This is a genomic window from Dietzia sp. IN118 (genome assembly GCF_032905965.1).
GTDB lineage: Bacteria > Actinomycetota > Actinomycetes > Mycobacteriales > Mycobacteriaceae > Dietzia > Dietzia kunjamensis.
The window spans coordinates 55307-109286 of record NZ_JAUMSR010000001.1 but is presented as its reverse complement, the minus strand read 5'-3'; the positions used below and the strand labels follow the sequence as shown (position 1 = coordinate 109286).

59 protein-coding genes and 3 pseudogenes (2 of these 62 cut by a window edge) are annotated in these 53980 nt (G+C 70.7%); 33 read left to right on the top strand and 29 right to left on the bottom strand.

Going from position 1 to position 53980, the window contains the following annotated elements:
* The 4 genes and pseudogenes from Q2K20_RS00605 to Q2K20_RS00590 form a co-directional block, all read right to left on the bottom strand.
* Window positions 1–208, bottom strand: partial view of a class I SAM-dependent methyltransferase gene (locus tag Q2K20_RS00605; RefSeq protein WP_317176509.1) — the 5' end (the start) only. Its footprint begins 1109 nt before the window's first position; the window shows 208 of its 1317 coding nt (coding positions 1–208); the start codon lies at window positions 206–208; the stop codon falls past the left edge of the window.
* Window positions 205–1677 (bottom strand): FAD-binding oxidoreductase, encoded by a 1473-nt coding sequence (locus tag Q2K20_RS00600; protein ID WP_317176508.1) that lies wholly within the window; start codon window positions 1675–1677, stop codon window positions 205–207. Before Q2K20_RS00600 ends, Q2K20_RS00605 begins: the two co-directional genes overlap by 4 nt.
* Window positions 1678–1687: 10 nt before the next feature.
* Window positions 1688–2260: pseudogene (locus Q2K20_RS00595) on the bottom strand (sterol desaturase family protein); the annotation flags it as partial.
* Window positions 2211–2366 (bottom strand): hypothetical protein, encoded by a 156-nt coding sequence (locus Q2K20_RS00590; protein WP_156523633.1) that lies wholly within the window; start codon window positions 2364–2366, stop codon window positions 2211–2213. The gene Q2K20_RS00590 and the pseudogene Q2K20_RS00595, both read right to left, overlap by 50 nt.
* 142 nt (window positions 2367–2508) lie before the next feature.
* Here Q2K20_RS00590 and Q2K20_RS00585 point away from each other — a divergent pair, with 142 nt between their 5' ends.
* Window positions 2509–3099, top strand: a complete 591-nt coding sequence (locus tag Q2K20_RS00585; protein WP_069389925.1) for a DUF732 domain-containing protein — start codon at window positions 2509–2511, stop codon at window positions 3097–3099.
* An 11-nt stretch (window positions 3100–3110) separates the two neighbouring features.
* Here the strand turns inward: Q2K20_RS00585 and Q2K20_RS00580 are convergent, their stop codons facing one another.
* Window positions 3111–4247 carry a patatin-like phospholipase family protein gene (locus Q2K20_RS00580; protein WP_069389924.1) on the bottom strand — a complete coding sequence of 379 codons (1137 nt, stop codon included), beginning with the start codon at window positions 4245–4247 and terminating at the stop codon, window positions 3111–3113.
* A gap of 190 nt (window positions 4248–4437) precedes the next feature.
* On the opposite strand from Q2K20_RS00580, the gene Q2K20_RS00575 reads away from it, so the two are divergent.
* Both Q2K20_RS00575 and aroD read left to right on the top strand, forming a co-directional pair.
* Complete coding sequence (locus Q2K20_RS00575) at window positions 4438–4920, top strand: DUF4262 domain-containing protein (RefSeq protein WP_069389923.1); 483 nt, start codon at window positions 4438–4440, stop codon at window positions 4918–4920.
* 38 nt (window positions 4921–4958) lie between these two features.
* On the top strand, window positions 4959–5738 hold the full coding sequence (gene aroD / locus Q2K20_RS00570) for a type I 3-dehydroquinate dehydratase (RefSeq protein ID WP_069389922.1): 780 nt from the start codon (window positions 4959–4961) through the stop codon (window positions 5736–5738).
* Here the strand turns inward: aroD and Q2K20_RS00565 are convergent.
* Complete coding sequence (locus Q2K20_RS00565; RefSeq protein WP_069389930.1) at window positions 5735–6175, bottom strand: SRPBCC family protein; 441 nt, start codon at window positions 6173–6175, stop codon at window positions 5735–5737. The two genes, aroD and Q2K20_RS00565, sit on opposite strands and share 4 nt — an antisense overlap.
* 49 nt (window positions 6176–6224) lie before the next feature.
* Here Q2K20_RS00565 and Q2K20_RS00560 point away from each other — a divergent pair, with 49 nt between their 5' ends.
* The 3 genes from Q2K20_RS00560 (at window position 6225) to Q2K20_RS00550 (ending at window position 8114) form a co-directional block, all read left to right on the top strand.
* Complete coding sequence (locus Q2K20_RS00560) at window positions 6225–6794, top strand: DUF1697 domain-containing protein (protein ID WP_069389921.1); 570 nt, start codon at window positions 6225–6227, stop codon at window positions 6792–6794.
* Window positions 6795–7044: 250 nt separating this feature from the next.
* Window positions 7045–7602, top strand: coding sequence for a DUF2599 domain-containing protein (locus Q2K20_RS00555; RefSeq protein WP_069389920.1), 558 nt, complete (start codon window positions 7045–7047; stop codon window positions 7600–7602).
* A complete protein-coding gene (locus Q2K20_RS00550) occupies window positions 7599–8114 on the top strand; it encodes a GNAT family N-acetyltransferase (RefSeq protein ID WP_069389919.1) in 516 nt (171 codons plus the stop codon). The genes Q2K20_RS00555 and Q2K20_RS00550 overlap by 4 nt, the downstream gene beginning before the upstream one ends.
* Here the strand turns inward: Q2K20_RS00550 and Q2K20_RS00545 are convergent.
* Complete coding sequence (locus tag Q2K20_RS00545) at window positions 8038–9537, bottom strand: hypothetical protein (protein ID WP_269503470.1); 1500 nt, start codon at window positions 9535–9537, stop codon at window positions 8038–8040. The genes Q2K20_RS00550 and Q2K20_RS00545 overlap by 77 nt on opposite strands.
* Before the next feature lie 45 nt (window positions 9538–9582).
* Between Q2K20_RS00545 and Q2K20_RS00540 the strand changes: the two genes are divergently transcribed.
* From Q2K20_RS00540 to Q2K20_RS00530, 3 genes and pseudogenes are all read left to right on the top strand, one after another.
* Entirely contained in the window at window positions 9583–10386 is an 804-nt protein-coding gene (locus Q2K20_RS00540; RefSeq protein ID WP_269503472.1) for an alpha/beta fold hydrolase, read from the top strand.
* Window positions 10387–10458: 72 nt separating this feature from the next.
* Window positions 10459–11277 (top strand): annotated as a pseudogene (gene nadE, locus Q2K20_RS00535) (ammonia-dependent NAD(+) synthetase); the annotation flags it as partial.
* A gap of 21 nt (window positions 11278–11298) precedes the next feature.
* Complete coding sequence (locus Q2K20_RS00530; protein WP_256385645.1) at window positions 11299–11859, top strand: cysteine hydrolase family protein; 561 nt, start codon at window positions 11299–11301, stop codon at window positions 11857–11859.
* Between the two features lie 15 nt (window positions 11860–11874).
* Here Q2K20_RS00530 and Q2K20_RS00525 read toward each other — a convergent pair whose 3' ends face one another.
* From Q2K20_RS00525 to Q2K20_RS00515, 3 genes are all read right to left on the bottom strand, one after another.
* A complete protein-coding gene (locus Q2K20_RS00525; RefSeq protein ID WP_096906603.1) occupies window positions 11875–12882 on the bottom strand; it encodes a pirin family protein in 1008 nt (335 codons plus the stop codon).
* A 55-nt stretch (window positions 12883–12937) separates the two neighbouring features.
* The gene (locus Q2K20_RS00520; protein WP_069388635.1) at window positions 12938–13543 is read right to left on the bottom strand and encodes a DedA family protein; all 606 of its coding nucleotides are present in this window, start codon (window positions 13541–13543) and stop codon (window positions 12938–12940) included.
* A 74-nt stretch (window positions 13544–13617) separates the two neighbouring features.
* Entirely contained in the window at window positions 13618–14250 is a 633-nt protein-coding gene (locus Q2K20_RS00515) for a YdcF family protein (RefSeq protein ID WP_096906602.1), read from the bottom strand.
* A 112-nt stretch (window positions 14251–14362) separates the two neighbouring features.
* Between Q2K20_RS00515 and Q2K20_RS00510 the strand changes: the two genes are divergently transcribed.
* From Q2K20_RS00510 to tpx, 3 genes are all read left to right on the top strand, one after another.
* Complete coding sequence (locus tag Q2K20_RS00510) at window positions 14363–15031, top strand: DNA-3-methyladenine glycosylase family protein (RefSeq protein ID WP_069388632.1); 669 nt, start codon at window positions 14363–14365, stop codon at window positions 15029–15031.
* Between the two features lie 11 nt (window positions 15032–15042).
* A complete protein-coding gene (locus Q2K20_RS00505) occupies window positions 15043–15846 on the top strand; it encodes an adenylate/guanylate cyclase domain-containing protein (protein ID WP_067718962.1) in 804 nt (267 codons plus the stop codon).
* Window positions 15847–15946: 100 nt separating this feature from the next.
* Window positions 15947–16444, top strand: coding sequence for a thiol peroxidase (gene tpx, locus Q2K20_RS00500; protein WP_067718959.1), 498 nt, complete (start codon window positions 15947–15949; stop codon window positions 16442–16444).
* A 117-nt stretch (window positions 16445–16561) separates the two neighbouring features.
* On the opposite strand, the gene Q2K20_RS00495 is transcribed toward tpx, so the two are convergent.
* Entirely contained in the window at window positions 16562–17125 is a 564-nt protein-coding gene (locus tag Q2K20_RS00495) for an NADPH-dependent FMN reductase (RefSeq protein ID WP_069388633.1), read from the bottom strand.
* A 66-nt stretch (window positions 17126–17191) separates the two neighbouring features.
* A complete protein-coding gene (locus Q2K20_RS00490; RefSeq protein ID WP_069388634.1) occupies window positions 17192–18004 on the bottom strand; it encodes a PaaI family thioesterase in 813 nt (270 codons plus the stop codon).
* 74 nt (window positions 18005–18078) lie between these two features.
* On the opposite strand from Q2K20_RS00490, the gene Q2K20_RS00485 reads away from it, so the two are divergent.
* Window positions 18079–19551, top strand: a complete 1473-nt coding sequence (locus tag Q2K20_RS00485; protein WP_317176507.1) for a sensor histidine kinase — start codon at window positions 18079–18081, stop codon at window positions 19549–19551.
* Between the two features lie 219 nt (window positions 19552–19770).
* On the opposite strand, the gene Q2K20_RS00480 is transcribed toward Q2K20_RS00485, so the two are convergent.
* On the bottom strand, window positions 19771–20457 hold the full coding sequence (locus Q2K20_RS00480; RefSeq protein ID WP_069389473.1) for a response regulator transcription factor: 687 nt from the start codon (window positions 20455–20457) through the stop codon (window positions 19771–19773).
* Window positions 20458–20469: 12 nt separating this feature from the next.
* Window positions 20470–21309: a serine O-acetyltransferase gene (locus tag Q2K20_RS00475; protein ID WP_069389472.1), complete on the bottom strand. Its 840-nt coding sequence runs from the start codon at window positions 21307–21309 to the stop codon at window positions 20470–20472.
* A gap of 84 nt (window positions 21310–21393) precedes the next feature.
* On the opposite strand from Q2K20_RS00475, the gene Q2K20_RS00470 reads away from it, so the two are divergent.
* Window positions 21394–21717, top strand: coding sequence for a putative quinol monooxygenase (locus Q2K20_RS00470; RefSeq protein WP_069389471.1), 324 nt, complete (start codon window positions 21394–21396; stop codon window positions 21715–21717).
* Between the two features lie 24 nt (window positions 21718–21741).
* Here the strand turns inward: Q2K20_RS00470 and Q2K20_RS00465 are convergent, their stop codons facing one another.
* Window positions 21742–22560 carry a DUF1906 domain-containing protein gene (locus tag Q2K20_RS00465; protein WP_317176506.1) on the bottom strand — a complete coding sequence of 273 codons (819 nt, stop codon included), beginning with the start codon at window positions 22558–22560 and terminating at the stop codon, window positions 21742–21744.
* Window positions 22561–22722: 162 nt separating this feature from the next.
* Between Q2K20_RS00465 and Q2K20_RS00460 the strand changes: the two genes are divergently transcribed.
* On the top strand, window positions 22723–23637 hold the full coding sequence (locus Q2K20_RS00460; protein ID WP_182635143.1) for an SDR family NAD(P)-dependent oxidoreductase: 915 nt from the start codon (window positions 22723–22725) through the stop codon (window positions 23635–23637).
* 68 nt (window positions 23638–23705) lie between these two features.
* Here Q2K20_RS00460 and dapA read toward each other — a convergent pair whose 3' ends face one another.
* Window positions 23706–24593, bottom strand: coding sequence for a 4-hydroxy-tetrahydrodipicolinate synthase (gene dapA / locus Q2K20_RS00455; RefSeq protein WP_069389590.1), 888 nt, complete (start codon window positions 24591–24593; stop codon window positions 23706–23708).
* 126 nt (window positions 24594–24719) lie between these two features.
* On the opposite strand from dapA, the gene Q2K20_RS00450 reads away from it, so the two are divergent.
* Genes Q2K20_RS00450 through Q2K20_RS00440 form a run of 3 tightly spaced genes read left to right on the top strand, consistent with a single transcriptional unit; the run spans window position 24720 to window position 27503 of the window.
* Window positions 24720–25079, top strand: a complete 360-nt coding sequence (locus Q2K20_RS00450; RefSeq protein ID WP_159981141.1) for a hypothetical protein — start codon at window positions 24720–24722, stop codon at window positions 25077–25079.
* A gap of 11 nt (window positions 25080–25090) precedes the next feature.
* Window positions 25091–26464, top strand: a complete 1374-nt coding sequence (locus Q2K20_RS00445) for a hemolysin family protein (protein WP_256820998.1) — start codon at window positions 25091–25093, stop codon at window positions 26462–26464.
* Complete coding sequence (locus Q2K20_RS00440) at window positions 26457–27503, top strand: hemolysin family protein (RefSeq protein WP_256820999.1); 1047 nt, start codon at window positions 26457–26459, stop codon at window positions 27501–27503. Before Q2K20_RS00445 ends, Q2K20_RS00440 begins: the two co-directional genes overlap by 8 nt.
* Before the next feature lie 32 nt (window positions 27504–27535).
* Here the strand turns inward: Q2K20_RS00440 and Q2K20_RS00435 are convergent, their stop codons facing one another.
* Complete coding sequence (locus Q2K20_RS00435) at window positions 27536–27661, bottom strand: hypothetical protein (protein ID WP_256821000.1); 126 nt, start codon at window positions 27659–27661, stop codon at window positions 27536–27538.
* A 236-nt stretch (window positions 27662–27897) separates the two neighbouring features.
* Here Q2K20_RS00435 and Q2K20_RS00430 point away from each other — a divergent pair, with 236 nt between their 5' ends.
* Window positions 27898–28680, top strand: coding sequence for a pirin family protein (locus Q2K20_RS00430; RefSeq protein WP_256821001.1), 783 nt, complete (start codon window positions 27898–27900; stop codon window positions 28678–28680).
* On the opposite strand, the gene Q2K20_RS00425 is transcribed toward Q2K20_RS00430, so the two are convergent.
* The 4 genes from Q2K20_RS00425 to Q2K20_RS00410 form a co-directional block, all read right to left on the bottom strand.
* Window positions 28677–30410: a BCCT family transporter gene (locus tag Q2K20_RS00425; RefSeq protein ID WP_069388503.1), complete on the bottom strand. Its 1734-nt coding sequence runs from the start codon at window positions 30408–30410 to the stop codon at window positions 28677–28679. The genes Q2K20_RS00430 and Q2K20_RS00425 overlap by 4 nt on opposite strands.
* 128 nt (window positions 30411–30538) lie before the next feature.
* Complete coding sequence (locus Q2K20_RS00420) at window positions 30539–31159, bottom strand: CAP domain-containing protein (RefSeq protein ID WP_159148227.1); 621 nt, start codon at window positions 31157–31159, stop codon at window positions 30539–30541.
* A gap of 88 nt (window positions 31160–31247) precedes the next feature.
* A complete protein-coding gene (locus Q2K20_RS00415; RefSeq protein ID WP_317176505.1) occupies window positions 31248–32207 on the bottom strand; it encodes a diacylglycerol kinase in 960 nt (319 codons plus the stop codon).
* Complete coding sequence (locus tag Q2K20_RS00410) at window positions 32204–33805, bottom strand: FAD-binding oxidoreductase (RefSeq protein WP_269503603.1); 1602 nt, start codon at window positions 33803–33805, stop codon at window positions 32204–32206. The genes Q2K20_RS00415 and Q2K20_RS00410 overlap by 4 nt, the downstream gene beginning before the upstream one ends.
* A 155-nt stretch (window positions 33806–33960) precedes the next feature.
* Between Q2K20_RS00410 and Q2K20_RS00405 the strand changes: the two genes are divergently transcribed.
* Both Q2K20_RS00405 and Q2K20_RS00400 read left to right on the top strand, forming a co-directional pair.
* Window positions 33961–34557: a TetR/AcrR family transcriptional regulator gene (locus Q2K20_RS00405; protein WP_119192542.1), complete on the top strand. Its 597-nt coding sequence runs from the start codon at window positions 33961–33963 to the stop codon at window positions 34555–34557.
* Window positions 34554–36269 carry a glycerol-3-phosphate dehydrogenase/oxidase gene (locus Q2K20_RS00400; protein ID WP_376780911.1) on the top strand — a complete coding sequence of 572 codons (1716 nt, stop codon included), beginning with the start codon at window positions 34554–34556 and terminating at the stop codon, window positions 36267–36269. Before Q2K20_RS00405 ends, Q2K20_RS00400 begins: the two co-directional genes overlap by 4 nt.
* A 61-nt stretch (window positions 36270–36330) precedes the next feature.
* Here Q2K20_RS00400 and Q2K20_RS00395 read toward each other — a convergent pair whose 3' ends face one another.
* Window positions 36331–36729: a MerR family transcriptional regulator gene (locus Q2K20_RS00395; RefSeq protein WP_067718910.1), complete on the bottom strand. Its 399-nt coding sequence runs from the start codon at window positions 36727–36729 to the stop codon at window positions 36331–36333.
* Between the two features lie 131 nt (window positions 36730–36860).
* Here Q2K20_RS00395 and Q2K20_RS00390 point away from each other — a divergent pair, with 131 nt between their 5' ends.
* The 3 genes and pseudogenes from Q2K20_RS00390 to Q2K20_RS00380 all read left to right on the top strand — a co-directional run bounded on the left by Q2K20_RS00390 (window position 36861) and on the right by Q2K20_RS00380 (window position 39710).
* A complete protein-coding gene (locus Q2K20_RS00390) occupies window positions 36861–38426 on the top strand; it encodes a SulP family inorganic anion transporter (protein ID WP_096906588.1) in 1566 nt (521 codons plus the stop codon).
* A pseudogene (locus tag Q2K20_RS00385) lies at window positions 38311–39335 on the top strand (glycosyltransferase family 87 protein); the annotation flags it as partial. The gene Q2K20_RS00390 and the pseudogene Q2K20_RS00385, both read left to right, overlap by 116 nt.
* Window positions 39336–39395: 60 nt before the next feature.
* The gene (locus tag Q2K20_RS00380) at window positions 39396–39710 is read left to right on the top strand and encodes a hypothetical protein (protein WP_269503514.1); all 315 of its coding nucleotides are present in this window, start codon (window positions 39396–39398) and stop codon (window positions 39708–39710) included.
* Here the strand turns inward: Q2K20_RS00380 and Q2K20_RS00375 are convergent.
* A complete protein-coding gene (locus Q2K20_RS00375; RefSeq protein ID WP_259822114.1) occupies window positions 39662–40438 on the bottom strand; it encodes an acetoacetate decarboxylase family protein in 777 nt (258 codons plus the stop codon). The genes Q2K20_RS00380 and Q2K20_RS00375 overlap by 49 nt on opposite strands.
* Window positions 40439–40583: 145 nt before the next feature.
* On the opposite strand from Q2K20_RS00375, the gene Q2K20_RS00370 reads away from it, so the two are divergent.
* Window positions 40584–40763 carry a hypothetical protein gene (locus Q2K20_RS00370; RefSeq protein WP_119192540.1) on the top strand — a complete coding sequence of 60 codons (180 nt, stop codon included), beginning with the start codon at window positions 40584–40586 and terminating at the stop codon, window positions 40761–40763.
* Between the two features lie 30 nt (window positions 40764–40793).
* Here Q2K20_RS00370 and aspA read toward each other — a convergent pair whose 3' ends face one another.
* The gene (aspA, locus tag Q2K20_RS00365; protein WP_096906585.1) at window positions 40794–42257 is read right to left on the bottom strand and encodes an aspartate ammonia-lyase; all 1464 of its coding nucleotides are present in this window, start codon (window positions 42255–42257) and stop codon (window positions 40794–40796) included.
* Window positions 42258–42363: 106 nt separating this feature from the next.
* Between aspA and Q2K20_RS00360 the strand changes: the two genes are divergently transcribed.
* The 3 genes from Q2K20_RS00360 to Q2K20_RS00350 all read left to right on the top strand — a co-directional run bounded on the left by Q2K20_RS00360 (window position 42364) and on the right by Q2K20_RS00350 (window position 44587).
* Entirely contained in the window at window positions 42364–43185 is an 822-nt protein-coding gene (locus Q2K20_RS00360) for a phosphatase PAP2 family protein (protein WP_096906584.1), read from the top strand.
* Window positions 43182–43754, top strand: a complete 573-nt coding sequence (locus Q2K20_RS00355; protein ID WP_096906583.1) for an O-acetyl-ADP-ribose deacetylase — start codon at window positions 43182–43184, stop codon at window positions 43752–43754. The genes Q2K20_RS00360 and Q2K20_RS00355 overlap by 4 nt, the downstream gene beginning before the upstream one ends.
* Window positions 43755–43954: 200 nt before the next feature.
* Complete coding sequence (locus tag Q2K20_RS00350) at window positions 43955–44587, top strand: hypothetical protein (protein WP_317176504.1); 633 nt, start codon at window positions 43955–43957, stop codon at window positions 44585–44587.
* 180 nt (window positions 44588–44767) lie between these two features.
* Here Q2K20_RS00350 and htpG read toward each other — a convergent pair whose 3' ends face one another.
* Window positions 44768–46849 (bottom strand): molecular chaperone HtpG, encoded by a 2082-nt coding sequence (gene htpG, locus Q2K20_RS00345; protein ID WP_096906582.1) that lies wholly within the window; start codon window positions 46847–46849, stop codon window positions 44768–44770.
* A gap of 108 nt (window positions 46850–46957) precedes the next feature.
* On the opposite strand from htpG, the gene Q2K20_RS00340 reads away from it, so the two are divergent.
* The 3 genes from Q2K20_RS00340 to Q2K20_RS00330 all read left to right on the top strand — a co-directional run bounded on the left by Q2K20_RS00340 (window position 46958) and on the right by Q2K20_RS00330 (window position 48934).
* Entirely contained in the window at window positions 46958–47584 is a 627-nt protein-coding gene (locus Q2K20_RS00340; RefSeq protein WP_317176503.1) for a maleylpyruvate isomerase N-terminal domain-containing protein, read from the top strand.
* A gap of 84 nt (window positions 47585–47668) precedes the next feature.
* Window positions 47669–48097, top strand: a complete 429-nt coding sequence (locus tag Q2K20_RS00335) for a VOC family protein (RefSeq protein ID WP_317176502.1) — start codon at window positions 47669–47671, stop codon at window positions 48095–48097.
* Window positions 48098–48157: 60 nt separating this feature from the next.
* The gene (locus tag Q2K20_RS00330; RefSeq protein ID WP_067718885.1) at window positions 48158–48934 is read left to right on the top strand and encodes an SDR family NAD(P)-dependent oxidoreductase; all 777 of its coding nucleotides are present in this window, start codon (window positions 48158–48160) and stop codon (window positions 48932–48934) included.
* Window positions 48935–49072: 138 nt separating this feature from the next.
* On the opposite strand, the gene Q2K20_RS00325 is transcribed toward Q2K20_RS00330, so the two are convergent.
* The 4 genes from Q2K20_RS00325 to Q2K20_RS00310 all read right to left on the bottom strand — a co-directional run bounded on the left by Q2K20_RS00325 (window position 49073) and on the right by Q2K20_RS00310 (window position 52286).
* A complete protein-coding gene (locus Q2K20_RS00325) occupies window positions 49073–49903 on the bottom strand; it encodes an amino acid ABC transporter permease (protein ID WP_067718882.1) in 831 nt (276 codons plus the stop codon).
* Window positions 49900–50562, bottom strand: coding sequence for an amino acid ABC transporter permease (locus Q2K20_RS00320; RefSeq protein ID WP_067718880.1), 663 nt, complete (start codon window positions 50560–50562; stop codon window positions 49900–49902). The genes Q2K20_RS00325 and Q2K20_RS00320 overlap by 4 nt, the downstream gene beginning before the upstream one ends.
* A 113-nt stretch (window positions 50563–50675) precedes the next feature.
* A complete protein-coding gene (locus tag Q2K20_RS00315; protein ID WP_119192757.1) occupies window positions 50676–51494 on the bottom strand; it encodes a glutamate ABC transporter substrate-binding protein in 819 nt (272 codons plus the stop codon).
* A gap of 57 nt (window positions 51495–51551) precedes the next feature.
* The gene (locus tag Q2K20_RS00310) at window positions 51552–52286 is read right to left on the bottom strand and encodes an amino acid ABC transporter ATP-binding protein (RefSeq protein WP_069389523.1); all 735 of its coding nucleotides are present in this window, start codon (window positions 52284–52286) and stop codon (window positions 51552–51554) included.
* A 114-nt stretch (window positions 52287–52400) separates the two neighbouring features.
* Here Q2K20_RS00310 and Q2K20_RS00305 point away from each other — a divergent pair, with 114 nt between their 5' ends.
* Together Q2K20_RS00305 and Q2K20_RS00300 are read left to right on the top strand one after the other, a co-directional pair.
* Window positions 52401–53639: a fatty acid desaturase family protein gene (locus Q2K20_RS00305; RefSeq protein ID WP_119192775.1), complete on the top strand. Its 1239-nt coding sequence runs from the start codon at window positions 52401–52403 to the stop codon at window positions 53637–53639.
* A 2-nt stretch (window positions 53640–53641) separates the two neighbouring features.
* A protein-coding gene (locus Q2K20_RS00300; protein ID WP_200841539.1) for a hypothetical protein crosses the window boundary here: on the top strand, window positions 53642–53980 show its 5' portion. 126 nt of this gene lie beyond the right edge of the window; only the first 339 of its 465 coding nucleotides appear in the window; it begins with the start codon at window positions 53642–53644; the stop codon falls past the right edge of the window.

Below are 53980 nucleotides of genomic sequence, written 5' to 3'. Positions count from 1 at the left end.
GCCCGAGGTCACCGGGGGCGGTGACGAAGTACTGCAGCGCCTTCTCGCTCTTCAGCCGCAGCACCAGGTCACTGTTCTCGGGTCCGATCGAGGACCCGTCGTAGGCCTCGATCCGCAGGGGCGGTTCACCGGCGGCGAAGGCGCCGATGATCTCGCCGATCGTCATCTTCCCCGGGGCACCAGCGGTCCCCGCACTCGTCGTGGTCACCGTGCACCCACCGCCTTGTCGTAGAGGGTCGCGAACCGGCCCTCGGGATCGAATTCCGTCTTGAGCCTGCCAGCGTGGTCACCGCCGTAGAGCTGGGCGAACTCCTCGCGGGAGTAGAAGACCTCCGAGTACAGCGACTTGTGACCGCCGAGTGCGGAGACCTCCTCCTCGATGCGCCGGTTCCACGCCCCCTCGGCCATGCCGGGTCCGATCGGCGCGGACGACCAGAAGCCGATGTTGACGTAGGTCGTGTCCGGGGCCAGCGGGTACAGCGGCCAGGGCCGGTCGGAGCCGGGGCCGCCGCCCACGCCGGGCGAGGGGCTGGACTCGCGCAGGCGCAGCGGGCAGATCCACAGCGGCTCGATGGGCACCTCGCGCAGGAACCACCCGAGGAAGTCGGCGGTGTGGTCGATGGTGACCTCCACGTCCTGCACCACCCGCTCGCGCGGGCCCTCGCCCTTGAGCGCGCCGATCCTGTTGCCCAGGTCGTATTTGTGGTCCAACCCGATGATCTTCCAGTACGCCGCGCTCCTCAGCAGCTGTTGCGGCCAGAACCTGCGGATGCGCGGGTTCTGCACGCCGAACGCCCGCGAGCACCAGAACCAGTCCGTGTCCCAGCGCCAGAGGTAGTCGCGGATCGTCAGGCGGTCGCGCTCCACCGAGCCGGCGGGACCGCCGTGCTGGATCGAGCGGTAGAAGATCGCCTGCTTGTCGGCCACCCCGGTGTAGTCCGAGACGGGCCCCGGCTCGTCGGTCCGCCGACCCAGGCACAGGTACGACTCGTCGGCCGAGAACACGACCCCGTCGAGGAAGTCGACCTCCTCGTCGTCGTATCGCTCGTCCTCGCTGATCCGCGCCAACGCCGCCTCGAGCGCGGTGAGGGAGTCGAACCGTACGTGTCGCAGTTCCACGAAGCGTCCCACCGGCTCGAGTGCGATCCGCAGCCGCACCGCGTACCCGAGCGAGCCGTAGGAGTTGGGGAAGCCACGGAAGAGCGCGCGTTCGCGCTCGGTGCCGTCGGGGCGGGCGGTGACGATCTCGCCGGTGCCGGTGAGCACGTCCATCTCGAGCACGGACTCGTGCGGTAGGCCCAGGCGGAACGAGGAGGACTCGATGCCCAGCCCGGTGACCGCGCCACCGAGGGTGATGGTCTTGAGCTGCGGCACCACGTACGGCATCAGCCCGTGCGGCAGCGTCGCGTCGACCAGGTCCTCGTAGGTGCACATGCCCTGGACGTCGGCGGTGCGCGCCCCGGGGTCGACGGAGATGACGCGCGTGAGACCGGAGGTGTCGAGACCGGGCGACGACGACGAGGCGCGCGGCCGGAACAGGTTGGACGTCCGCTTGGCCAGCCGAACCGGTTCACCTGCGGGCACGGCCCGGAAGCTCTCGACCAGTCGCCGCACGCCTTCGTCATGTCGGGCGGTACCCACGACGAGTGGGTCGGCGAGGCTGGTGGCAGTTCCCATGCGCCCCACCCTAGTGCGGCTCGGGGACCCCGGCGCATGATCGGGGGATGGGTGCCGGCACCGGGGCGGGCCTCCACCCCGGTGGGCCGAACGCGTAGCCGAGCCGCTCGCGCCAGCTCGCGGCACCGCGGAGGTCCCGCCAGATGGCGACGTACTCGTGCGTCTGGAGCCAGAACGGGTTGTGCGAGGTCACCGGCGTCGTGAGCCCGTAGGTGGGCCGGTGGGTCTCGGGGCGGAAGGTGCCGAACAGGCGGTCCCAGATGATGAGGATCCCGCCGTAGTTGCGGTCCAGGTATTCGGCGTCGCTGCCGTGGTGCACGCGGTGGTGAGAGGGGGTGTTGAACACGAACTCGACCGGTCCGGGCAGCCAACCGATGCGCTCGGTGTGCACGAAGAACTGGTAGACGAGCGAGATCGAGAACCCGGTGAAGACCATCCACGGCGGCACCCCCAACAGAGGTAGAGGCAGCCAGGCGACGATCTCCCCGGAGTTGTTCCACTTCTGGCGCAAGACGGTCGCGAAGTTGTAGTACTCACTCGAATGGTGGGCCTGGTGGGTGGCCCAGACGAGCCGGATCCGGTGCCGAGATCCACTCGATGGCGACGAGCGCGATGAACACCGGAAGTGCCAGCAGAACCGGCTCGTGCAACGGATCCGCGAGGGCCCCCAGCGACTCGGAGTACCCCATCTCGTTCAGATCTCGATTGTGACACCACTCACAGACAATCGGGGCATCAGGCCCGGTCGGGCCGCGCAGGTGCAATACCCTCGCGACAGCACCGGCCCCGAGTGCCTGTGTCGCGCAACCGACTCGAAGAGGAGGACCCACCGTGGCCGTCACACCCCGGTCCGTACGCACCCGTTCCCGCACCCTCGCGGCCGCATCCGGCCTCGCAGCTCTGGCCCTCGTGCTGGGGGCCTGCGGCGAGGAGGGCGAGGCCGAGCAGGCCGTCGGCGAGGCCACCAGCGCGGTGGGGTCCGTCGCCGCCGAGGCCACGTCGGCGGTGGGTGACGCGATGAACGACGGCGGCGAGGGCGGCGAGGGCGGCGCCACGACCGGCAACGGCCCGCAGCCCGAAGGCTCCGAGGAAGGTGGGGGCGAGAGCCCGAACCCGGACGAGGAGTTCCTGAACGACATCCAACGCGTCGGCGTGGACACGCCGGACGAGCAGGACTACATCACCCGCGGCCGTGACGCCTGCGCGTCGTTCGACGAGGGCACCGGCTACATCGACGTGCTCCAGATGTACAACGACGCCCATCCCGATGCTCCCGTGATCGAGGCACCGGCAGTGGTGACGGCCGCGGTCAAGGCGTACTGCTCGCAGCACCTGCCGCTCGTCGGCGACGGAGGCGAGAACGGCGGTGGCGAGAACGGCGGAAGCGAAAACAGCGGAAGCGAAAACAGCGAAGGCGCCTAGGACCGACCCCGTCAGATCCCGGCGCGGTCGAGCGCCTCGGCGGTGAGGCGGCGGCCCAGCGCGATCAGCTCGTCCGCCCGGTGGAAGTCGAACGTCGAACACGCGTCCGAGGGGACCTCCACCAGCACATCGGGGCGGTTGCCGGCCATGCGGTAAGCCGTCACGATGCTCTCCATCGCCTCGATGGTGTGGGTGACCACGTCGAAGATCCGTAGGGACCCGGGAAGGGATTCCTCGGCATCGGCGGCGACCTCCTGCTCGCCCTCGTCGACCACCTCTTCCACCACGTCAGACGGCTGACCGGGCGCCCGGACTCCGGCCGTCCCGTCGTAGACGCCGTCGACCGCGTCGTCGGCCACGTCACCGCCGGCATCCGATGAGTCCTCGTCCTCCGGGACAGCCGGATCCTGACCGAGTCGCGCGGCGATCAGTCGCACCAGGTCGCCGTCGCGGACATCCGCTGCGGCGGTCCGGATCCGGCCTGTCAGCGTGCCCGCCGGCCTCGCCCCGGCCGCGGCACCCCTCCGGGAGATCTTCGGCTCGGCCTCGGGGGACACCTCGTCCGGATCCGAACTCTCCTGGAACGTCGACCCTCGGATCCCGGACCGACGCCCCGTCAGCGAGACCGCCAGCAGCAGGTCGCTGTTCACGGGCGCCAACGGTTCCAGCGGGACGGGGTTGGTCACGCCACCGTCGACGATCAACCGCCCTCCGACCAACGCCGGGGTGATGACGCTGGGGATGGCGAACGACGCCCGCACCGCCACGTCCGCGGGGCCGCGGGTGAACCAGACCTCCCGGCGGGCCCGCAGATCGGTGGCGACGGCGGTGAACGGGATCTCGAGATCCTCGATGCGGACGTCGTCCAACATCGCCCCGATCACCGCCATGATCCTGTTCGCCCGGATGGCGCCGCCGCCCGCGAAGGAGACGTCGAGGAGCCGCAGGACGGCGGGCTGGGTCAGGCCCCGCACCCACTTCTCGAAGTCGTCGAGCTTGCCGGCCGCGTAGAGGGCACCCACGACGGCACCCATCGACGCCCCGGAGACACCGACCACCTCGTGTCCACGTGCCTGCAGCTCACGGATCACGCCGATGTGCGTGTATCCACGCGCCCCGCCCGAGCCCAGTGCCAACGCGACCCTCACAGGCGCCCCTTTCGGTCGAGTCCGACCACGCGTCCCCCGCGTGTCCGCCCCCAGTGTGCACCCGTCCCGTCCGGGTACAGGACGTCAACTCCACGGTCCGTGTCGTAGGTGGGATCTACCGTCAGCATCGCATCGAGCACCTGTTCGACGCCGGGCACCGGGCCCGATACACCCGCACAGAGGAGATCCCATGTCCCACACCGCCATCCCGCCCCGTACCGGCTCCGCCTACGCCCCCACCATCGACCGCGACATGCTGCGGGTCGCCGCTAACGTCGAGCGCTCCGGGATGCACGTCGTCCACGTCGGCGAGGGCTGCGACTGCGGCGACTGCGCCGCCACACCACTTCCTCCGGACGACAGGTTCGGCTACACCATCGGACTGACGGATCTGGGGCACCCCGAGTTGCTCGTGCGGGGCCTGGCGGCGCGGGAGACCGCCGATCTGCTGGGCCGGTGGGGCGAGACCGTCCTGGCCGGCCAGGTCTTCGATGCCGGGCACCTGCTGTGCGAGGGCTCCGGCGGCCCGACCTGGGAACTGGTCCCCGTACGCCGGCCGTCCCGCACCCTGCGCTGGGCGGGCAGGTACTACCGCACCTCCGGAACCGGGGGCCTGGCCGCGCTGGAGTTGATCCCGGCCCGCCGGCCGTGCCCCTGCGAGGGGTGTAGCTGACGGTCCGGGCCCGGCGAGGGTCGTCGTAGGGTCTAACCATGCCCCGTCACCAGCTGCACCTGGATGCGCGTTCGCCGTCGATCATCGTCCCGATCACCGCCGGCGACCTCACGCAACTGGAGCAGCAGGCCGCGGCGTTGGCCGACGATCCCGTGGTCGATCTCGTCGAGTGGCGGGTCGACCTCTACGAGCCCGCCCCCGCCCGGTCCGGGGCGGCCGCCGCCGAGGCCGGGACGTCGACCGATCCCGGCCCGGCGGTGGCAGCGCTCGAGGCCCTGGCCGGGCTGCTTCCGGACACCCCGATCCTGGCCACGTTCCGCACCACGGCCGAGGGCGGTAGTGCCGGGATCACCGACGACGCCTACATCGCGCTGGTCGCATCTCTCGCGGCGACCGGCCTGGTGGCGGCGGTGGACGTCGAGCACAGGCACCCGCGGGCGGCACGGGCGATCGAGGCGGCCCACGCGCACGGCACCTCGGTGGTGGCGTCGAACCACGACTTCGATGCCACCCCGCCGGCCGCGGAGATCGTCGCTCGACTGGAGGCCATGGAAGCCGCCGGGGCGGACGTGGCCAAGATCGCCGTGATGCCCCGCTCGGCGGCCGACGTGGTGACGCTGATCGCGGCCACCGAGAGTCGCCACCGCGTCGCCGGTATCCCGCTGATCACCATGTCTATGGGCGCGCTCGGGGCGGTGACGCGTATCGGCGGCGGCACGTTCGGATCGGCGGCCACCTTCGCCACCGTGGGCGCGGCTTCGGCGCCGGGGCAGTTGCCGGCGGTCGGGGTGCGGGCCGCGCTCGATCTGCTGGGTTAGCCGTAGCGCCGCAGGACCTCCTTGCGGAGGCCGGAGGTGGCCACGTCCGCGATGTGCTTCTGGGCCTTCTTGAGCATCACTCCGGGAAATTTGATCTTGAGGTCCACCTCGAGGTCGAAGACCACCTCGGTGGTGCCGTCGCCCTTGTCCGTCAGCACATAACGCGCGTTCTGCACATTCTGGGTGCTGCTCTCGACGAGCGACCAGCTCACCTCGCCGTCGTACCACTCATACCGCACGACCATCTCGTCGGTCACGCCGTACTGCGCGATCTTCTCCCACACCACGATCGGCCACCCCTCGTCGTCGGCCTCGCGGATCTCGACCTCGCGGTGGGCCTCCGACCAGTCGACGAGGGATTCGACGTCGGCGAGGACCTCCATGATCTCCGGGATGCCGGCCTCGATCGTGGTCACTGACTTCACTGACACTGCCATGGTCGCCAAAGTTACCCTCGCGGCCCGCCCGTGGTGCGAGGATCGGTCCATGATCGCCGCAGCCGGTCCCGGCGGGTCGAGCGCAGACCGCAAGGTCGCGTTGCTGCGGGGGATCAACGTGGGCAGGTCGGCCAGGATCGCGATGGCGGACCTGCGGGCCTGCACCGAGGAGTCGGGCTGCACGGAGGTGAGAACCGTCCTCGCCACCGGGAACGTCGTGCTCACCGACCCACGCACCGAGGACGAACTCCGGGCGGTGCTCGAAGCCGCCTACGCCGACAGGTTCGGCTACGACGCGGTGGTGCAGGTCCTCACCCGCGATGCGGTCGAGGAGGCGGTGGCGGCGTACCCGTTCGAGTCGCTCGACGAGCACCACGACTACGTCGTGTTCTCCGATGACCCGGCGGTCACCCGGGCGGTCGCCGAGGCGATGGGCGCGGCGATCGAGCCCGGCGGCACCGAGGTCGTGACAGCGGGATCAGGGTGCGTGTACTGGCGGGTTCCCAAGGGGGCGACGCTGAACTCGGCCGCCGGCAAGGCCTCCGGCAACCTAGCGCATGACCGTCACCTGACGAGCAGGAACCTCCGGACGCTACACAAGATCCTCGCGGTGGGCTGAGACGCGTCAGGGCCCTTGGACGGACGCGCCGATCGTGTCGACGAAGGCAGCGAGGGGCCCGAAGATCGCGGGGAAGATCCCGTCCCACATGGCCTGCAGCTGGGAGAGGTCGAACGGGGGCATCGGTCACGCTCCTTCTGTGGGAGGGGTGGCGTGCGGGCTCTCCGCCTGCGCCGGGTTCCCTTCCGCAGACAGGATCCTCTGCACACGTGCTCGGACGCAACCCTTTGCCCGTGGCAGACTGCGAGCGATGTCCCACCGCCCGCCCACCGGATCCACTACCGTCGCGCTGGCCGCCGTGCTGTTGGCGGCCCTCGCGCTGGGTGGGTGCTCGTCGGACCCGCAGGAACCCGCGCCCGGGGACGCGGGCGCGACGTCCGTGTCCACCTCGGCGGCGCGGGTGCCGACGGCCGCGCCGCGGGAGTCCCCGCCCCCGGCGCGGACATCGTCCCCCGCCACCGACAGTCCCGTCCCCTCGGAGTGGGGCTCGCCCTCGCCCGTCCCGCCGTTCATCGAGGCCGCGACCTGGGGCGACTCCGACTACGGGGTGACGCTCGAGGTCGCCCCGTCCACCGCCGGCCGCCAGGCGTGGGGGGACGACGATTCGCGAACGGCCTGGCGGGAGGTCGTCCGGCTCGTCCCCGAGGCCGACAGCCCGGGGATGTGGGAGCAGTTCGACTGCCACTGGACCTGGGCGCGACTGCTCGAGCCGGACAAGCCCACCTGGAATCTCGAGCCGTGGCGGCCGGTGGTCTCGCCAGAGCGCATGCTGGCCGAGGGGTGCAACCCGGGAGGGCCGGAGGTGTGAGGGCGATCCGCCGCGCCACCGTGGCCGACGCCGCCGGTTGTCTGGACGTGTACGCGCCGTACGTCCGCGAGACCACGGCGACGTTCGAGACCGAGGTGCCGCCGGTCGACGAGTTCGCGGCGCGGATCGACCGGGCACTGGCGGGGTACGACTGGCTGGTGGCCGAGCTCGACGGCCGGATCGTCGGGTACGCCTACGCCGGGCCGGTCAAGGACCGCGCGGCGTACCGCTGGTCATGCGAGGTGAGCGTCTACGTCGATCCGGGCGCGCACGGCCTCGGGTTGGGGCGGTCGCTGTACCGGGAGCTGTTCGCCCGGCTCGAGGCGGCCGGGTTCCGCCGACTGCTGGCGATCGTGACCCTTCCCAACGAGCCGAGTGTGGCTCTACACCTAGCCATGGGGTTCCGCGAGGCGGGCCAGCTGGAACGGATCGGGTTCAAGCACGGGCGGTGGCTCGACGTGGGGTGGCTGCAGGCCGACCTGGGACCGGAGTCCGGCGCGCCGCCCCACTGACCTGCTCGTGGTCTGCCTCGACCTGCCCGCCCGGCCCAGTGCGACCGGCGGCCGGGGTGGCGCGGCGGACCAGCCCGGCGCACAGCTCGTCGAGCCAACCCCCCACCGACCCGCGGGCGGCTTCGGTGCCCGGATAGCGGCAGCGCACGTGCAGCCCCGAACCGCTGACCACGAACCACACCATCACCCCGTCGGTCCGGATCGCGGCCGACACGTGCTGCGGGCTGAGGCTCAGGTCCACGTCAACCGGCAGGCGGCGGTGGTCGAGCCACGAGATCGCGAACATCCCCGGGGTGTGCGGCATCCCGCCGTACGGGGCGAGTATCGGCCCCAGTGCGTGCGAACCGAGGTCGACGGCCTCGCGCACGGCCACCGCGCACGCGGCCGGGTCGGGGTCGTCGCACTCGATCACGGAGTTGGTGATGAACCACCCCACCGAGTCGTTCCAGCGGGCGGTGCGCACATCGTGGCGGGAGTGCACCGGCAGGACCGCGCGCAGGCCCACCCCGGCGCGGCGGTGGAGTACGGCCGTCATCTCGGCGATCGCCAGCGAGATCATGCGTACTCCGCCGGCGGCGGCCGCCTCATCCAGGGCGGCGACCCCGGCCGGGTCGAGCACGTCGCGCACCTCGACCACCTCCTCGCGCGGGGTGGAGATGTCGCCCAGGTCGAGCGGGAATACCGGCATCTCACCGCCGCCGCGGGCCAGGATCGCGGCCCAGCGTCGGTGCACCTCGTCCGGCGCGGGCGGGCGGGCGGCGAGCTCGGCGGTGTGGGCGGCGAACGCCGTCGCCGGCGGCAGGCAGGTGCCCGGTTCGAGGCCGCAGGCCAGGTCGTCGAGGCACGAGCAGAAGTCGCGCATCAGCACCAGCAGCGACCAGGCGTCGACGTGGCAGTGGTCGAGCCCGATCACCACGACCGGCCGCTCCCGCTCGTCCCGCGGCTCCACCAGGCACAGCGCGTGCGCCGGCCGGGCGAACGGGCAGCACGCCTTGTCGAACACCCGGCGCAGGACGGCCCTCGGGTCCTCCCCCGGCTCCGCGGGCGGGGTCCGCCACCCGAGTGGCCGCACGGTCACGGGCCGAAGGCGCAGCTCGTCGTCGTTGTCGTCGTCACGGTCGTCGCGGTCGGTCCTCCCCGCGTGCTCGTCGCGGTCGTGCCCGCCTCCGGTGAGCACCGTGCGCAGCGTCTCGTGGCGCGCGACCACCGCGAGCCACGCCCGCGCGACCTCGTCCCGGTCGGCCGGGAACGGCAGCGTGAACGCCACGGCCATCCACGAGCCCGGGCGGGGGCCGAGCGAGGCGTGGCGCGCCTGGTCGAACGAGGGGGATCGATCCTCGCCGTGAGCTGGGGTGACATCGGTCGCAAACCGGTGCACGACGCCGTCGGGGAGCGACATCCGCGTTACGGTGGTGAGCCTCATGGCCCGGACGGTAGGGGCGGCGTGTTACGGGGAAAGGCGCGAAGTGTGACGACGACGAGACGGCTCGACGCCCGGCCCGGCGGGGACGGGCCCGCGCTCGCCCGCGACGTACGCGGGAACGGGCTGCCGGTGGTGCAGTTGCACGGGCTCAGCTCGAGCCGGCGCCGCGACGAGGTGTTCGGCCTCGACCTCACGGCGGGCCGCGACGGCCTGCGGGTCGTGCGCTACGACGCCCGCGGTCACGGTGAGTCCCCGGGCACCGCGGACCCGGACGACTACACGTGGCCGGCGCTGGCCCGCGATCTGCTCGCACTGCTCGACGAGGAGTTCCCCGGCCAGCGAGTCCACGGTGTGGGTCAGTCGATGGGGTCAGCGACGCTGCTGACCGCGGCGGTGGCCGAGCCGGAGCGGTTCGCATCGCTCACCCTGGGCATCCCGCCGACGGTGTGGCAGTGGCGGCGGGAACAGTCGCGGCTGTACGAGTTGGCCGCGCGGCAGGTGGAACGCTGGGGCGGGGCCCGGTGGTCCGAGGTGACGCGGCAGCCGCCCACCTCGCCGGCCATCGACCCGGCCCGGCCGGTCACCGCGCCCGACGTGGCGGACGAGTGGCTGCCCGCGGCGTTCCGGGGCGCGGCCGCGACCGATCTGCCGCCACGGGAGGAGGTGGCCCGGCTCGGGATGCCGGTGCTGTTGCTCGCGTGGCCCCTGGATGCCTCGCATCCGCTGGAGGTGGCCGAGGAGCTTTTGGAGTTGCTGCCCGACGCCCGGCTGGAGGTGGCTCGCACCCCGGCCGAGGTGGCCTCGTGGCCGCGGGTGGTGGGTGACTTCATGCGTGCTGGCGGCGGCTGAGCGGGGCAGCGCCCGGCGACCCGGCGGCGCCCGAGCGGTGGCACCGCGGCGCCGGCCTCGCACAATGGGGCCATGCGTGAACTTCAGAGGACGATCATCGACAGCCTCGGGGTCCGGCCCGACATCGACCCCGCCACCGAGGTGGAGCGACGGGTGCGGTTCCTCGTGGACTATCTCACCACCAGCGGCGCCAAGGGCTTCGTGCTGGGCATCTCCGGCGGGGTCGACTCCACCCTGGCCGGGCGCCTGGCCCAGATCGCGGTGGAGCGGGTGCGCGCGGACGGCGGCGACGCGGTGTTCGTGGGGATGCGCCTGCCCTACCGGGTGCAGCACGACGAGGCCGACGCCGTCGCCGCGGTGGAGTTCGTCGACGCCGACGAGACCGTGACCGTGAACGTCGCACCGGGGGTCGACGCCCTCAACGGGGCGATCCGGGAGGGCACGGGGGCCGAGCTCACCGACTTCACGAAGGGCAACGCCAAGGCGCGTCACCGCATGGTCGCCCAGTACGCGCTGGCCGGGGACCGCGGTCTACTGGTGATCGGCGCCGACCACGCCGCCGAGAACGTCACCGGGTTCTTCACGAAGTTCGGCGACGGCGCCGCGGACGTGTTGCCGCTGTCGGGGCTGAACAAGCGGCAGGGTCGCGCCCTGCTCCGCCAACTGGGCGCCCCAAAGCGACTGTGGGACAAGGTGCCCACCGCCGACCTGCTGGACGAGAACGAGGGCCAGACCGACGAGGACGAACTCGGCCTGCGCTACGACGACATCGATGACTACCTCGAGGGCCGCGACGTCCCCGAGCACGTGGCGCGGACGATCGAGACGGTGTGGCACCGCAACCGGCACAAGCGCACCACGCCGGTCGAGGTCTCGGACACGTGGTGGCGTCCGGGCGAGCAGACCGCCCTCGTGGTGATCGACATGCAGAACTCGTACTTCGAGTTCCCCGAACTGGCGAAGGTGCGCGACGAGCTGGTGCCGCGGGTCAACGAGCTCATCCGCACCGCCCACGACGCCGGACGACCCGTCGTGCTGGTGCGCACCGAGCACTCCCGCGACAAGTCCACGTGGACGCTCAACATGTGCGAGGACGACCAGGGCTTCGCGTTCCCCGGCACCGAGCAGGCGCAGTTCCTCGACGAGTTGGCCACGGGCGATCACGTGGAGGTGGTCAAGACCCGCGACAGCGCCTTCTTCGACACCGAGCTCAAGGCCCGGCTCGAGCAACTCGGCGTGGACCACCTGCTGCTGTGCGGGGTGTCGACGCACAGCTGCGTGTCGCAGACGGCGATCGACGGGTTCGCCGAGAACCTCCACGTCGCGGTCGCCCGCGGTGCCATCTCGTCGGATAACTCCGCCCTCTCGGAGGCGCTGCTGGACTTCTGCGCCGACCAGATGCGCCAGCCGATCATCGACCAGGAGGCCAGCCTCGAGCTCCTGCGAACCGGAGCCTGGCCCGACGGGGGCTGACCCGTAGGCCGCGGTCTAACCCACCGGCCGCGTGACGCGGCCGTCCGGGTAGCGGGCGAAACGGGTCTCGCCGCGCGGGTGGACGGGGTCGTTCTGCGGCAGGTCCCAGGTGCCGAACACGCCGGCGCGGTACTCCTGCATGGCGGTGACGATGTCCTCGCGGGTGTTGCCGACGAACGGACCCTGCTGTACGACCGGGGCGCCGATCGGCCGGGCCTGCAGAACGAGGAACGACGCGCCCTCGTCACCGGCGGTCACGGTGACCGTCTCCGGGGCGAGGACGGCGGCGTCGTACCCCAACTGCCTGTCGTCGACCGTCAGCGGCCCGCCGTAGTTGTAGAGCACCCGGTTCGCGGAGGGGTCGGCACCGGGTAGCTCCGTGCTCACGCCGGGGTCGAGCGTGACGATCCAGATGGCCAGGTGGTTCTCGGGTCGCGCCGCCCAGGAGTGTGGCGGCGGGTCGAGCGCCCGCACGCCGTCGATCTCCCCGGCGATCAGGCGGAACCTCGCGGCGGCGCCATCGGCTCCGCGGACGACGACCGGGGTCTTCTCGGACCAGAACATGTCGAAGTGCGGCTCGGCGGACTTGTCCTCGGGTGCGAGGTTGAGCCAGATCTGGAACAGCTCCATGGTGTTGGGCCGCTCGGTGTCCAGGAGCGGGAACATCTCCGAGTGCGAGATCCCGGAGCCGGCGGTGAGCCACTGGGTGTCACCGTGGCCGAAACGGGCCGCCGCACCGAGGGAGTCGGCGTGGTCGACCACGCCGTCGAGCACCACGGTCACGGTCTCGAACCCGCGGTGCGGGTGCTGGGGGAAGCCGGGGACGGTCTGGCCGTGGTACATCGACCATCCGTCCTTGCCCGAGAAGTCCTGCCCCAGGGACCGGCCTGCGAGGGAGGCGGCGGGACGCATGGTCTCGCCCTCGGCCGGAGGGAACTCGTCACGGTGGTGGACGGCGAACAGGAACGGGTCGAGACCCGGCCACTGGCCTCCGAGCGGGACGACCTGGCGGATGGCGGACATGGTTTCCTCCTGGGGTGCACGGGTGAGCTGACACGACTTTTTGCTGTCACATCAGTTAACCGCGTGGGGCGTCGCGGTGTTCCCGCTGCTCCCTGAACTCCAGGTAGGCACGCCGCCCCAGGAACACCGCCAGCAGCACCACGATCGCCGCGACGACGGCGTTGGACGCCCATCCCGCCACCGACTCGATCCGGTGCCACTGCTCACCCAGGAGATACCCGGCCACGACGAACAACGAGTTCCAGATCAGACTGCCGGCCGTGGTGAGCAGCACGAACAGCAGGAGGCTCATCCGCTCCACACCCGCCGGGATGGAGATGAGGCTGCGCACGACGGGCACCATCCGACCGAAGAAGACCGCGCCCCGCCCGTGGCGGGTGAACCAGCCCTCGGCCTTGTCGAAGTCTGCGACCTGGATCAGCGGGACCCGGTCGAACAGCGCGCTGACCCGCTCGGCACCGAGCCAGAAACCCAGACCGTAGGCGAGGATCGCCCCCAGCACGGACCCGAGGGTGGTCCAGAAGATCGCACCGGCGAGGGTGAACGTGCCCTGCGCCGCGCTGAACCCCGCCAGCGGCAGGATGACCTCGCTGGGAATGGGCGGGAAGACGTTCTCCAGACCCACGACGAGGGCCGCGCCGGGCCCGCCGAGCGCCTCCATGACGCCCACGGCCCAGCCGGCGATCCCGCCGAGATCACCCTCGGCCGAAAGGACCACAGGAGCGGCGACCTCGATCAGCCCCGCGCGACCACGCCGGTGACCGGGATCCGGCCGTCCACGGCCTGGCGGAAGTTGAGCACCGCGCGCTTGACGTGGTCACCGGTGGTCACGACGACGGCGCCGGTGGTGCCGCGCTCCCGGAAGATCCGGTCGGTGAACTGCGCGTTCTGCACCGTGGAGGCGGAGTTCCCCTCCTCGGTGATCCGGAACGGCGCGATCCCGGCGCCACGCAGCCAGTCACCCATCGCGCGCGCCTCGGTGCGCCCGTTCTGCGGCAGGCCGCCGGTGACGATGATGCGGGCGGTCGGGTACGCCTGCGCCAACCGGTATCCGGTCCGCAGTCGCTCCTCGAGCACGGGGCGGATGCCGCCGTCGGGGAACAACCCGGCGCCGAGGATGACGATGTCGGTGGTGAACGGGTTGACGGTGAGCACCGCGGGATCGTCCACGGTGGGGACCTCGAAGTCCCGACACACCGCCAGCAGCTCCTGGCCGACGTTCTGGCAGCCGAGCATCGTCAGGCCGCTGTACAGCGCGACGCCCGACGGCACCTCGGCCGAACCAGCGGAGGCGGTGCCCGCTCCGACGCCCAGCGCGAGAGCGGCGGCGGCCGCGACGGCGGCGAGACGCCTCTGAGTTCTACGCACGATAACGGTCCTCTCCCGAGCAGTGTCGTGACCCGTTGGTTATCGCATTGTGCGTGAAGGTCGTTACCCGAGGCACGGAGCGGTCACGCGCGACCCGCGTACCCTTTACGGCATGCCGGAAGGATACGACAGGGTCACGGCCGTGCGGTACCTCCACGATGCCGACCCACACCTGCGCGCGCACATCGACGCCGTCGGTCCGTGCACCCTCACCCCGACGCCGAACACGGGGCCGCACACCCTCTTCGACCGGTTGGCCTCGTCGATCCTGTCCCAGCAGCTCTCGGTGAAGGCCGCGGCGACGATCGCGGGCCGGCTGCGCGGGCGGGCGACGAGCGACGCCCAGCTCGACCCCGCGCTCGTGGCCGCACTGTCCGACGAGGAACTGCGGGCGTGCGGGATCTCGCGGCCGAAGGTGGCCGCCCTGCGGGACCTCGCCGACGCGGTGCGTGGGGGCCGGATCCCGACCCTGGGGGAACTGAGGGACTACGACGACGACGAGGTCATCAGCTCCCTGACGACGGTCCGCGGGATCGGCCGATGGACCGTGGAGATGCTGCTGATCTTCCTGTTGGACAGACCCGACGTGTTCCCCGTGGCCGATGTCGGGGTGCAGCGGGGATTCGAACGGGTGCTGGGTCTGGACGACAAGGCCTCCCCCGCGATGATGCTGGACCACTCGGCCGGCTGGGCACCGTACCGGTCGGTGGCGTCCTGGTACCTGTGGCGGGCGGTGGACCAGACGGGCGAGGCGGCCCCGGCGCCCACCTCCTCGTCCTAGGCTTCACGACCATGGCGAACCTCTACTGGGAGCGGGTGCGGACGGCGACGGCCCGCGCCGCGGCGGGCGCACGAGACGTCAACCGTCATCCCACGTCGGTCGAACTGCTGCGGCGGGCCCGGCGGGCCCTGCCCGGGGACGCCGGTTTCGGCGACCCGCTCTCGGCCGCCGGCCGCGACAGCGCGGGGACGATCGCCCGGGTGGCCGGCCGACTGTTCGACGAGCAGCCCACCGCGTCCCGGGAGGTGACGCTCGGCGGGCTCCAGGTGTGGCACGCCGTGCTCGAGCGCACGGGGCGGGCCGGCGGCGGGAGCGAGGTGACCATCGTGTTCACCGACATCGTCGGGTTCTCCGACTGGGCGATGCGCGCCGGCGACGAGGAGTCGCTGCAGCTCCTCCGACGGGTCGCCGCGGCCACCGAACCCGAGGTGCTCGCCCACCGTGGCGCCGTCGTCAAACGTCTGGGCGACGGACTGATGGCCACGTTCCCGTCTCCCCAGCTGGCGCTGGACGCGGTGGCCGCCTGCCTGGACGGGGTCGCCGGCGTGGAGGTGGCGGGCTGGCGTCCGCGGTTGCGGGTCGGCGTCCACACCGGGCGCCCGCGCCGGATCGGGGACGACTATCTCGGCATGGACGTCAACGTCGCAGCGCGGCTCGCGGAGAAGGCCGGCGCGGGCGAGATCCTCATCAGCGAGTCCACGCGCGCCGGACTGGACCCCGACAGCGTGGCGACCCGCCCCAAGCGGACCTTCCGGTGGGGCGGGGTCAAGGGTGTGCCCGACGGGATCGCCGTCTACGTGGCGACCCCGCGCTGAGGAGTTCGGCGGGACCGGGAGCGGGGAACCCGCCATCCGCCGCCCCACCCCGGAACCGGCCGGACCACCGCCGACCACCGGCATCCGGTAGAACGGACGCATGGCAACTACCAATTTCAAGGGCAACCCCGTCAGCACGTCCGGCGAGCTCCCCGCCGTCGGCTCCAAGGCCCCGGATTTCGAACTCGTCGGCACCGACCTCGCTCCCGTGACCTCCGGGTCGCTGGCCGGCAAGAAGCTCATCCTCAACATCTTCCCCAGCGTCGACACGGGCGTGTGCGCCCAGTCGGTGCGCACCTTCCACGAGAAGGCCTCCGGCCTGGAGAACACCGAGGTCGTCAACATCTCGGCCGACCTGCCGTTCGCCCACAAGCGCTTCTGCGCCGCCGAGGACATCGAGAACGCCACCGCCGGCTCGACCTTCCGCAGCGACTTCGCCGCGGACTACGGAGTCAAGATGACCGACGGCCCCATGGAGGGCCTGCTGGCCCGCTCGGTCGTCGTGGTCGACGCCGAGGGCAAGGTCGTCTACACGCAGCTCGTCGACGAGATCACCACTGAGCCGGACTACGACGCCGCGCTCGCCGCCGTGAACTGAGCGCACCGCAGCGAACGCACCGCAGCGAACGACGAGGCCCACCCCCGAAGAAACGGGGGCGGGCCTCCTTGCTCAACTACTGCGTCCGGCTACTGCGCCTGTGTAGCGCGCCGCGACTCAGGCGCTCGCGTCCACCAGGCGGAAGCGGCGGGTGGCCTGCTCGAGCTGATCGAACAGCGTCGCCAGCTCCTCGGAGCGGCGCTCCGCGGGCTGCACTCCCTCGGGGCCGAACTCGGTGAACAGGCTCAGGGAGATCTGCTGACGCACGCCGTACATGTGGAAGTTGGCCACTATCTGACGCCAGTGCTCCACGGCGCGCACACCACCCTCGGCTCCGTAGGAGACAAAGGCGACGGGCTTGTTCGCCCACTCGCTACCGAGCGAGTCGAAGGCGTTCTTCAGGCCGCCCGGGACGCTGTGGTTGTACTCGGGGGTGACAAAGACGAAGGCGTCGTACGAGTCGATGGTCGAACTCCAGCGCTGCACCCGCTCGTCGGAGTATTGCCTGTTCGCCGCGCCCGGCACCGTGGCCGAGGTGAGCAGCGGGACGTCGAACGACTTGAGGTCGACCAGCTCATAGGTGGCGTCCTGCCGCGCCTGCGATTCCTGCGTGACCCACTCGGCCACGGTCTGCCCGGAACGCTCCTCGCGGATGCTGCCCAGAATGATGCCGATCTTCACGTACGGTCCCCTCTCGTCGTGCGGGTTGCTGACGACGAGAACACTACTTGATTGACGTGACACCTACTACCGGTGGCCGTATACCGTGACCGTCGCCACGGCACAGACACGCCCCCGCTCGTCCCTCGTCGTCACCTGGGCGATGCCCCAGCTCCGCCCGTCGTGCAGGACCTCGGCCCGGACCGTCACCGGCTGCACCAGCGGGATCTGACGCACGTACCGCACGTCGAGTGAGGACGAGCTGACCTCGCGTTCGTGCGGGAACACCGCGGCCCCGGCGACCTCCGCGGCCGCCGCGAACACGCCGCCGTGCAGATTGCCCAGCGGGTTGGCCAACGTCGGCTCCGGCGCGATCACGCCCTCCACGACGCGGGTTCCGCCCGGGCCGTCGTCCCGCTCGTCCAGCGTCAGGCACAGGACCTCGGCCAGCGTTCCCGGCGCGAGCCTGGACGGCCACGGCGGCTCGTCGTCGTACCCGTCCGGGTCCACGGCTCCCGCGATCTCCATGGATTTGACCAGTCCCGAGGCGATCACCTCGCCGTCGTCGTCGACGACCTCGCCGCGCGTCGTGAGGCAGTGACCGTCGTCGCCCAGGTGGTCCGTGCGGATGCCCAGTCCCGCCGATCCCGCGCGCGGGCGCGCCAGCAGGTCCATCCGCAGCTCGGTGGTGACCGTCCACATCCCCTCGGGGCGGCGGCGGTGGTTCTCCGACCCCAGGCCCGAATCCACCAGGACCGCCAGACCGCCGGTGGCGAAACGCCCCGACGGGTCGATGAACTGGTCGCCGACCGGCTGGTGCCAGCTCACCGACCCGTCCGGGTTCGGGCTGAACGTCAACCCCAGGCGGGGCTCCGGGCCGTCGTGCTGCGATTCTCTCACCCGCCGACGCTAACACGTGTTCTCGTTCACTCCCCGCGACCGCGCGCGCCGGATCGCGTCCGCACAATGGAGACGTGCCACTGAACCGCGAGGCCCTCACGACCCCCCGCCGCTGGCCCATCCGCGTCGCCACGACCGTGATCGCCACCGGCATCGTCATCCTCGTGCTGGCGGCAGCGGCCGGCGGTGCGTGGCTGCTCCTGCGGTCGGCCGTGCACGGCGCGATCGACTCCGCCGACCGTGCCCGGGCGGTCGAAGTGGCGGGTGGGCTCGCGGCCCGGGGCCCGCAGGCGTCCCTCGAGCTGGTCTCCGAACCACTGTCTGGGGTGGACCTGGTGCGGGTCGTCGCGCCCGACGGCCGCGTCCTGGCCGGTCAGGTCACCCGCGGCCTCGAGAACGTCCCCGCGCTCCCCTCTCCCGCCCCCGGTCAGGTCATCCAGCGCGACCTCGACGCCCCGAACGGCGCCGACCTCCGCCTCACCTCCGTCGGCGTGGAGGCCCGCGGGGGAACGTTCGCCGTGGACGTGGCCACCGACACCGATCGCTACGACTCCCTCCTGGCCACCGGCGCGGTGCTCTTCTTGGCGTTCGTCCCCGTCGCCGGCCTGGCCACCGCGGTGTTCGTCCACTACGCCATGGGGCGGGTGCTGCGGCCGGTCGAGTCGATCCGCTCCCGCGTCGCCGAGATCTCCGCCTCCGGCCGTGGCGAGCGGGTCCCCGTGCCGCAGGCCGAGGATGAGATCTCACGCCTGGCCCGCACGATGAACGCCATGCTCGCGCGCCTCGACGCCGCCCGCACCGCACAGGTCGCGTTCGTCGGTGACGCCTCCCACGAACTGCGCAGCCCGCTGTCCACGCTGTCGACGATGCTCGAACTGTCCTCCACCTCCGGCACCCCGGTGGACGTGGAGACCGTCGACGAACTGCTCCTGCCGGAGGTGCAGCGGATGCGCACGATGGTCGAGGACCTGCTCCTGCTGGCCAAGAACGACGAGCGCGGCCGGCCGCTGCGCCGCGACGACGTGGACCTCGACGACATCGTGCTCTCCGAGGCCGCCCGGCTCCGCGGGCTCGTCGGCGGCGGCGGCGGCAGCGGCGGAGGCGGAGGGCTCGAGGTCGCGGCCTCGGTGGAGCCCGCGCGCCTCGTGGGCGACGCCGACGCCCTGCAACGCGTGGTGCGCAACCTCGTCGACAACGCCCGCCGCCACGCGCGCGACCGGATCGCGCTGCGGCTCACCGTCGACCGCACGACCCCCGGGGCGCCGCGCGCGGTGGTGTGTGTGGACGACGACGGCGAGGGCGTTCCGCCTGATCAGCGGGATTCGGTGTTCGATCGCTTCGCCCGCCTGGACGCGGACCGCGCGCGGGGCAAGGGCGGATCGGGCCTGGGTCTGGCGATCGTCGCCGAGATCACCCGCTCCCACGGCGGCTCGGTCCGGGCGGAGGACGCCCCCGGCGGGGGCGCGAGGTTCGTGGTCGAGCTGCCGGTCGAGTCACTGGACGACGACGTCGACGACCTCCCCACCGGCCCGGCCCGGCCCGCCTGAGCGGTCATCCCGCACAGGGTCCCGCCTCGTGCGCCCGCGCACATCCGCTCCCGCGCCTGGCGTCTCGCTCGCGCGCCTGTACACATCAACAACAGCCGCCCGCAACCATGGCGTCTGGCCTGCGCATCGGTTCACGCGAGACGCCATGGTGGCGAGCGGCTGTGGCAGGGCGGATGGCCACGCGCAGACGCCGGCGAGGAGTGGGCGAAGTGGCCCGGCTCAGGGGCGCGCCGCGACGCTGTCGACGAGTCGGTAGCCCTGCCCGCGGACGGTTTCGATGGCGCGGGCCCTGAACGGGGCGTCGATCTTGCGTCGCAGGTAGCCGACGTAGACCTCGACGATGTTGTCGTCACCGTCGTACGCGGCGTCCCACACGGCCCGCATGATCTGGGCTTTGGACACCACCTGGTTGCGATGGCGGATGAGGTACTCGAGCACCGCGTATTCACGCGCGGTCACGGTGATCCGCGTATCTCCGCGGCGGACCTCCCGCGCGGCCGGGTCCACCACGAGGTCGCCGGCCTCGAACGTCGCCGGGCGCTCCGGTGCCCCCCGCCTCACCAGGGCCCGGAGCCGCGCCTCGAGGACGACGAACGAGAACGGCTTGACCAGGTAGTCGTCGGCGCCGAGGTCGAAGGCGTCGGCCTCGTCGTATTCGCCGTCCTTGGCGGTGAGCATGAGCACCGGGGTCCAGACCTCGCGGCGTCTCATCTCGCGGACGACCTCGTACCCGCTGCGCCGCGGCATCATGATGTCCAGCACGACCACGTCGAAGTCGTCGGCGCAGGCCATCTCGAGGCCCTCCTCACCGTCGGCGGCGGTCTCCACGGCCCAGCCGCCCGTGACGAGTCCCCGGCGCACGCTCTCGCGCAGCGCCGGCTCGTCGTCGACCACCAGGACCCGCATCGGCGTGTTTCCCTACCCCTCGGGGTCGATCTCCTGGTCCATCCGCTCTGCGGGGACCAGCGAATCCGCGTGCCGCCGGACCACCTTCGCGGGGACCCCTGCCACGGTGGTGTGGGGCGGGACCTCGTGCAGGACCACCGATCCCGCGGCCACCCTGGAGCAGGCGCCCACCCGGACATTGCCCAGCACGATCGATCCCGCGGACAGCAGCACGCCGGAGCTGATCTTGGGATGACGGTCGCCGTCCTCGTTGCCGGTGCCGCCGAGGGTGACGCCCTGCAGGATGGACACGCCGTCGCCGATCACGCAGGTCTCGCCCACGACGATCCCGGTGGCGTGGTCGACGAGGATGCCCGAGCCGACACGGGCGGCGGGATGGATGTCCATCGCGAACACCTCGGAGATCCGGCTCTGCAGGAACGACGCCGCCATGACGCGCCCGGAGTTCCACATCTCGTGGGCCACGCGGTGCACCTGCAGGCCGAGGAAGCCCTTGGCGAAGAGGTAGGGCACCAGGTAGTTGGGGTACGCGGGGTTACGCTCGAAGCTCACCACGAGGTCGGCCGCGACGGCCTCCAGGACGTGGGGATGCTCCACCAGCACCGCCCGGATCTCCTTCTCCAGCACGTGCCGACCGATCTCGGGGGTCGCGACCCGGGAGGCGGCGAGGCGCGCGAGGGATTCGCCGAGGTCATCACAGCCGTCGATGAGATCGAGGACCAGTCCCGCGATCAGCGGTTCGTTCCTGCTCGAGGTCGCGTCCAGCGACAGGCGGTTCCAGACGGCGCGGACGGAGGAGTCGGCCTCTGCCCGCGGGACGCACGGGTTCTCGGTGCTCATCTCGATGGTCACCTGATACAGCGTATGCCTGCCCCGGCGATCGGGGCGAGTCGCACCTCCCTCGACGGCCCGCTCCCCACGCGGCAGGATGGGGCCATGATCCTCATCAACGTGCGTTTCGACGTCAAGCCCGAGTTCGCCGAGTCCTGGCTCGAGTTCACCCGCGAGTTCACCGAGGCCACCCGCGCCGAGCCTGGCAATCTCTTCTTCGACTGGTACCGGTCGCCGGAGTCTCCGAACACCTTCCTGCTGTGCGAGGCCTTCCGAGAGGGCGACGCCCCCGCCCAGCACGTGAACTCCGACCACTTCGCCGAGTTCACCGGCTCGGCCGCCCGCTACCTCGAGCGGACCCCGCGGATCATCAACACCACCGCCGAGGGCGAGGAGTGGGGGACGATGGGCGAGATCACCGTCGAGTAGGCGGCGACCCCGCCAGACGTCGCGTCAGATCGAGCTGCCGAGCGCCGACTGCGCGAGCGCGATCGGGTCGACCGGCCACCACTGGCCGTAGTCGAGTGCGTAGACACGGTTGAGGTCGGACACGACCCCGCCGACGGTGACCTGCTGCCGGACCGGCAGCTGGTGGATCGTCGCGCTCGGGTTGAGGCGCCCACCGGAGCCCCAGTCGTGCTGCCAGAAGTACCGCCCCAGGCCGGTCTGACGGCACCAGTCGATGGTGGGGGCGTTGGCGTACACGCCGAGCTCCATCCCCGCGCCGTGGAGATGGGCGCGCCAGCGCTCAAGGTACGGGCGGATCTGGTTGTCGAACTGCCACCGGGTGGGGTTGTCGTCGATCGCGACGTACATCGGCACGCCGGACGGCCCGCCGGCCTCGCGGTGGATCCGGATCCCGATCGGGGCGTGGCGGTCGCCGCCCGCGGCGCCTTCCCTCCAGTCGGCGGTCTCGGCACGCCCGTACTGGTAGCAGGAGACCATGTTGAGGCCACTGCGGCGGAAGTCGTCGACCTCGCGGCGCAGCAGCGGCTTGCCCGTCATCCACTCGGCGCCGGGGCGACAGTTGGAGCAGTACCGCACGGCGCCCATGTGGCCGGCCGCGCGGATCGACGCCGCCGACGGCGGGCCGGAGGCGTAGTCGAGCAGTGTGCCGATCGGGACGCCGACACCCGCCCCCGGCAGCGCACCGAGCCCGGCGGGGATCGAGGACTGGGCACCCACCGCGGGGGTGATGCCCGCGGCGAGGGCGCCCGCCCCGGCGGCGCCGATGCCGGCGCGGCGCAGGAAGGTTCGGCGGTCGAACGTCATGGGGCTACTCCGGGATCTCGAGGAACGGGCACGCGGGGGCACGTGTGACACGTGGGACCCGCACACCCGACGAGTGTGTCACAAGGACATCGCGAAGGATATCCCGGCGTTACCACACGGACGGACCACCACAGCGCAGGCACGGCTGGTTGACTGACGTTCATGACTCGCGCGCACAGATGGTCCGCCACCGACATCCCCGACCAGACGGGCCGGACCTTCGTGGTCACGGGCGCCAACGGCGGGATCGGGCTGGCGACCACCGCCGCACTCACGGCCCGGGGCGCCCGGGTCGTCATGGCCTGCAGGAACGAGGAGAAGGCGCAGGAGGCGCGCGCGACGCTCCCCGCCGGTGACCGGGAGCGCGCGCAGGTGCGCCTGCTCGACATGGCGGACCTGGACTCCGTCGACGCGTTCGTGGCGGCCACGGCGGCGGAGGGTGCGCCGGTAGACGTGCTGATCAACAACGCCGGTGTGATGAACATCCCCCACGCCCGCACCGCGCAGGGACACGAGATGCAGTTCGGGGTCAACGTGCTGGCACATCACGCGCTCACCCTGGGGCTGGAGCAGATGCTGACGGACCGGGTCGTGTGGCTGGGCTCGCTCGCCCACCTGCGCGGACGACTCGACACCGACGATCTCGACATGGACGTGCGCGGCTACCGACCCATGGCGGCGTACGCGGACTCCAAATTGGCGTGCATCATGCTGGGCTACGAGTGGCAGCGCCACTTCGAGCGGTCCGGCAGCGGGCTGCGGTCGGTCGCCGCCCATCCCGGTTACACGGCGACCGACCTCATCCGCCAGAGCGGCAACCCACTGGCGGACCGCTTTTTCGAGTTGGGCAACTCCATCACGTGGGCGGGCCTGACACCGGAGATGGGCGCACTGTCCGTGCTGTACGCGGCGACGGTGCCCGGCCTCACCGGCGGCGAGTTCGTCGGCCCCGATCGCCTCGGGGGCCTGCGCGGGCATCCGAAGCCCGCCCGGTCGGGTCGCCGTTCGCACGACCGGACCACGGCCGCCGCCCTGTGGCGGCGGTGCACGGAGATGGCCGCGTTCCAGCGGGCATGACGAGGGTCACGACGACGAGGTCATCCCCCGCAGAGTGGTGACCGTGGTCGGCCGGTGGCCGGGATGGGTCAGCCGAGCCCGGCCGCGGCCAGCCCGTCGCGCAACTTGGCCCGGTGCTCGGGCGGCCCCTGGAGGAGGGGCATGCGCAGGCGGTCCGAGCCGATGAGGCCGGCCTCCTTCAGGGCCGCCTTGACCTGGATGGCGCCCTGCGAGGTGTGCATGATCGCGTCCACGGCCGGGATGAGGCGGGTGTGGATCTCGCGGGCCCGCGGCAGGTCACCGGCGTCGACGGCGTCGATCATCGCCCGGTAGTCGTCGCCGGCGACGTGGCCGACGACCGAGACGATGCCGGTGGCACCGAGGGCCAGGAAGGCCAGGTTGAGCACGTCGTCGCCGGAGAACCAGAGCAGGTCCGTCTCCGCCATGAGTCGGCTGGCCTCGAACAGGTCGCCCTTGGCGTCCTTGACCGCCCGCACCCGGGGGATCTCCGCCATCCGCCGGATGGTGTCCGTGGCCAGGGCGGTGCCGGTGCGGCCGGGGATGTCGTAGGCCATGATCGGGCGGTCGGCCGCCTCGGCGATCATCCGGAAGTGCTCGACGATCCCGTGCTGGGTGGGCTTGTTGTAGTACGGCGTCACCACGAGCAGGGAGTCGGCGCCGCGGGCGATCATCTCGCGCGCCGCACGCATCGAGTGCTCGGTGTCGTTGGTGCCGCAACCGGCCATGACCTTCACCCGGTCGCCGACGGCCTCGACGACGGCGGCCACGCTGTCGTAGTCCTCGTCGTCGGTGGTCGTCGCGGACTCGCCGGTCGTGCCGTTGACCAGCAGTCCGTCGTGGCCGTGATCGGCGAGATGGACCGCGAGCCGCTGCAGGCCGTCGAAATCGATCGAGCCGTCGTCATGCATGGGGGTCACCATCGCGGTGATGACCCGACCGAAGGGATTGTCCGACATGCGCACCAGACTAAGCCACGGTGACGCGGTCGGGAGATTCCGACGTAAGGGGTCCCCACGGGACTAGGGTCGTCAGCACCCCGGCGCCGGGGACCGGCGCCCACCACCGAGACCGCGGAGGCGATTGTGACCGACCAGACCCGACCCGACGACCCCGCGCGCATCCCGGAGGAGCCCCCGGAGTCGTTCGGCAACACCATCGACGGATCGGGGGCCGGCGACGGCAGCACCTCCCGGGGCGGGGACGAGGCGGACACCGCCACCGGGTCCGCCGCCACCGGGTCCGCCGCCACCGAGCCCGCCGCCGACCGGGCCGCCGGGGGCGCGACACCGCACGACTCCGCGGGAGCGGCGAGCTCCGCTGCGACGTCCGGCGCGGGCGGGGACGGCGCTGCCGAGCGCGCCGAGCAGAAGAAGGTGTACCAGACCCCTGAGCAGCCGGATCAGGCCGTGGGCGGCTCGGACGGTACGGCAGACGGCCAGTAGCCGGGCCTGACGTGGCCATCGCCCTGACGCTCACGCTGGCGTTGATACTGCTCATCAGTGCCAACGCCTTGTTCGTGGCCGTCGAGTTCGGGTTCCTCACCGTCAACCGGGACGACGTGCGTGCGGCCGGCTCGGAGGGCGATCGCATCGCCACGACCCTCGACGGGTCCCTGGCCAGGACCTCGACGAACCTGTCGGGGGCCCAGCTGGGCATCACGGTCAGCAGCCTCCTGGCGGGATACCTCACCGGTCCCTCCGTGGGGGAGCTGATCACCGGCGCCCTCGGCGTGTCGGGGATGTCCGAGCCGGCGGCCCGCGGCATCGCGATGACGGTGGCCTTCGTCGTCGTCACCTTCCTCCAGATGGTCTTCGGCGAACTGGTCCCCAAGAACTGGGCCATCGCCGCTCCGATGCGGGTCGCGCGGCTGGTCGTGATCCCCCAGCGGATCTTCATGGCGGTGTTCGGCTGGCTGGTCACGGGCCTCAACACCACCGCCAACGTCGTCCTGCGACTGCTCGGGTTCACCCCGCAGGAGGAACCCGGCGAGGCACGGTCACCCGAGGAGCTGCGAGCGTCGGCCGCGCGGTCGGGCCGTCAGGGCGCGATGGACCCGCACACGGCCGAGCTGGTGATCCGCTCGATCTCGTTCGGGGAACACCGCGCGGCGGACGTGATGGTGCCCCGTCCGCTGGTGACGTTCCTGCGTGACCACACCGCGCAGGACCTGCTCGACACGGTGGCCGCGACGGGCCGGTCGCGGTTCCCCGTCCTCGGCGCGACCGTCGACGAGGTGGTGGGCGTCGTCCACTACCGGCAGGCGTTGGCCGTGCCTGTCGACGAGCGCGCCCGGACGCCGGTGCGGGAGATCGCCACCGAGGCGACCGTGGTGTCGGAGGTGATGACGCTCGACCCGCTCATGCGGCTGCTCCGTCAGACCGATCTGCAGATGGCCGTGGTGGTGGACGAGTTCGGCGGGACCGCGGGGATCGTCACCCTGGAGGACCTGGTGGAGGAGATCGTCGGCGAGATCGATGACGAGCAGGACCGTGCGTCGCGCACCCACGAGTGGGTCGACGACGACACCGTGCTCGTGGGCGGGATGATGCGGCCCGACGAACTGGGCGCCATCCTGCGACTGGAGATCCCGCCGGTGGAGACGGTGTCCACCCTGTCCGGGCTCCTGTCCGAGGCGGTGGACCGACTCCCCCGGGTCGGCGACGAGACCGAGTTGGACGCGCACGACCACGAGAACCGCGACGACGACGACCTGCCGACGCGGGCGCGTGTGCGCCTGCGGGTGGAATCACTGCGCGCGCACCGGGCCGAGCAGGTGCGCGCCACCGTCCTGCGGGACGAGCCCGAGGCGGTGGACCCGGATGAGTGACGGCGTGGCATTGCTGGTCCTGGTGGCCCTCCTGCTGGGCAACGGGTTCTTCGTCGCCGCGGAGTTCGCGATGGTCTCCGCGCGGCGCGACAACCTGGAGCCGCACGCGGCCGAGGGCAGCACGCGCGCACTGTGGTCGCTGCGCGGCATGGAGAACGTGTCGCTCTCGCTGGCGGCCACGCAGCTCGGCATCACGGCCTGCTCGCTGCTCATCGGCGCGGTCGGCGAACCCGCCATCGCCCATCTCATCGAGCAGCCGCTGGGCTGGTTGGGCGTGTCCACCGGGTTCGCCCACCCGATCGCTCTGGTGATCTCCCTGCTCATCGTCACATTCCTGCACATGGTGCTCGGCGAGATGGTGCCCAAGAACATGGCGATCGCCCGGCCCGCGGCCGCGGCCCTCCTGCTCGGCCCGGTCCTGCGGGTCTTCGTGCTGGTGTTCCTGCCCGCGATCTGGCTGATGAACAAGTCCGCGGACGCGGTGGTGAGGTACGTACTGCGGGTGGAACCGCGTTCCGAGGTGGAGACCACTTTCACGGTGGACCAGATGCACGGGATGGTCGCCGCGGCCGAGGACTCCGGCCTCCTCGACGAGGACGAGACGCTGCTGCTCGAGGGCGCGCTCGAGTTCGATCACATCACCGCCGCCGATGTCCTCCGGCCGATCGCGGAGGTGGACTCGATCGAGGAGGACTGGTCCACCGGTGACGTGCAGCAACTGTGCGTGCGGACGGGGCACTCGCGGTTCCCCGTGCGCCGCGGCGGCGCGTACGTCGGCTACGTCCACGTCAAGGACACCCTCGGCGACGACCTGTCCCAGCCTCTGCGCCGGGATCGGATCCGCGAACTGGGGATCGTGCCCGCGGAGACCCCCCTCGACGACGTCCTGGAGGCGATGCAGCGGGCGCGGGCCCACCTCGCGGTCGTCGACGATCGCGAACCCGGCGAACCCGACCCGCGTGGGCTGCTGGTCCTGGAGGACGTCCTCGCCGAACTCGTCGGCGAGGTCAGGGATGCGACGCCCGGAGCCGAGCAGTAGGGCGCCCGAGCAGTAGAAAGGGCCCCGACGACCTACCGGACCTTGTCGGGGTTGGTGTCGAGCACCCGACCGAGGGTGTTGTCCACGACGATCTGCGCCACCCCGCTGTATGTGGCCACGCCCACCCGCACCGTGGTGGCCAGCGCGTTCTGCAACATCGTGGAACCTCCTGCTAGTCGGTGTGACACCCGTCACTCTACGCTCGTCTGCGGCGGGCCGCTGACAGATAAACAAACTTTCTGGACGGGCGTTCTGAACGATCGCCCGAACAGTCGTTTCGAACCCTAAAGTGCCCCCTCTATCGCCGCCACCGAACGCGCGAGAGCGCCATCCCGTCACCGGCCGGTGCTATAGTTGATGCGTCATCCACCGCTGGAGAGGGGGTGCAGAGCCCATGTCCGATATCCGTATCCACCGGTCCCGGTCGCGCTCACACGACGCCGGCGGGTGGTTGGACTCCCGCCACTCGTTCTCGTTCGGCAACTACCAGGACCCGATGAACACGCACTTCGGCCGCCTGCTGGTGAACAACGACGACCGCATCGCCGCCGGCTCCGGCTTCGACACGCACGGCCACCGGGACATGGAGATCGTCACGTGGGTCCTGTCCGGCTCGCTCGTGCACCAGGACTCCGAGGGACACAGCGGGATCATCTACCCCGGACTCGCGCAGCGGATGAGCGCCGGCTCGGGGATCCTGCACTCCGAACGCAACGACGGCTGGCGCGACGGCCCGGTCCGCCCCGAGGCCGCCCCCGCCGACCCGGTCCACCTCGTCCAGATGTGGGTCGTCCCGGACTCCTCCGGTGGGGATCCCGGCTACGAACAGCTGGAGATCGAACCGGCGGAGCTGGAGAACCAGCTCGTCGTCGTCGCCGGAGGGCTACCCACCCACGCCGACCGCGCCGCCATCCGGATCCGCGACCGCTCGTCCGCGCTGCACGCCGCGCGGCTGGCACCGGGCCGGTCCGTCCAGCTCCCCGACGCGCCCTACGTCCACCTCTACGTGCCCCTGGGCTCGGTGACGCTGGAGGGCGAGGGCCTGCTGGACACCGGCGACGCCGCGCGGATGACCGCCGCCGGGGGGCGGCGTGTCACCGCCGGCGACCACGGCGCCGAGATCCTCGCGTGGGAGATGCACGCGGGCATGACGATGCTCGACGTCCGCGGCCACTAGTCCTTCTCGGTTGCCGTCCCCTTGTCGTCGCCGGCCGACAGGGGGGCACCGTCGTCCTGCTCCCCGTCCCCCGGGATGTGGTACAGCGGGTGCACCGGCTCGGGCGAGGGCGCCTCCTCGTGCTTCTCGAGCTCCTCGGCCGAGTAGGCACGGCGCCACTGGCGGGTGATCGTGGGCGGCCTCTCCCCCATGTCATTGCTGATCCCGCGCACCAGGCTGTACATCATGACGAAACCCATGATGAAGAACGGCAGGCCGATGACGGTGATGACCTCCTGAAGCGCGGTCAGTCCACCCTCGCCCGTGCCGGCCAGCAGGGTCGCCGCGACCGCGCCCATGAGCACGCCCCAGATGACGCGCTGATGGGTCGGCGAGGGCTCGAAGTCGTCGTCCTTGCCGGAGGCCATCATGTCGACGACCATCGACGCCGAGTCGACGGACGTGGTGAAGAAGACGACGACGAGCAGCACCGCGATACCGGAGAGCAGCGTGGCCAGCGGGTAGTTCGACAGGAACGCGAACAGCGCGCCCGGGATGTCGCCGTCGTCGACCACCGCCTCGGTGAGGCCGCCGGAACCGAAGAGTTCGATGTGGAACGAGGCCATGCCGAAGATGCCGAACCACAACACCGAGAAGCCCACCGGCAGGGCGAGGACGCCGAAGACGAACTGGCGGATCGTGCGGCCGCGGCTGATCCGGGCGATGAAGATGCCCACGAACGGCGACCACGTGATGGTCCACGCCCAGTAGAAGACGGTCCACGTGTTCTGCCACGAGGCCAGGTCGTCGTTGGCAGGAAAGACGTTGTTCCACAGCGCCAGCTCCGGCAGGGTCGACAGGTAGATCCCCAGCGACTCGACGGTGCCCTTGAGCAGGAAGAGGGTGGGCCCGGTCGCCACGACGAAGATCAGCAGCGCGACCGCGACCGCGATATTGAGGTTGGACAGCCGCTTGATGCCCTTCTCCAGGCCCAGGGCCACGGAGATGCACGCGATGGTGGTGACCACGACGATGACGAGGACCTGGACGACCGGGGACATGGCGATGCCGAACAGCTCGTCCAGGCCGGCGTTGATCTGCAGCGTGCCCAGGCCGACCGACGTCGCCACACCGAACACGGTGCCGACGAGCGCCACGATGTCGATCGTCTTGCCGAGCGGGCCGAAGATCTTGTCGCCCAGCAGCGGCGCGAAGATCGAGCTCACCCGCGGCGGCATCTTGCGCTTGTAGATGAAGTAGGCGAACGCCAGGGCGGGCAGCGCGAAGATCGTCCAGGTGTGCAGGCCGAAGTGGTACAGCGTGAACGCCATCGCCTCGGTGGCGGCCTCCCGGCTGCCGGGTTCGACACCCCCGCGCGGCGGGGTCGCGAAGTGCGAGATGGGCTCCGCCACGCCCCAGAACATGAGGATGGTGCCGATCCCGGCCGCGAACAGCATGCCGAACCAGGTGAGTGTGGAGTGCTCGGGCAGCTCGTCGTCCCCGCCCAGGCGGACGTGACCGAACCGGCTGAGCGCGATCCAGATGAGGAAGCCGAGGAACGCGGTGACACCGAAGATGTAGAACCAACCGAGGTTGGTCATGATCCAGCCGGACGCGGTGCCGAATACGCTGCCCACCCATTCGCCGGCGAAGAACGTCACCACGACGAAGAGCAGGATGACCCCGACAGTCGTGAAGAACACCCCCGGATCGGTCTTGAGCCTCAGTGCTCTCAGTATCCGTTCGGACATGGTCTCCCCCGTCGTCTCGGCTCTACCCGGGCGCCGGTGCCGCCGGATCGAGTGGTTCAGTCAGAGTGCTGCTTCTATTAGTGGTCGGGCTTCTACTAGTGGTCGGGCTTCTACTTGTGGTCCTGCTTCTAGTACGCGAAGTTGTGTACCACGAATACCTTCCCGCCGCTCGAATAGGCGATTCCCATCCCGGCGGACCGGTAACCGGGATCGAGGAGGTTCTCGTTGTGGCCGGGCGAGTTCTTCCACAGGTCGACGAGGCAGGTCGCGCCGCAGTGGGTCCCGGCGGCGACGATGTTCTCCCCGTAGCCACGGCCGATCAGGGCGGTGTTGTGGACCACCTCGTCGCGGGCGGCGAGACGGTCGGCCCAGGCCTGGGCCTCACGGTCGAGTTCCGGGTTCGGCGCCAGCGTCCCGAGTGCGCGGCCGACGCGGTACGAGTCGATCTCGCGGACGATGCCCTCGCGCAGACCCCCGGTCACCGCCATGCCGGCGACGTCCCGGTAGGCCATCTCGCTGGAGCCGACCGCCGCCCACACCTCGGGGGGCAACGCGGCGCGCACCTGGGAGACGAGCCCGTCCACCTGGGGCACCAGATGGGCGGGGATCAGGTGCTGCGGGATGAAGGACGGCAGGGTCCGGTCAGCCGTCTGGGCAGAGGCGGTCGCGGCCCCACCCACAAGGGTGGCGGCGGTGACGGCGATCGTCGCGAGTGACGCGATGAGACTGGTGCGCATGGTGATGATCATGCCGCCTCGGTGCGCCTGAAGCGAACCAATTGGCCGATGAGGTATCAGGACGGGCCTGAAGCGTCGTCAGCGCTGTGACCAGCATATATCAGTGATGCTGATGTGACTGGAGAGGCCGACGAGGCACGAGGAACCGGCCCGCTCCGGGGAGCACCTCGACGGTCACCGGGAGGGGCGCGACGGCGTCCCCGTCGGCGAAGGCCTCGACGTCCGCGGCCTCGAGTCGGACCGTCCGGCACCGCCTCGTCGACACGCCGCGCAGACCCACGTGGGCACCGGAGTAGATCGAGGGGAAGTGCCGCATGAAGCGGAGTTTGGAGATCTTCCCGACGTAGCAGACGTCGAACAACCCGTCGCTCCGGTCGGCGTCGGGTGCGATCTTCATGTCCCCGCCGTAGCTGCGGGTGATTGCGAACGCGCTGAGCAGGACCTCGGTCTCGACGGTGTCCTCGCTCGGCAGCCCGGCGTCGAAGACCATCCGGAAGCGCCGGGGACGGTAGGTCGGGAACTCGATGATCGAGGCGAGGACGTAGCGCAGGGGCCCGCGGAGGAGTCCCATCTCGTTGACCCGCCGGTTGACCTTCGAGTCCAACCCGGCGCACAGCACCGAGGCGAACACCGTCGGTTCCCCGCCGTCCGGGGTGGCCCGGCCGAGGTCGACGGTCTCGACCCGGCCGTCGGCGACGACGTCCGCGGCGGCCTCGGGATCGCCCAGGGGGATGCCGTACTCGCGGGCCAGGTCGTTGCCGGTGCCCGCCGGGATGATGCCCACGGGCACATCGGTGAAGGCCTGCGCCTGCACGGCGATCGAGATCATCCCGTCTCCGCCGCACACCACCAGCGCGTCGGTCCCGTCGGCCACCGCCCGCCGCGCCAGCGCGAGGGACTCGGTCGCCCCGCCTCCGGCTAGCCGGGTGACCTCGAGACCGTGCGCGCGCAGCCGGTCGGCGGCCCGGCCCGCCACCTTCTCTCCGCGTCCCCCGCCCGCGGCGGGGTTGACCAGCAGCGTGACCGCCCCGATCCGGCGGTCGGACAGCTGCGCGCTCATGGGATGAGTGTGCCCGGGTTGCACACGCCGTGGGGGTCGACGGCGCTCTTCACCGCGCGCAGCATCCGCAGTCCGACCTCGCCGATCTCCGACTGCAGATACGGGCGGTGGTCGACGCCGACCGCGTGGTGGTGGGTGATCGTGCCGCCGGCCGCCACGATCGCCTCGGAGGCCGCCCGCTTGGCATCGAGCCACTGGGCGACGGGGTCCGGCCCGCGCTGGCCAGCCACCACGGTGAAGTAGAGGGACGCACCCGTCGGGTAGACGTGGCTGATGTGGCACATGACCAGCGCCGGCGTTCCGAAGGCCTCGAGCGAGGTGGTCAGCGCCTCCGTGACCGCGGCCCGCAGTGCCGGCAGGCGGGACCAGTCGGTGGCGGTCTCCAGGGTCTCCACCAGCGCGCCGTTGTCCAGCAGCGCATCGCGCAGGACCGGGGCCCCGAAGCGGCCGTGTTCCCACGACTGCGCGGGCCCCGGGCCCAGCGAGGTGCCGCCGTGGGTGATCAGGACCTCCCGCGTCTCCGCGTGCCGGGACCCGGCATGGGCGGCCGTGCCCTCGAACAGGCAGAGACACAGGCAACCCCCGGCCCTGTCCTCGACATCCCCGGTCTGCTCGCCGATCGAGTCGGTCGCGGTCGCCAGGTTCACCATCGTCTCTGTCTCGTCGGACAGGCGGATGACCGTCGGGCCCGTCCCCTGCTGCTCGACCGCGCGCAGCGCCGCGGCGCCGGTGGCGAAGTCGGGAAAGCGGAACGCCTCGTGCCGCACCACCTCCGGCACCGGATGGATCCGCACGCGCACCCGGGTGCACACGCCAAACGCACCCTCCGATCCCAGGAGCCACTGCCGCAGGTCCGGTCCGGCGGCCGACGCCGGGGCCCGGCCCGCCTCGATCACGCCGACCGGGGTGACCACCGTCAGCCCGCTGACCATCTCGTCGAAGCGCCCGTACCCGGCGGAGCTCTGTCCCGAGGACCGGGTCATGGCGTGGCCGCCCAGCGTGGCGTAGGGGAAGGACTGCGGGAAGTGCCCGAGCGAGAAACCGTGCTCAGCCAGCAGTTCCTCGGCCCGCGGACCCGTGACGCCCGCCCCGAGGACCGCCTCCCCCGACTCGGGGTCGATGGACTCGAGACCGTCGAAATGGGCCAGGTCGACGCTCAGCACGGCCCTGTTCGTCCCGGTGTCCGGGTCCAGGCCGCCGACGACGGAGGTGCCGCCGCCGAAGGGGACGACCGCGACCTTCTCGGAGGTGCACCAGTCCAGGAGGGCGGCCACCTCGTCGTCGTCCCCCGGGGCCACCACCGCATCGGGGCAGTCCACGGCCGGCCTCGTCCGCCACGCCAACAGGTCGGGCGTCGACTTGCCGCGGGCGCGCGGAAGGCGCTGCGCGTCGTCGACCGAGACGTCGCCGGGGCCCACGATGTCGGCCAGTGCGGCGAGATCGACGTCGGTGAGTCGCGAGGGCGAGGCGGTCACCGCGGCCGGGTCGAACGTCCGCCCGGTCTCCGCGGTCACGCCGAGCACGTCGCGCAGCAGGGCGCGGATGCTCTCGCTCAGCTCCGTGGCCTCGGCGGCCGTCCCCCACCTGGGCAGGTCCATCGGCGGTAGCGGCAGGCGGCCGGATCGGTGCTTGTCAGCGGGGTTCACGTCGCTCATACTGGGACACTAGAGCACGATCTGTTCCGCTCACGGGTTTTCGTCGGGTGACCCGGCACCGATCCGCGCCCCGCGGGACCCGCCGCGAAGGAGGCCCGGTGACCGTTTCCTCCCCTTCGCGCCACACCACGCGGGACCGCGCGCTCACCGCCGCCCGGGCCGCGATCCTCGAGATCAGCCCCGGCCGCACCACGATGGTCGAGGTCTCGCGCCGATCCGGCGTCGGACGCACCACCCTCTACCGGCACTGGCCCGACGTCAGGGCACTGGTCGCCGACCTCCTCACCCGCGAACTCACCGGCGTGGTCGAGCGCGTCGGCCCGGACCTGCTGGAGGGCGCGGTCCACGATGCCGGCGAGTTGGCCCGCCTGCTGTGCGCGATGGCCGACGAGGTGCGCACCGACCCCCTGCTCGACGCGCTGCGCCGACACGAGAGCGGCATGCTCGCCGAGTACGTGTTCCGCCGGCTCGGCACGTCCCAGCACCGACTCATCGGGTTCCTCCGCGACGTCCTCGCCCGCGCCATCGCGGCCGACGCCCGCCTCGCCGGCCGCGACCCCGACCGCATGGCCACCATGCTCTACCTCGCGGTCCAGGGCGCCGTGCTGTCCGCTCCACTGGCCGACCCGCCGCTCGACGCCGACTCGTGGCGCGCCGAGCTCCACCTGCTCGTGACCGGGTACCTGGGCCTGTGACCGGGCACGCGAAAGCGGACCACGGGCCCACCGCGCGCCCCGGGCCCACCGATGCGACGGCCCCGTCCACCGCGCTGTCCGCCGGTCGACGCGCGCGCGAGCTCGCCGAGCTGCGCGGCCGCTCCACTCCCGTGGACCTCATCGTGATCGGCGGCGGCATCACGGGCGCGGGGATCGCGCTCGACGCCGCCTCCCGCGGGCTCGAGACCGTGTTGCTGGAGGCCCACGACCTGGCGTTCGGTACCAGCCGGTGGTCCTCCAAGCTCGCCCACGGCGGGCTGCGCTATCTGGCGACCGGCAACGTCGCGATCGCGCGCCGCTCGGCCGTCGAGCGTGGCATCATGCTCGAGCGCACCGCCCCCCACCTCGTGCGCCCGCTCGCGCAGGTGGTGCCCGTCTACCGCGACACCCAGCCGGTGGGGGCCGTGCTGCCGGGCCTCGGGTTCGTCGCCGGTACCGTGCTCTCCCGTCTCGCCGGGACGCGCGCCGACCGCCTGCCGGGCGCGCGGGTGCTGGGCCCGCGCCGGGTCGCCGAGTACGTGCCGGGCGCGCGCCGCGACGGCCTGCGGTTCGGCCACCTCAACTGGGACTGTCAGCTCGTCGACGACGCCCGCCTGGTCACCGCCGTCGCGCGCACCGCGGCCGGGCACGGGGCCCGGGTGATCACGCGGGCGCGGGTGCTGGAGGCGAGCGGCACGCGGGTCACCGTCCGCGACGAGCTCGGCGCGGGCGGCGCTGTCGTGGGCGGCGCGGGGGTCGGCGGCGCGGGGGTCGGTGGCGCGGCGCGGAGCGACGACGACAGCGACGGCGACGGCGACGACGACTACGAGTTCACCCTCTCCGCGCGGGCCGTCGTGTCGGCGACCGGCGTGTGGGCCGGCCAGACCACTCCCGGGGTGCGCGTGCGTCCCTCGCGTGGCACCCACCTGGTCCTTGACGCAGCCGCGTTGGGCCATCCCGTCGGCGCCCTCACCGTGCCGGTGCCGGGTGAGACCAACCGCTTCTGCTTTGCCATCCCGGCCGAGTTCGGGCGCCTGCACGTGGGGTTGACCGACGTCGACGCCCCCGGCCCGGTGCCGGATGTGCCGGAGTCGACCGAGGCGGAGATCGACTTCCTTCTGGATGTCGTCAACCGGGCGCTCGAGGTGCGCCTGACCCGCGACGACGTGCTGGGCACCTTCGCGGGCCTGCGCCCCCTGGTCGACTCCGGCGACGGCGACACGGCGGATCTCTCCCGCGATCACGCCCTGCTCACCTCGGACAACGGCCTCGTCACGATCACCGGCGGCAAGCTCACCGAGTACCGGCTCATGGCCGAGCAGGTGGTCGACCTCGTCGCGGGGCGTGCAGGACTCCCCGCCGGTCCGTGCCGGACCGCCGACCTCCCGCTCGTCGGGGCGCCGGGACATCCCGTGGCCGCGGTGGCGGCCACCTCCGCCGGACTCCTCCCCGCCTCCCTGGTCGCGCGCTACGGACAGGAGGCCGGGGCCGTGGTGGCGGCCAGCCTGTTGGACCGTCCGCTGGAGGCGGTGGCCGAGGGCCTCGACGTCACCCGCGCCGAGTTCTCCTACGCGGTCACCCACGAGGGGGCGCTGACCGTCGACGACGTCCTCGACCGTCGCAGCCGGGTGGGGCTGGTGGCCACCGATCGGGCCGCCGCCGAGCCGGTCGCCCGTCAGGCCCTCGCCGCGGGACGGGCCGCCGCGGACTGACTCCCGGTACGCCTTTCGCGCCTGCCGCGACCCGACTGGAGCCGACGGGCGCCGGGAGGCCCTAGTCGAATCTCCGGACCAGCTGCAGAAACTCCGTGCCGTAGTCGAGCTGGGTCTGCAGGTCGCGATAGCGGGCCTCCGCCTCCGAGCGGATCTCCTCGACCGTCGTCCGGGCCGCGTGCCAGTCGTCGAGCTCCACCGAACCCGAGCCGCGGCCCGCCGAGAGGACGTCCGTCGCCCGGAGGAACTGCCTCATGCGTTCCAACGAGAACCCCAGGGGCTTCATCCGCCGCACCAGGAGCAGTCGCTGGACATCCGCATCGGTGTAGAGCCGGAACCCACCGGCGGTGTGACCGGAGGGCACCACCAAGCCGAGCTCGTCGTAGTGACGGAGGGTGCGGATCGACAAACCGGTGATCTCGGCGACCTCGCCGATCTTGCGCACCGCGTCGTCCGACATCGTTCTCCTTGTGGGCTTGTTCACATTCATGCTCTGGGTTCGCGCTCGGCCAACTCTACCGTTACGGTACATTCAGAATCTCCCGCTACGGGAGAGTGTGTCATGCCCCTACGTGGTGAGGAAAATTCTCCGTGACAGCTCCCGCGACCACGCCCGGGGCCGCTCCCGCTCCCGGCGTCGACGATGACGGTCTGGCGCCCGTCGGTGTCCTCGCGTCATTCAGGTACGCCCTTTCCTCGGCCCGGCGGCTGCGCACCGAGGTGCTGGCAGGACTGGTCGTCGCCCTCGCGCTGATCCCCGAGGCCATCTCGTTCTCGATCCTCGCCGGAGTCGACCCGCGGGTGGGGCTGTTCGCCTCGTTCACGATGGCCGTGACGATCGCCTTCACCGGCGGGCGGCCGGCGATGATCTCCGCCGCCACGGGCGCGATCGCTCTGGTCATCGCCCCCGTGGCGCGTGACTACGGAATGGACTACCTCGTCGCCACAGTGCTGCTGGCCGGCATCTTCCAGGTGGTCCTCAGCCTGATCGGCGTGGGCCGGCTCATGCGCTTCATCCCCCGCAGCGTGATGGTCGGGTTCGTCAACGCCCTGGCGATCCTCATCTTCACCGCGCAGATCCCGCACCTGCTCGGGGTGCCCTGGCTGGTCTACCCGATGGTCGCGGCCGGCATCGGCATCATGGTGTTCTTCCCCCGGCTCTCGGCCGCGGTTCCCGCACCGCTGATCGCGATCGTGGCGATCACCGCCGTCGTGGTGCTGTTCGGCTGGACCATGCCCAACGTGCGCGACCAGGGTGAACTGCCCGACTCGCTGCCGTCGCTGTTCATCCCCGACGTGCCGTGGACCATGGAGACGCTCCAGATCATCGCCCCCTACGCCCTGGCGATGGCCCTGGTCGGGCTCATGGAGTCCCTGATGACCGCCAAACTCGTCGACGACCTCACCGAGGTGCGCACCGACAAGACCCGCGAGGGCTGGGGCCAGGGTGTGGCCAACATCGTCACCAGCTTCTTCGGCGGCATGGGCGGTTGCGCGATGATCGGCCAGACCATGATCAACGTCAAGCAGTCGGGCGCCCGCACCCGCCTGTCGACCCTCCTGGCGGGCGTCTTCCTGCTCATCCTCGTCGTCGCACTGGGCGACATCGTCGGCCTGATCCCCATGGCCGCTCTCGTCGCGGTGATGATCATGGTCTCCGTGGCCACCCTGGACTGGCACTCCATCCATCCCCGCACCCTGCGTCTGATGCCGCTCAGCGAGACGGTCGTCATGATCGTCACCGTGGCCGCCACCGTGATCACCCACAACCTGGCCATCGGCGTCGTCCTCGGCGTCCTCACCGCGATGGTCATGTTCGCCCGCCGGGTCGCGCACATGACGAGCCTGGAGAAGGTCTCGGAGCTCGACGTGAATCACGACGGCACCATCGACATCCGTACCTACCGGGTCCGCGGGGAACTGTTCTGGGCCTCCAGCAATGATCTGGTCTACCAGTTCGACTACTCGGGCGATCCCCAGCACGTTGTCATCGACCTGACCGAGGCCGACATCTGGGACGCCTCCACCGTGGCCACCCTGGATGCGATCAGCCACAAGTACGCGGCCAAGGGCAAGACGGTCGAGATCATCGGCCTCGACGGGGCCAGCCAGGAGCGACTGGAGAAGCTCTCCGGCAACCTCGGTGAGGGGCACTGACCTGACCCGACCCGGCCTGACCAGACCGTATCCTGGTCGACCGCACCCCGTTCCGGACCGAAAGGAGCGCTACCCGATGCACACCCTCCCGAAGCCGGGGAGCGCGCTGCGCCTGGCAGGTCTGATCCTGACCGCGGCCGTGATCACCGCGGTCATGGTGCGAGCCGCGACCGAGTTCATGCTGGACCTCCAGGTGTTCCAGGACGCCGGACGGGCCCTGCTGGCCGGGGCGGACCTGTACTCCGAGGGCTTTCCCACCCGCTCGGGCTTCAGGTTCATCTACCCGCCGTTCGGCGCCGTCGTCTTCCTGCCGCTGGCGCCACTCGGAGCCACTGTCGCCCAACTCGCCTGGACCGCCGCCACGGTGGTCGCGGTCTGGGCGATCCTGGCCATGGCCGCGTCCCGGCTCCAGCTTCAGGGCGCACGAACCCTGGCCCTGGCACTGACCGGCGTGGCGCTGCTGTTCGAGCCGGTCCGCGCGAACATCGGCTTCGGCCAGATCAACATCTTCCTGTTCCTCATGGTCACCGCCGACGTCCTGGGCTTCACTCCCCGCCGCGCCCGCGGCGTCTTGCTCGGCCTGGCCGCCGGCATCAAGATCACCCCGGCCGCGTTCGGCGTTCTGTTCCTCGTCCGGAGAGACTGGGCGTCCCTGGCACGGGCGGTTGGGACAGTCGCGGCCACGATCGGCCTCGGGCACCTCATCCGCCGGCCGAGTCCTGGCATTTCTGGACCGCCGAGTTCTTCCTCACCGAACGGGGCGGCACACGGCACTTCGTCCCCAACCAGGCCCTGAGCGGCCTGCTGGCCCGGGCCCGGATCCCCGCCGAGCACCTCGACCCGCCCGTCTACGGCTTCTTCCTGCTCGTCGCCGCGGCAGCCACCTGGGGAGCCTGGCGACTGACCCGGGACAACCGGCCCGTCGACGCCCTACTCCTGGTCGCCCTCGGGGTCTTCATCGCCTCTCCGGTGGCGGTGACCCACCACTGGTCCGGCGTGATCATCGCCATCCCGCTACTACTGACCGCCCGGCGCAGACCGGTCCGGATCGCGGTGGCGGTCCTGGTCCTCACCCACCTGATCGGCACGCACTACGCCTACGCGCTCACCGCGGTCGACCCAGCCGCCCACGTGCTGCAGTGGCTCATCGGCAACGCGCAGGGTGTGAGCGGAATCGCCGCGTTCGCGATGCTGCTCGGCGACGCCGCTCTGGGCGGCGGCGCCCCCGGGCGGCGTCAGCCGATCCGTTCGGGCGCCTGGAACTCGGCCTCGAACCTGTCGTAGGAGAAGGTGGCGAGGGCGCGGGCGCGGTCCAGCCCGAGTTCGCGTACCGCCTCGGCGAACCGCGCGACATCGGCGTCGCTGTCATCCGCGCCCGTCGCGATCGTCACGCGAGCGCCGCTCAGCGGACGCATCCGCCCACCTCGGGCGGTGGCCTCGGCCGTGACCCGCACCGGCTGACCGTCGAGGACCTGCACGCAGTTCATGGCGAGTGACTGGCTGCCGGGGATCGGGACCCCGACGCGGGTGTCCAGCCTGAGATCGACCCCGCCGGCGCCCGCCGACCCGACGGCCCCGAGGCGGGCATCGTCGAGCGCCCCGCCGGCGGTGCCGACCATGTCGCCCTTCCACTTGGGAAAGCCCCACAGCTCATTGCCCGCCGCGAGGGTGAAGTCCTGGTCCACGGGCAATTCGTGGATGTGCACCAGGGTCCCGTGGCCCGGCACCTTGAGCTGGAAGGCCAGTCCCATCTCGTGGTACGCACCCAGGACGTTGCCCGGCACGTCGTGGTAGCGCACGTGGATCATGATCGCGGGGGTCCGGCCGCCGGGCAGTGCCACCGGCTCGGCGCCCGCGGTGTCGAGGACGGCGGACTGGCGGCCGGCGGCGATGAGCCGGCGGACGACGGCTGCCCGGGTGAGAAACGCCGCGCCGGAGACCGAGGCGGACACGACGGGGACCGGGAAGGTGATCTCGCGCCCGGCGACGACGCGGGAGGTGGGAGAGCTCATGGTGCGACGGTAGCGGTCGCGCGGGCCGGAATCACAGTTTGCCCGGCTAACGATCGGGGCGGCGGGTCCGATATCACCTGTGTAAGCCAGCTCATGTCCCGCCGCCCGGTTCGCGGCGCGACCACCGATCCATCTGGAGGCACTCATGCTCAAGGCCATCGCCGACTTCTTCGCCCAGTTCGACTTCACCGTCGGCTCGTCCGCCGCCATCAACGCCGCGATCTCGGGCTCGTCCGCATTCATCGACCAGCAGTTCGGTTTCGACAGCTCGCTGGGGAACCTCGCCGTGAGCAGCATCGGTCGCGTCGGCGAGCCCCCCGCCTGACACGGCTCACCCCGACACGGCTCACCCGGGTCAGGCCGTGGGGCCGGTCATATCCTGCCCGGGTTGTGCCACGTCCCGTGTACCACCTTTTCCCTTGTACTTCGGCCGCAGGAGGTTGGACGGCGACAAGATGTCATCGAGCTCCTCCGCCGACAGCAGCCCCATCTCCAGCACCACCTCCCGGACCCCGCGGCCCGACCGGGCGCACTCACGGCCGACCCGGTCACCGTTGTGGTGGCCGATGATCGGGTTGAGGTAGGTGACGATCCCGATCGAGTTCATCACGTTCTGGCGGGCCACCTCGACGTTGGCGGTGATCCCCTCCACGCACTTCTCGGTCAGCGTCTCGATGGCGTTGGTCAGCAGCGAGATCGACTCGAACATCGCCTGGGCGATCACCGGCTCCATGACGTTGAGCTGGAGCTGACCTGCCTCGGCGGCCATGGTCACGGTGACGTCGTTGCCGATCACCTTGAAGCACACCTGGTTGACGACCTCGGGGATCACCGGGTTGACCTTGGCTGGCATGATCGACGACCCGGCCTGCAGCTCCGGCAGGTTGATCTCGTTGAAGCCGGCGCGCGGCCCCGAGGACAGCAGCCGCAGGTCGTTGCAGATCTTGGAGACCTTCACCGCGGTCCGCTTGAGGGCGGCGTGGACGTTGACGTAGTCGCCGGTGTCGCTGGTGGCCTCGATGAGGTTCATCGCGCCGGTGACCGGCAGTCCGGTGACGGCCCGCAGATGTCTGATGACGGCGCGACGATAGTCGGGCGGGGTGTTGACTCCGGTGCCGATCGCGGTCGCACCGAGGTTGACGTCGAGCAGCATCCGGGCCGCGGCGCCGAGGACGTGGAGTTCCTCGTCGAGCGTCACGGCGAAGCCGCCGAACTCCTGGCCCATCGACATGGGGACCGCGTCCTGCAGCTGCGTGCGCCCCATCTTGAGGACCTCGCGGAACTCCTCGGACTTGTCGTAGCAGGCCTCCCGCAGGGCGACGATCGCCGGTTCGAGCCGTTCCAGCGCGTGCCACAGGGCGATGCGGAATCCGGTCGGGTAGGCGTCGTTGGTGGACTGTGAACGGTTGACGTCGTCGTTGGGGCTGACGATGTCGTAGGAGCCCCTGGGGTGGCCGAGGCGCTCGAGGGCGAGGTTGGCCACGACCTCGTTGGTGTTCATGTTCACCGAGGTGCCGGCGCCGCCCTGGAACTGGCAGGAGGGGAACTGGTCCATGCAGCGCCCGTCGACCAGGATCTCGTCGCAGGCCCCGACGATCGCCTTCGCCACCGTCTCGTCGAGGACACCCATCTCGAGGTTCGCGAGCGCGGCGGCCTTCTTGACCATGACCATGCCGCGGACGAAGTCGGGGATGTCGCTGATGGTGGTGGCGGTGATCGGGAAGTTCTCGACGGCCCGGACCGTGTGGATGCCGTAATACGCCTCCGCCGGGACCTCCTTGGTACCGAGCAGGTCATGTTCCACACGGGTCTGGCTCATTCGTCGTCCGCCTCTCGGGTCGCCTGCGGCCCACCCTAACCGCGCCGCACCCGACCTCGCGGCGATCCACCGGCGGGAAGGCCGCCGCTCTGCCTAGTGTGGGGGCATGTCGCGCACGACGACCTCCCGTCGCTCCCGAGCGTTCACCTCCGCTCGGGACATCCTGCGGCAGCTGTACCCGTCGGACGGGGTGCTGGGCAGCATCGTCGACCGGCGGGAGATGCCCCTGCCGCGCGGGACGTGGACGATCTTCGGGGTGGCGTTCGTGGGGTTCGCGACCCCGGTGATCGGATTCGTTGAGCTGGCCGAGCGCATCCGCGGCGATGCGGGCCTGCCCTTCGACCGCCCCGTCATGCTGTGGCTGCAGAGTCGCCATTCGCCGCGCAACACGCGCATCGTCCGGGCCGTCACCGAACTCGGCGGAGTCACTGCGGTGCCGTTGTTCGCCCTGGCCACCTCGGCGTATCTGGTCTCCGTCCGGGGCAGTCGCCGGCCCGCCGCACTGTTGACGGTGTCCCTGGTGGGGTCGACGGTCATCAATTCGGTGCTCAAGGCCCTGTACCGGCGGGGTCGGCCCACGTTCTTCACCCACATCGTGGAGGAGAAGAGCTACTCGTTCCCCAGCGGTCACGCCATGGCGAGCGCGGCGTTGGCCGGGTGCGCCTGCGTCCTGGCCTGGCCAACGGCGTGGCGTTACCCGGTGATCGTCGGGTCCGCGGGGTATGTCCCGGCCATCGGCGTCACCCGCATGTACCTGGGTGTGCACTTCCCGAGCGACATCCTGGCCGGCTGGTGCGTGAGCCTGGCGTGGGTGGGCGAGGTGGCGACCATCATGTGGTTGATGGACCGCCTCGACGACTCGCCGACGCCGATGATCACCCACCGGAGGTCACCCCGCGAGGCCGTGACGCCCGGGGTGTCGGGATGACGACGACGAGGCGCGCCCGGATCGAGCTGGGCCATGGCGACATCACCCGGATGGCCGTCGACGCGGTGGTCAACGCGGCCAACAGTTCCCTGCTCGGGGGCGGCGGTGTGGACGGGGCGATCCACCGCGCGGGCGGGCCGACGATCCTGGCCGAGTGCCGGGAGCTGAGGGCGGGCCGCCTGCGAGACGGGCTGCCGACCGGACAGGCCGTCGCGACCGGCGCCGGAGATCTCCCCGCCCGCTGGGTCATCCACACCGTGGGCCCGGTCTACGAACGCACCGGCGGCGCGGAAGCAACGGGCGGCACGGGCGGCACCGGCGGCGGAGCGCTGCTGGCCGGCTGCTATCGCAATTCCCTCGCCGTGGCCGATGAGCTCGGCGCCCGCACGGTGGCCTTCCCGCTCATCTCCGCCGGGGCCTACGGCTGGCCGCGCGAGGACGCGATCCGCACCGCGCTCGGGACTCTCGCCGGCATCGACACCGAGGTGGAGTCCGCCACGCTGCTGCTGTTCGACGCAGCCACCCTGAGCTTGGCCGAGCAGTGCCTCGCCGAGATCCGGCCCCGCTGACCCGCCCCGCGCCCGGCCCGCCTCGCACTCCGGTCCGCCCCGCCCCGCGCCACCCCGCACCGCACCGCACCGCACGCACCACCCCACCCCGCACCGCACCGCACTCCGATCCGCCCCGGCCAGATCCGCTACTCTCCCTCCGGATCCGCTAGTCCAATCCGACCAGCGGATCCGTATTCGGGATAGCGGATTTTCGGGGGGTGGCGGAGAGCATGGTGGTCGAGAGCGGTGCGTCGGCCCGGGGTTCGGTCGCGCCGGATGGGCGGACGCGTGGCGTGCTCCCGGCGACGGTTCTGACGGAGGTCTGCGCCCCGTGGGTGGTGCTCACCGTCGGGTCGGTGCACCTCGGCCGGGCGGTGGGGTCGACCGGGTGGGGGCTCGCGACCGCCGCCGGCCTGGGCATCGTTCCGCAGGCCGCGATCACCTGGCGGGTCCGACGCAAGGCGCTGTCCGACCACCACGTCACCCGGCGGGAGGACCGCCCCCTGGTGATCGTCGGCATCGCCGGGTCGGTGGCGACCCTGCTCGCGGCCCAACGGTGGGGCGACGCCCCGGACGAGTTGCAGCGGATGACGCGGGCCGCACTGGTGGCGCTGGGCGTGGCCGGGGCCGCGACGCTCCGGATCAAGGTGTCGTTCCACACCGCCGTGCTCTCCGGGGCCGTCGCGGTGCTCGCCCGCGAACTCTCACCCCGCTACTGGCGACTGCTGGCCCTCGTACCGACGGTGGCCTGGGCGCGGGTGCGGATCAGCCACCACACCCCGGCCGAGACCGCGCTCGGGGCGGTGATCGGCGTGGCCTGCGGCTCCCTGGCCGGGGCCGGACACCGGTGATCGGGTAGTCGTCGCCCCGGCCGTCGCTGTGGGCGGGGAGGTCGGCAACAACGCCCGCCGCGCCGCGGGAGCCCTGACGGGATCCTGCGGAGCGGCGGGCGTGCGAGCCGGGAAACCGGCGAGGCTGCTCGAGCCGACGAGGCCGCCGGGCCAGCGGCGCGATGGGCCGCTGGGGCGACGTCAGATGCGGTCGACCAGCAACTTGGCGAACGCGGCCGGATCGGACAACGTGCCGCCCTCCGCGAGGACGGCCGCACCCGACAGCAGCCGGGCGGTATCGGCCAGGCCCGGCGCCGACGGATCCGATGCGTACTGCTCGCGCAGCCGCTCGACCAGCGGGTGCGTGGGGTTGAGCTCGAGGATCCGCTTGCTCGTGGGCAACTCCATGCCCGAAGCGCGGTACATGGCCTCGAGCTGCGGAGTCATGTCGAACTCGTCGCCCACCATGCACGCGGCCGATTCGGTGAGCCGGTGCGACAGGCGCACCTGCTTGACCTCGTCCGACAGCTCCTCGCCCAGCCAGGTGAGCAGGTCGGCGAACTCGGCCGCGTCGGGCTCGTCCTTGTTCTCCTCGCCCTCCGAGCCGATGCCGGACAGGTCCACGTCGCCCTTGGCCACCGACCGCAGGCGCTTGCCGTCGACCTCGCCGACCGCGTCCACCCACACCTCGTCGACCGGGTCGGTGAGGATGAGGACCTCGACGCCGCGGGCACGGAACGCCTCCAGGTGCGGGGAGTTCTCCACCGCCGCGCGGGACGTCCCGGTGAGGTAGTAGATCTCCTCCTGCCCGTCGGCCATCCGGGAGACGTACTCGGCGATGGTGGTGCCCACCTCGTCGTCGTCACGCTCGTCGTCGCGCGGGGTCTCGTCCGATCCGGACCCGGCGTTCCCGGCGCCCGCCTGGGCGGGACGCGTGGAGGCGAACGTGCTCACGGCCAGCAACTGCTCCCGGGCGTCGACGTCCGCGATCAGGCCCTCCTTGAGGACGGCACCGAAGTTTGCCCAGAAGCTGCGGAACTCCTCCGGCCGGTCGGTCCTGATCTGTTCGATCGTCTGCAGCACCCGCTTGACCAGGCGCTTGCGGATCGCCCGGATCTGGCGGTCCTGCTGGAGGATCTCGCGGGAAACGTTGAGCGACAGGTCCTGGGCGTCGACGATGCCCTTGACGAAGCGGAGGAACGGCGGGACCAGCTCCTCGCAGTCGTCCATGATGAAGACACGACGGACGTAGAGCTGCACCCCGCGCTTGGTGTCCGGGGAGAACAGGTCGAACGGCACCTGCGTGGGAAGGAACAGCAGCGCCTGGTACTCGAACGTGCCCTCCGCCTTGAGGGTGATCGTCTCCAGCGGCTCGTCCCACGCGTGCGAGACGTGACGGTAGAACTCGGCGTACTCCTCGTCGGTGACCTCCGAGCGGGGCCGCGTCCACAGCGCCTTCTGGGAGTTGAGCGTCTCCGTCTCGGTGACCGTGCCGGGAGCCTCGGGCGCGGCGTCCTCGGCGGCGGCATCGTCTGCGCCGGCCCCGTCCGCGCCGGCCCCATCCGTCGACTCCGGCTCCGGCGCCGGGCGCTCGACGTCCATGCGGATCGGCCAGGCGATGAAGTCCGAGTAGGTTCGCACCACCCGGCGCAGCGTGTGCTCCTCGGCGTAGTCCGGGAGCGCCGCGTCCCCACCGGCCGGCTTGAGCTGCAGGATCACCGAGGTGCCCTGGGGAGCGTCCGGGGCGTCCTCGATCGTGTACGTGTCCTCGCCGCTCGACGTCCAGCGCGTCCCCGCACTCTCGCCTGCCTTGCGGGTGACCAGCGTGACCGTGTCCGCGACCATGAACGTCGAATAGAAGCCGATGCCGAACTGACCGATGAGGTCCGCGGTGGCCTGCTCCGAGACCTCACCGGACTCCTGCGCCGCCCGGGCCGCGGAGAGTGCCTCCCGCATCTGCCCGGTGCCCGACCTGGCGAGCGTGCCGATGAGGTCCACCACCTCGTCGCGGGACATGCCGATGCCGTTGTCGCGGATCGTCAGCGTCCGGGCGCCGGCATCCGGGATCAGCTCGATGTGCAGATCCGAGGTGTCCGCGCCGAGCGAGGAATCCTGCAGCGCGGCCAACCGGAGCTTGTCCAGCGCGTCCGAGGAGTTGGAGATGACCTCGCGCAGGAAGGTGTCCGGATTCGAATAGATCGAGTGGATCATCAGATCCAACAGCTGCCGGGTCTCGGCCTGGAACTCCCGGGTCTCTGCTGCACCGGAGGTCTGCGGGCTCATGGCGGGTATCGGTCCTTTCTCGTCACGGCTGAAGGGTTGGCGTGATCTGTTCACACCGTCCCAGTCAACCTAGTGTGAAGCACAGACATTCCTGGAGGTGAGGTGCCCGTGACCCCGACCCCGTTGAGCCCGGAGGACCTCGCGGTTCTCGACCGGGCCACCACCCTGTTCGGCCGCGCGCTCGCCGGCGGTCTCGACGGAGACTGCGACGCCTGCCCGGGATGGACCCGCCGCGACTGCGCCAACCACGTCCTGGGCGGTGGGCTGCGATACGCCGCCTACTTCTCACGGCTGCCGGAGTCGGAGATCGGGTGGACCCGCACCGCCGACCACGCCGGCGAGAAACCGGTCCCCGCCCTGCACCGCACGTCCGCCGGTCTGCGAAGGGAACTCGCGCGGGCCCGGGACGCGGACGCGACCGTCCCGCACCGCCTGGCCGACATCCCGGTCCGCGACCTGCTCGCGCTACGGGTCTTCGAACTGCTGGTCCACGCCCACGACCTCGATCCCCGGACCTGGGAGTCGACGGAGGCGGAGGACCTCGCCGCCTGGACGCTCGACCACGCCAGGAGCGTGGTGGAGTTGATGCGGTCGTTCGACGTGCTCGCCGAGGCGAGCCCCGTGACGCTCGGGGCGGACTCTCGGGCCCGACTGCTCGCGCTGTCCGGACGGCGCCCCTCCCCGGCCGGGCCGGGCGGCAACGGCGACAGCGACAGCGACAGCGACCAGATTTAACGTGTCCGGCGGCGCAGACGGGTCTAGCGTTGCGTATACCGGGTAGCACCGGCACGCGGTCGCCCACGACGAGAGACTCCGACAATGGCCATGACCTGCGTCCCCTACATCTCCTTCCCCGCCAACGCGGCGGAGGCGTTCCCCTACTACCAGGAACTCTTCGGCGGAAAGCTCGAGGTGATGACCTACGACCAGTTCCCCTCCACCGAGGACTTCCCGTTCGACCCACCGCACGGTTCGGTCGCCCACGCGACCCTCGAGGCCCCCGGGATCAGCCTGACCGGCGGTGACGCCATGGGCGAGAGCCTCCCGCAGCCGCGCAGCGACGTCTACTCGTTCCTGCTGGGATTCGACACCGAGGACGAGGCCCGTGCGTTCCTGGACAAGGTCACCTCGAGCGGTGGCGAGATGGCGATGCCGTTCGGGGTCGCCCCGTGGGGTGACCGGTACGGGCAGGTCCACGATCGGTTCGACATCCGCTGGGACGTCGTCGTGCCGGGCACCGGAGACTGAATACGCACTGACCCGGCCAAGCCACCCTTATCCGGCGCCCGTGCTTGTTACCGTTCTGGCATGGAAATTTCTGGAGCAAGTGCCATCGTCACGGGCGGTGCGTCGGGAATCGGCGCCGCCGTCGTCCGTCAGCTCGCCGCCAAGGGTGCCAAGGTGGTCGTCGCCGACCTCAATGCCGAGAAGGGTGAGGCCCTGGCGAACGAGGTCGGAGGCGTGTTCGTCTCCGTCGACGTCACCAAGACCGACCAGAACGAGAAGGCCGTCGCCGCCGCTCTCGAGCTCGGCCCGCTGCGCTACCTCGTCAACTCGGCCGGCATCGGCTGGGCGCAGCGCACCATCGGCCGCGACGGTGAGTACTCGTCGGCCTTCGACATCGACTCGTTCCGCAAGGTCATCGACATCAACCTCATCGGCTCGTTCGACATGCTGCGGCTCGCCGCCACCAAGATGAGCACGCAGGAGGCCGACGAGGACGGACAGAAGGGCGCCATCGTCAACATGGCCTCCGTCGCCGCGTTCGACGGCCAGATCGGCCAGGCCGCCTACTCCGCCTCGAAGGGCGGCATCGTCGGCCTGACCCTGCCCGTCGCGCGTGACCTGTCGGCCGCCGGCATCCGCCTCAACACCGTGGCGCCCGGCCTCATCGACACCCCGATCTACGGCGAGGGCCCGGACTCGGAGGCATTCAAGGCCAACCTCGGCTCGAATGTCCTGTTCCCGAAGCGTCTCGGCTCGGGCGACGAACTGGCGTCCATGGTCATGGAGCTGCTCACCAACCCGTACATGAACGCGGAGACCATCCGCGTCGACGGTGGCATCCGGATGCCACCGAAGTAGCACGCCCCCGGAATCGACCACGCCCCCGGGCATCGAAAAGGACGTTCCGCGCACTCCCCTTTCGGGCGATGTGCGCGGAACGTCCTTTTCGACGGTGCGGTTCTCGACGGTGCGGGCTTTCGACGGTGCGGGTGCGGGTCAGGCCTTCGCGCGCCGCTTCTTCATCCGGCCCTCGAGGTACACGGCGAACTTGGTGAGCGTGTAGTTGACGAGGATGAACAGGATGCCCGCCACGATGTACGCGGGGACGGTGTTCGCGTACGCCGAGCCCAGGGTCTTGGACCAGTTGAGCAGCTCCAGGTAGGTGATGCCGTAGCCCAGTGCGGAGTCCTTGAGGACGACGACGAGTTGGCCGACGAGGGCCGGGAGCATCGCCGTGAGTGCCTGGGGGAGCTGGATCGAGCGCAGCACCTGCCCCGGGGTGAGGCCCACGGCCAGTCCCGCCTCGGACTGCCCCGCGGGCAGCCCGTGGACACCCGAGCGGACGAGCTCGGCGATGACCGCGCCGTTGTAGAGGGTGAGCGCGGTGACGACGGCGGCGAGCGGCGCGTGCTGGTTGGGCACGATGTCGGAGGTGGCGAAGTAGCCGAAGTAGGCGAAGACCATCATCAGCAGCACGGGCACGGAGCGGAAGAACTCCACGATCACGCTGCAGAACCAGCGCAACGGTGCGAACGGCGAGAGCCGCCCCATGCCGAAGAGCAGCCCGAAGACCACGGCGAGCACGATGGAGATCGCCGCCGCCGTGAACGTCCCCTTGAGGCCCGGGATGAGGTAGGACGTCCACACCTCGGGGTCGGTGACGAACGGCTCCCACATGAAGGCCTTGAGCTGGCCGGCCTTCTCGAACTGGAGATAGATGACGTAGGCGATGGCGACCACGAGGACCACGCCGACAGCGGTGAGGATCCTGTGCCGCAGCCGGGCCTTGGGGCCGGGTACGTCGAACAGTACCGCCTGTGTGCTCATCGCTTCACCGACAGCTTCCGGGAGAGGGAGGTGGTCCACAGTCCGATCGGGAGGGTGAGGACCACGAAGACCATGGCGAAGAAGAAGAACGTCAGCAGGCTCGCGCCCTCGTTCTCCGTGATGACCTGGAGCAGGCCGGCGGAGTCCCCGACACCGATGACCGCCGCGACGGTGGAGTTCTTGATCAGCGCGATGACCACCGACCCCAGCGGGGCGATGGACCCGCGGAACGCCTGCGGGAGGATGACCTCTCGCATGGACTGGCCGAAGGCCAGACCGATCGAGCGGGCGGCCTCCGCCTGCCCCACCGGGACGGTGTTCACGCCGGAGCGCAGGGCCTCGCAGACATACGCGGCGTGGTAGACGGCCAACATGATCGCGGCCCACCAGAAGGCGTTGCGGGCGAAGTCGTCCGAGACCGACAGCTGGAGGATGAAGGACAACCCCAGGATGCTGAAGACCATCAGCAACGTCAGCGGGAGGTTCCGGAACGTGTTGACGTACGAGGTGCCCAGGCCGCGCAGGACAGCCACCGGGGACACGCGCAGGACGGCGATGATCGTCCCCAGGACCATGGCCCCGATGGTGCCCAGGACCGAGAGCTGGATCGTCACCCAGACCGCCCCGAGGACGTCGTAGTCGGCGAAGATGTCGCCCATGGTCCACCTTCCGTGGTGAGGTGCCCGCCCTCCTCCCCGCGCCGGTGGGTCGGCGCGGGGAGGGAGGCGGTGGTCGGCCGGATCGGGTGCCGATCCGGCCGGGCCGGATCAGATCAGGCGCAGGCCTCCGGCTCGGGCGGATTGCCCTCGCCCGGGGTGAAGCCGGCGGCGCCGAGGTTCTCCTCGACGGCGGTGTCCCAGGTGCCGTCCGAGATCATCTCGCGGATGGCCTCGTTGATCTGCTCGCACATCTCCGTGTCGCCCTTGGCGATGCCGACGCCGTACCGCTCCTCGGAGAACGGCTCGCCGACCACCTTGAGCTGGCCCTGGTACTGGTCCTGGGAGGCGTACCCCGCGAGAATCGTGTCGTCCGTGGTCAGCGCGTCGACCGCATTGGACACCAGCGCCGAGACACACTCCGAGTACGTGCCGAACTCCTGCAGGTTCACACCCGGCACCTGCTCCTTGACCGTCTGGGCCGACGTCGACCCGGTAACCGAGCACAGACGCTTGCCGTCGAGGGAATCGGGACCGGTGATCGAGTCGTCGTCGGAGCGGACCAGCAGGTCCTGACCGGCGATGAAGTACGGGCCGGCGAAGCCGACCTTCTCCTTGCGCGAGTCGGTGATGGAGTAGGTGGCCACGATCATGTCGACCTGACCGGTCTCCAGCAGCGTCTCGCGCTGGGCGCTGGGGGCCTGCACCCACTCGATCTCGTCCTCGGGGGTCCCGAGCTTGTCGGCGATGTAGCGCGCCACATCGACGTCGAGGCCGGTGTAGTCGTTGCCCTCCTTCAGCCCGAGTCCCGGCTGGTCGAACTTGATGCCGACCTTGAGCTGGTCCTCGCCGCCGCCATCGTCGCTACCGCACGCGCTCACGCCGAGTGCCAGGGCGACGGCCGCCGTGGCCGCTCCGATCCGTCGGATGTTCATGGGTTCTCCTCGTGGGATGGGTGGATGGGTCTCGTTCGGGTCCGCGGACGGGCCCGACTAGTTGGTGAGGATCTTGGACAGGAAGTCCTTGGCCCGGGAGCTCTGCGGATTGGTGAAGAACTCCTCCGGGGTGGCCTGTTCGACCAACTCTCCGTCCGCCATGAAGATCACGCGGTCGGCCGCCTTGCGGGCGAAGCCCATCTCGTGGGTCACCACGACCATGGTCATACCGGTCTTGGCCAGCCCCGTCATCACGTCGAGGACCTCGTTGATCATCTCCGGGTCCAGGGCGGACGTCGGCTCGTCGAAGAGCATGACCTTGGGGTCCATCGCCAGCGACCGGGCGATCGCCACGCGTTGTTGCTGACCGCCGGACAGCTGCGCCGGGTACTTGGACGACTGCTCGTGGACACCGACCCGTTCGAGCAGTTCCATCGCGCGCTTCTCGGCCTCCGACTTGGACTGTTTGCGGACCTTGATGGGACCCAGCGTCACGTTCTCGAGGATCGTCTTGTGCGCGAACAGGTTGAACGACTGGAACACCATCCCGACGTCGGCCCGCAGTCTCGCCAGCGCCTTGCCCTCCTCGGGCAGCGGCTTGCCGTCGATGGTGATGGAGCCGCTCTCGAAGGTCTCGAGCCGGTTGATCGTGCGGCACAACGTCGACTTCCCGGACCCCGAGGGGCCGATCACCACGACGACCTCCCCCTGCTCGATGGACAGGTTGATGTCCTTGAGCGCGTGGAAGTCACCGAAGTGCTTATTGACGCCTGAGATCTCGACGAGAGCCATGGTGGGATCATAAGGGTCCGGTGAACACTTGCCGGTCAACTCGGCAGTAGTTGTTCGCAGTTCGGGTTTCCCGGAACGGTCGACATGACGCTGATCGCTACGTACCGTTCTGACATGGCGATATCTGATGTAAGGGAATACGCCCATCTCTCCGCCGAGGACGTCGATGCCATCGGTGAGGAACTGGACGCGATCCGCCAGGAGGTCGTCGACTCCCTCGGGGACGACGACCGCCGCTACGTGCAGAACACCATCCGCCTCCAACGCGGACTGGTGACCGGCGGCCGGGTCGTCCTCCTCTTCTCCGGGAACCGACCCGCGTGGCTGGTCGGCACCGGACTCCTGGCGGCCGGGAAGATCATCGAGAACATGGAGCTCGGGCACAACGTGATGCACGGGCAGTGGGACTGGATGAACGACCCGGTGATCCACTCCAGCTCCTGGGAGTGGGACATCGTCGGCACATCCGAGCACTGGAAGGCCACCCACAACTACCACCACCACAAGTACACCAACATCATCGGCATGGACGACGACGTCGGGTACGGCGTGGTGCGGGTGACGCGTGACCAACCGTGGCACCCGGCGAACTCGCTCAACCTGGTGTGGAACACGATCCTCGCCCTCGCCTTCCAGTGGGGCGTCGGCGTCCAGCACCTGGAGATCGCGCCGGCGACGATCAACTCCTCCGGGCGGGCCGAGCGCAAGAAGCGGATCGGCCAGTTCCTCCGCAAGGCCCGGCGCCAGGTGGGCAAGGACTACGTGTGGTTCCCGCTGCTGTCGGGGCCCAACTGGAAGTCCACCATGAGCGCCAACATGACCGCGAACATCATCCGCAACCTGTGGTCCAACGCCGTGATCTTCTGCGGCCACTTCCCGGACGGCGCCGACAAGTTCACGCTCGAGGATCTCGAGTCCGAGACGCAGGCGCAGTGGTACCTGCGCCAGATGCTCGGCTCCGCGAACTTCACCGGCAGCAAGCTCACGCACTTCATGTCCGGCAACCTGTCGTTCCAGATCGAGCACCACCTCTTCCCGACGCTCCCGTCGAACCGGTACGCGGAGCTCTCGGAGAAGGTCCAGGACGTCTGCCGGCGGTGGGACCTGCCGTACACCACCGGGCCGCTGTACAAGCAGTACTGGCAGTCCTGGCGCACCATCGTCAAGCTCTCGCTCCCGAACCGGTTCCTCAAGGCCACGCCGGACGACGCGCCGGAGACCCGCTCGGAGAAGATGTTCGCCGGCGAGCCGACGACCTACGACGACGCCGTGGGTCCGCGCTCCGGCCTGGTCACCGCGCTCAAGCACCACACCGACCCCGACCAGCTCCGCCGTCTGACCCGGACGGTCTGAGCGTGGCAGGCCCGGGACCCGGCGACCGGACCCCGAGCGTCGACGGGACGCACCGCCGACCCGACGGCGCGACCGACGCCGAGATCGAGGCGGCCGGGACCGTCGGCGAGGCGATGGAGTACATCGAGCGCGCCCGCGGACACCTGTACGACCTGCACCAGCTGATCGGCCGGGCGGACATCCTCTTCCAGGAGGCCGCCGACCAGCTGGACGATGCCGGCCGGTCCGAGCTCGCCGCGCGCATCCGTGAGGAGATGGTGGGGGTCAACGTCCTGCACGGGCGCTGGACGTTCCAAATCGTCGAGGAGTTCGACGACGGGTTCTGGAGCACGGCCCGCGCC

Coding starts and splice junctions, on each gene's coding strand:
- Q2K20_RS00360 (WP_096906584.1), top strand. CDS start 42,364: ATGTCGCGCACGACGACCTCCCGTCGCTCCCGAGCGTTCACCTCCGCT.
- Q2K20_RS00430 (WP_256821001.1), top strand. CDS start 27,898: ATGTCCGATATCCGTATCCACCGGTCCCGGTCGCGCTCACACGACGCC.
- Q2K20_RS00370 (WP_119192540.1), top strand. CDS start 40,584: ATGCTCAAGGCCATCGCCGACTTCTTCGCCCAGTTCGACTTCACCGTC.
- Q2K20_RS00555 (WP_069389920.1), top strand. CDS start 7,045: ATGTCCCACCGCCCGCCCACCGGATCCACTACCGTCGCGCTGGCCGCC.
- Q2K20_RS00305 (WP_119192775.1), top strand. CDS start 52,401: ATGGCGATATCTGATGTAAGGGAATACGCCCATCTCTCCGCCGAGGAC.
- Q2K20_RS00470 (WP_069389471.1), top strand. CDS start 21,394: ATGATCCTCATCAACGTGCGTTTCGACGTCAAGCCCGAGTTCGCCGAG.
- Q2K20_RS00440 (WP_256820999.1), top strand. CDS start 26,457: ATGAGTGACGGCGTGGCATTGCTGGTCCTGGTGGCCCTCCTGCTGGGC.
- Q2K20_RS00460 (WP_182635143.1), top strand. CDS start 22,723: ATGACTCGCGCGCACAGATGGTCCGCCACCGACATCCCCGACCAGACG.
- htpG (WP_096906582.1), bottom strand. CDS start 46,849: ATGAGCCCGCAGACCTCCGGTGCAGCAGAGACCCGGGAGTTCCAGGCC.
- Q2K20_RS00425 (WP_069388503.1), bottom strand. CDS start 30,410: ATGTCCGAACGGATACTGAGAGCACTGAGGCTCAAGACCGATCCGGGG.
- Q2K20_RS00310 (WP_069389523.1), bottom strand. CDS start 52,286: ATGGCTCTCGTCGAGATCTCAGGCGTCAATAAGCACTTCGGTGACTTC.
- Q2K20_RS00560 (WP_069389921.1), top strand. CDS start 6,225: ATGATCGCCGCAGCCGGTCCCGGCGGGTCGAGCGCAGACCGCAAGGTC.
- Q2K20_RS00320 (WP_067718880.1), bottom strand. CDS start 50,562: ATGGGCGACATCTTCGCCGACTACGACGTCCTCGGGGCGGTCTGGGTG.
- dapA (WP_069389590.1), bottom strand. CDS start 24,593: ATGTCGGACAATCCCTTCGGTCGGGTCATCACCGCGATGGTGACCCCC.
- Q2K20_RS00375 (WP_259822114.1), bottom strand. CDS start 40,438: ATGAGCTCTCCCACCTCCCGCGTCGTCGCCGGGCGCGAGATCACCTTC.
- Q2K20_RS00315 (WP_119192757.1), bottom strand. CDS start 51,494: ATGAACATCCGACGGATCGGAGCGGCCACGGCGGCCGTCGCCCTGGCA.
- Q2K20_RS00505 (WP_067718962.1), top strand. CDS start 15,043: ATGGCGAACCTCTACTGGGAGCGGGTGCGGACGGCGACGGCCCGCGCC.
- Q2K20_RS00510 (WP_069388632.1), top strand. CDS start 14,363: ATGCCGGAAGGATACGACAGGGTCACGGCCGTGCGGTACCTCCACGAT.
- aroD (WP_069389922.1), top strand. CDS start 4,959: ATGCCCCGTCACCAGCTGCACCTGGATGCGCGTTCGCCGTCGATCATC.
- Q2K20_RS00480 (WP_069389473.1), bottom strand. CDS start 20,457: ATGCGGGTCCTGGTGGTCGACGACGAGCCGGCGCTGCGCGAGAGCGTG.
- tpx (WP_067718959.1), top strand. CDS start 15,947: ATGGCAACTACCAATTTCAAGGGCAACCCCGTCAGCACGTCCGGCGAG.
- Q2K20_RS00590 (WP_156523633.1), bottom strand. CDS start 2,366: ATGGGGTACTCCGAGTCGCTGGGGGCCCTCGCGGATCCGTTGCACGAG.
- aspA (WP_096906585.1), bottom strand. CDS start 42,257: ATGAGCCAGACCCGTGTGGAACATGACCTGCTCGGTACCAAGGAGGTC.
- Q2K20_RS00420 (WP_159148227.1), bottom strand. CDS start 31,159: ATGATCATCACCATGCGCACCAGTCTCATCGCGTCACTCGCGACGATC.
- Q2K20_RS00355 (WP_096906583.1), top strand. CDS start 43,182: ATGACGACGACGAGGCGCGCCCGGATCGAGCTGGGCCATGGCGACATC.
- Q2K20_RS00545 (WP_269503470.1), bottom strand. CDS start 9,537: ATGAGGCTCACCACCGTAACGCGGATGTCGCTCCCCGACGGCGTCGTG.
- Q2K20_RS00525 (WP_096906603.1), bottom strand. CDS start 12,882: ATGTCCGCCATCCGCCAGGTCGTCCCGCTCGGAGGCCAGTGGCCGGGT.
- Q2K20_RS00565 (WP_069389930.1), bottom strand. CDS start 6,175: ATGGCAGTGTCAGTGAAGTCAGTGACCACGATCGAGGCCGGCATCCCG.
- Q2K20_RS00325 (WP_067718882.1), bottom strand. CDS start 49,903: ATGAGCACACAGGCGGTACTGTTCGACGTACCCGGCCCCAAGGCCCGG.
- Q2K20_RS00520 (WP_069388635.1), bottom strand. CDS start 13,543: ATGGAGGCGCTCGGCGGGCCCGGCGCGGCCCTCGTCGTGGGTCTGGAG.
- Q2K20_RS00410 (WP_269503603.1), bottom strand. CDS start 33,805: ATGGACCTGCCCAGGTGGGGGACGGCCGCCGAGGCCACGGAGCTGAGC.
- Q2K20_RS00330 (WP_067718885.1), top strand. CDS start 48,158: ATGGAAATTTCTGGAGCAAGTGCCATCGTCACGGGCGGTGCGTCGGGA.
- Q2K20_RS00335 (WP_317176502.1), top strand. CDS start 47,669: ATGGCCATGACCTGCGTCCCCTACATCTCCTTCCCCGCCAACGCGGCG.
- Q2K20_RS00575 (WP_069389923.1), top strand. CDS start 4,438: ATGTCCCACACCGCCATCCCGCCCCGTACCGGCTCCGCCTACGCCCCC.
- Q2K20_RS00435 (WP_256821000.1), bottom strand. CDS start 27,661: ATGTTGCAGAACGCGCTGGCCACCACGGTGCGGGTGGGCGTGGCCACA.
- Q2K20_RS00415 (WP_317176505.1), bottom strand. CDS start 32,207: ATGAGCGCGCAGCTGTCCGACCGCCGGATCGGGGCGGTCACGCTGCTG.
- Q2K20_RS00465 (WP_317176506.1), bottom strand. CDS start 22,560: ATGACGTTCGACCGCCGAACCTTCCTGCGCCGCGCCGGCATCGGCGCC.
- Q2K20_RS00600 (WP_317176508.1), bottom strand. CDS start 1,677: ATGGGAACTGCCACCAGCCTCGCCGACCCACTCGTCGTGGGTACCGCC.
- Q2K20_RS00395 (WP_067718910.1), bottom strand. CDS start 36,729: ATGTCGGACGACGCGGTGCGCAAGATCGGCGAGGTCGCCGAGATCACC.